Origin of the sequence: Photobacterium makurazakiensis (assembly GCF_050336715.1) — a bacterium.
Classification (GTDB): Bacteria; Pseudomonadota; Gammaproteobacteria; order Enterobacterales; family Vibrionaceae; genus Photobacterium; species Photobacterium makurazakiensis.
Map to the genome: position 1 here is coordinate 1 of NZ_JAKJSJ010000037.1, position 57,671 is coordinate 57,671.

Genomic DNA, 57,671 nt, shown 5'->3' on the forward strand with positions numbered 1-57,671 from the left:
CCTGTGTCTAAATTAAATAAAAAATTTAATTAAATTCTAATTTGCTTCAAACATGAAGAGGTTTTTATGATTACATATTTAGCTTTACCATCCATATTTGGTGTCGGGTATTTTATCGTCAAAAAATACAATACTCAGGCTGTACTATTCCTTGCCGGTTTAACTATGATTGCTCTAGGGGTTATAAACGGCAATCCTGATTTCTTACCGAAAGGTGGTACGCATACTGGATCGATTGTTGTCGATTTTTTTGAAGTAATTAAGGTCATCTCATCAACCACACTCGCCAAGCTTGGTTTAATTATTATGGCTGTTGGTGGCTTTTCTAAATATATGGGCCATATTGGTGCAGCCAATGCAATGGTTCAGATCGCAACCAAGCCATTATCAGCGGTTAAAAACCCGTATATGGTGCTGGCAATGGCTTATATTATTGGTCAGTTAATTAATATTTTCATTCCAAGTGCAACAGGCCTAGCACTCCTTTTACTTGTTGCGATGTACCCAGTGTTAGTTGGTGTTGGCTGTAATCCTGCTGCTGCGGCAGCGGTTGTTGCGACAACAGGTTGCTTGGATTTGGGACCAGCATCGTCAGCTGCAAATAAAGCTGCAGAAGTTTCAAATATTGATGTTGCCACGTATTTTGCGAGTTATCAGCTTCCTGTCGCGATGGTGGCAATGTTTGTCGTTGCTGCATTGCATTTTGTTTGTCAGCGTTATTTTGATCAAAAAGACGCAGAGAAAGGCATTAAGCACGAGTTTAATCTAGAGACGAAAGAGCAGCGTAAAGCACCGAAATGGTTTGCTATCTTACCTGTGCTTCCTCTTATGCTGCTTCTTACTTTCAGTAAGTTTGCAATCACGTCAGTGAAAATGGACGTTGTAACCGCTATGTTCATTGCGCTATTCGTGTCTATGGCATGTGATTTCCTCTATACCCGCGATGGTAAGACGGTAGCCGCGTCATTGAAAGTGTACTTGGAAGGTATGGGAAATGTATTTGCTGGTGTCGTTACGCTAATCATTGCTGCTCAGGTTTTTGTTACGGGGCTAAAAGCAATTGGTTTTATTGATTTACTTCTAAACTCTGCTGCAAATATGGGGCTAGGATATTCAGCAATGGTAGTGGTGCTAGTCGCGATTATTGTGACGATCACCATGCTATCGGGGTCGGGTAATGCTGCTTTCTTTAGCTTCTCAAACTTGGCACCCGACGTTGCTGCTCAAGTAGGTACCGCGACTGCACATGTTGCGCTGCCTATGCAGTTAGCATCTGGACTAATGCGTTCTGCTTCGCCTGTTGCAGGGGTTGTGATTGCATGTGCTGCTGTTGCGAATGTGTCGCCAATAGAACTCGCTAAGCGTACAGCAATTCCAATGTTAGGTGGATTAGTGACTGTCGTGATTTGTTCACAAGTGTTGGTGTAGGGACGATTAAACAGGCTGGCGAGATCGCTGAGGATCTCGCTTGATCTAATACGTTACCTCGCTGTTAAAAACCTATCTGTTCTTATTTTCTAACTCAGAAGTTATGAAAGAACTTACTTGTTCTCATATCGTGAACATGCCGGAGTACAAATGAATATTGTTGATCGCTTTTTAAGTTACACACGCATTAATACGACAACAAACCGAGAAAATGGTGCCGCTGGCATCATGCCTTCTTCACCGGGTCAAATGGAGCTAGCACGCTTGCTGGTGGCCGAATTAGAGGCGCTGGGACTTGAAGATATTGTCTTACGCGACACTGCCATTTTAACCGCTACGTTACCCGCCAATACAGAGAAAGACATTCCAACGGTTTCTTTTTTCGCCCACTTAGATACCAGCGCTGAGCAAACTAACGACACGAATGCCAAAATCGTTTCTTATCAGGGCGGTGATATTGTTTTAAATTCAGCGTTGGATATTGTCCTTAAAAAGTCAGAGTACCCTGAGATTGAGGCATATGAAGATCAAGAAATCATAGTTACTGATGGCACAAGTTTGCTAGGGGCGGATGATAAGGCGGCTATTGCTGCCATTATGCATGCCCTGCAAGTACTAAAAGCTAACCCTGAAATTGAACATGGTGATGTAAAAGTTGCTTTTGTTCCGGATGAAGAGCAGGGGCTACGTGGTGCAAAGGCATTTGATGTTGAAAGCTTCGGGGCTGATTTTGGTTATACCCTTGATTGCTGCGGTATTGGTGAATTTGTTCATGAGAACTGGAATGCCGGTAATGCGGTTATTACGTTTATAGGCCAATCTGCGCATCCGATGTCAGCCAAAGGTAAGCTGAAGAACTCGCTGTTAATGGCGCATAAGTTTATTGCTATGCTACCGGCTGGTGAGGCCCCTGAGTATACCGAAGGTACTGAGGGTTACTACTGGGTAAAAGAATTGGCTGGTAATAGTGCTAAGACAGTACTGAAAATGGATATCCGTGATTTCAGTCAACAGGGCTATGCCGAGCGTATGGTGTTCTTGCAGAAGCTAGCTGATAGTTGTAAAACGCTATGGGGGGACGTGTGCATTGATATCGAATTATCTGATCGCTACGAGAATGTTGCTAATAGCCTTGAAGGTGACGCTAAATTTCCCATTGAGATTGCTAAAGCGGCTTATGCGCGCAACGACATCACAATGAAAGCCATTCCGATGCGTGGTGGCTATGATGGTGCAGTATTGTCACAGAAGGGACTGCCTTGTCCAAATATCTTCACCGGAGCCCATAACTTCCACTCTATTTATGAATACTTACCAGTAAAATCTTTACAGGCTGCAAGCAATGTCGTGGTTGACGTTATTCGAATTACGGCAGAAGGGAAATATTAAATAGACCCTTTGAGTAAAGCCTGAACTGACGCATATAAAAAAGCCAGCTTAATGCTGGCTTTTATTTATGCTTTGCTAAGTCTTACTACTTTGCAGTAGCTGGCTTAGCATCTTCTGGGTGCCAAGCACCATCTAGATCGTCTAGTTCTGGGAACTTCGAGCGGTCAAATTCAGGCGTTTTACCTGCTTTTAGCTGCGTTTCATAATCTTTGATTACTTTAATTGCTAGCTTAGATAGCATGACCAGTGCAATGATGTTAATCAATGCCATCATACCCATAGAGGCATCTGCTAGGTTCCATACAACCGGTAGAGAAGCAACAGAGCCGAACATCACCATACCTAGTACACACAGACGGAAAGCAAATAGACCTTTCTTCGTGTTGCCGTTTAGGAACATGATGTTTGTTTCAGCGTAGCTGTAGTTCGCAATGATTGAAGAGAAACAGAACAGTAGAATAGCTGCTGCCATGAAGTATGTTGTCCAGCCACCTAACTCGCTTGTTAGAGCTTGTTGAAGTAGACCGATACCTGATGCTGCATCAGGCTGATCCATCACACCACTTAGCATGATCATCGCTGCAGATGCTGTACAGATAACAATGGTATCAACAAATACACCTAGCATCTGAACAAAACCCTGTGAAGCAGGGTGGTTTGGATTTGGCGTTGCACTTGCAGCAACGTTTGCCGCAGAACCCATACCCGCTTCGTTCGAGAATAGACCACGAGCGATACCACTTTGCATTGCTTGAGCGATTGTGTAAGCCACACCACCAGCCGCAGCTTCCTGCCAACCAAATGCATGCTTAACAATCAATGAAAGCACTGCTGGTAGTTGTGTGATGTTCAAAACAACAACGACAAGTGCAATTGCAAGGTAGCCAACAGCCATTACAGGGACAATACGTGCAGAAGCAACTGCGATTTTACGTAAGCCGCCCATAATAAAGAAGGCAGAGAAAGCAACAATAACCACACCCATGATGGTTTGATTAAAACCAAATGAATGACTTAGTGCGTCAGTAATGGTGTTTGCTTGTACTGCATTAAACACAAGACCGAAAGCGATGATCAGGAAGACTGAGAACAGGCTACCCATCCAGCGCATACCTAAGCCTTTTTCCATGTAGTAAGCTGGGCCACCACGGTATTGACCATCAATATCTTTTGTTTTGTAGATCTGAGCCAGTGTTGACTCGATGAACGCTGTTGCCATACCGAATAGGGCAATAACCCACATCCAGAAGATAGCACCAGGGCCACCCACGGTAAGTGCCACAGCAACACCTGCCATGTTACCTGTACCTACGCGAGCCGCCATTGATGTACAAAACACTTGATAAGAGCTAATACCCTCATCAACGTTTTTACCGCTCTTAAGTACAGCGACTGCATGTTTGAATTGGCGAATTTGAATGAAGCCCAAGCGTAAAGTGAAGTACACACCTACTGCAACCAGTAAGTAAACAAGGATTTGGCCCCATAAAACACCATTAACTGCGCCGATAACGGTCATCAAACCGTCATTCAACGAAGTTAACAAAGATTCGTTTGTAACACTCATAGTTTTTTCCTGTAAATGACACCCTGCAATAAAGCTTACTGGGTTAACTGGAACGTCCATTTATATGTCAGTTCATGAATATGATTCTGAATTTATATTTTTTATTACTCATCATTGAGTATCTATGTGTAACGCTATCTAGTTACATTTATGAAACATTGAATCAGTTGTTTCATCTTTAGACGGGGCTGTAAGTTAGCATGAAATATGGCAAAACGCAGTGAGATCAATGTCACGTTTTTTGAATGATTTATATGAGAAATACACTTGCAGTCTATCGTTCTGTATATCTTTACTATTAATATCAGGTTGTTACCTATATCGTTAAAGCTGTACCCGACCTGAAAAAGAAACGTTGTTCAATTGAGTTTTTATCTGAATTTTACACTGCATTAATAATATTTTGCGGAATATTTAACCTTTGTGACTTTTTGTATCTGCTGATTTTCTTAACATTTAACCGTGCGGGTAAGAATTGGTGATGATGTTTGTTCTGTTTCTGGTTTGGTTTTGTTAAATAAAAACCGCATTTGTATGCGGCTTTATATGAGGGTGAATAATAAATGAATATTAATGAAGGTAGGCGGGCGTGATAGCTTGAGCTTGCGTTATGTTCAACTCTTGCGCTTTGAGCTCTTGTCGCGAAGACTTTTGGCTCGTCGAGGCTATTACTGAAAATTGGTGACCGCACAAACATAGGTAGCGGTTATCGGGTGAAACTAAAAACTCTTCATCTTGGCCGCATTGGCTGCACACCGGGTGATTAGACACTATTTACTCCTTATTATAGTTATTAATATGGAGCTAATCATAATCGGTGTTTTTTGAACTTAAAAATGAAGCGTGAATAATATTGGATTGAGGACAAAGTTTGCAACTTTGTCATAAAACTAAATTGTATTTAATAACATAATAGTATAAGCGATAAAAAACCCGCGAGAGCGGGCTTTTATGTTGTATATAGTTCTGCTTTTAATCGCAGAAAGGACGATTAGAAAGAAGTACGCTTATAACGGCGGTATTCTGATTGCCAGAAGTTGTCGTTAATTTTCTCTTTAATACGTTCATCTGTGTTCTTTGATGCTTTCTTCTGCTCTACCGCCTTCTTTGCTACGGCAAAAGCGATTTTACAAGAGACATCTTGAATGTCTTCTAGCGGAGGAAGAAGTGCACCTGAGCCATTAATGGCTAGAGGCGAACATTCAGCAAGCGCACGGCTACTTTCCATTAGCATTTCGTCAGTAACGCGGCTTGCACCGACTGAAAGCACACCTAGACCAATACCTGGGAAGATGTAGCTATTGTTACATTGTGCAATTGGGTAAGTTTTACCATTGTGTACCACAGGTTCGAATGGTGAGCCTGTAGCAACTAGTGCATTACCATCAGTCCAGCGGATCAAATCAGCAGGTGTTGCTTCAACACGGCTTGTTGGATTTGATAGCGGGAAGATGATTGGACGCTCACAGTGGGCGTACATTTCACGGATAACTTCTTCGCTAAACAAACCTGGTACACCTGATACACCAATAAGAATTGTTGGTTTAGCATTACGCATAACATCAAGTAGAGAGATATTGTTATCTTCAGTATCCCACTCATTAATTGTGCTACGGCTTTGAACCAATTTTTTCTGGAAGTTAATCAGGTTCGGCATGTCGTCAACAAGTAAACCCCAGCGATCTACCATGTATACTTGACTACGGGCTTGTGCGTCGCTGATACCTTCAGATACCATTTGGGCAATGATAGCCTCTGCAATACCACAACCAGCAGAACCTGCACCCAAGAACGTGATGCGTTGGTCAGAAAGTTGGCTGCCTGCTGCTTTACATGCTGCAAGTAAAGAACCAACAGTTACTGCTGCTGTACCTTGAATATCATCATTGAAGCAACAAACTTCGTCTTTATAACGTTCAAGTAAAGGCATCGCGTTCTTTTGAGCAAAATCTTCAAATTGAATTAATGCTTCAGGCCAACGCTCTTTAACAGCGGTAATGAATTCATCAACAAAGTTGTCGTATTCTTGACCAGTAATACGAGGGTGACGCCAACCCATATACATAGGATCAGAAAGGCGTTGAGGATTATTCGTACCTACATCCAATACCACAGGTAGGGTGTAGGCTGGGCTAATTCCGCCACAAGCGGTATATAGTGCTAGTTTACCGATAGGAATACCCATACCACCGATACCTTGGTCACCTAAACCAAGAATACGTTCGCCATCAGTTACAACAATAACTTTTACGTTGTGACGAGAAGCGTTATTTAGCATGTCTTCAATGCGATCTCGATTTGGATACGAGATAAATAGACCACGCCCACGGCGGTAAATGTTCGAGAAATCTTCACAAGCCGCGCCAACGGTTGGGGTGTAAATGATAGGCATCATTTCAGAGATGTGGTTTTCAACTAAACGATAGAAAAGCGTTTCGTTGGTATCTTGGATATTACGCAAGTAAATGTGCTTATCCATGTCTTTATCAAACTTTTGATACTGCTGATAAGCACGATCTGTTTGTTCTTCAATCGTCTCGATAGCTTCTGGAAGTAAACCTTCCAAGTTGAAGAACATGCGTTCTTCGACAGAGAATGCACTACCTTTGTTAAGTAAAGGTGTTTCTAGTAACGCAGGACCAGCGTAGGGAATGTAGAGAGGACGTTTATTGTTGTTCATGCAATAGACTCTGTTTCTTTGGTAGACAATATGAGAAAAGCATCGCTGTTTTTCGATTAGGTGTTTATCGTAGATCTACAAGGCTTTTAATTCAAAGGGAAACCGCATATTTTTCGAGAAAGAGATCATGTTTTTTGGTATTTTTTTACAGTCTTTAACACGGTAAAATTTTAATCGTCACTTTTATGTTGTATTTGTTGCGATTTATAATCTTTATGATGAATTTTTAATTCTAGCTTGTTGTTTTTTGTGGTTGGTTTTTGGGTGGTAAATTTAACCTCTCTTGTTTGGTGTGGATATGCTTTGTTTTGTGGGGTTTATGTTTAATTTGTTGCGTTTTGGATCTGATTTAGTTTCCTCTTTGGCTCTACCTTGATCCTTTAACGTTTCAGTATGGTGCCATTTCTCACCAATTTACAACCAACATAAATGTAAAAGAAAACGCCCATCATTCAGTAATGGGCGTTCGTTTATATCTACTCCCTAAATTGACTAGCTGTCGACGACTAGCCACTGCTGAGATAACCAGTAAAACGGCGAGCCATTGCGATGGGGTGCTGTACAGTTTAAACGGTGTCGGCCGTTACCAAGTGGTGCTGGTGGTGAGACGTCGAAAGATGTTTCTGTTTGCCAGTTAACCTCAATTGATTGCCCATTTAAATAGCATTGTAAATGAGGGTAATGTGCCTCACGGGACTCAATCAGTTTGATAGACAGTGGAGGTTGCTGTTGTTGTGTCAGGGGATCGGGTAATTCAGTGAACAGCATCGGTAGTGGGTAAGCGCTGATCTTATGACGTAGTGAGTTTATCGATGCATAGTTACCTGCGGCATTAAATCGTGGTAAAGCCTGCCAATCACTGTTTACGCCGATAGAACCAGATTGCTGACCAAAGGCAATATAGCCTTGTTCTTCAAGCCACTGTTTAAGCTCATTGTTGTATTCACCGTATGGATAGGCAAACAACATGGGTGCCGTACCTATTTCTTCCTTAATACGCTGTTGCGCTGCGTTTATATTGTTTTGGGTTTCAGCTAGCCATTTCTTATTACTAAAAGCCTCACGGACAAGGTAAGCGTGATCCGTGGTGTGATTAGCGATGGTCGCTCCGTTCTCCGCCATTTCTCTTAGTTGTGCCCATGAGCAATAACCTGGGTAATTTTTATCGACAGGATCGGTTGTTGTAAAGACGGTGAACGGATAGCCACGACGTTTGAGTTCTGGGTAGGCATTTTCGCAAACAGAGACAAAACCGTCATCAAATGTTAGCACTAAGCTTTTTTCAGCAAGTGCATCACCTTTTTGTACACGTTTAATGGCATCTGTTAAGTCGACAATCTGGTAACCGCTTGCTTCGAAGTGATCTAGTTGAGCTTTGAATTGCTCAATGGTCGTCGATGTAGAGTTTGGTGTGTCATCAGCGATATGGTGGTAGAGCAGAATATTAAGCGGCTTAGCACTCGCTGTTGAGGCGAGAGAGAACCAACAGAGGGATAATAGAAAAACAGTACGAATAAAAGTGGTCATATTACTTACTTGTCGAGAAAAATATTGTTGTTTGGCCTCTAGTGCTTATCGAGGCGTCGGCATTGTACTCATCTCATACAGGAATAAAACTGCCTATGGTTATTTTTCTTCTAGAATGGAACTCACTGCTCACTTCAAGTTTATTTACAAAATGGTTTTACTCATCGATAAATCATCAAAAGCATTTTTAAGCTTATGACTTTGCTGAATTATATATGAATTAATAATTCAATCATTAACGTTAGATTGTCACTAGAATAACAAGCCTTCAAATTAAAAAGATAATCAAGGACGATTTAATGACTGGAATACGTCAACTCCATATTGGTATAACTTTGGCACTGGCCATTTCAATATTTGGTGCTTTTGTTTTAGAGCAAGGCGTGTACCTACGGCTTCTGCTGGGCTTAGCGTTAGGCATTGCTTTAACAAAAGGGGCAATTGGGTTTGCTGGAAGCATTAATAGGGCATATAGAAGGGGCTCGACCCAGTTACTTCAGACCCTCATGCTCCTTTTTGTTGCGACAGCCATTATCAATGCTGGGCTATTATATGGTTCAGATCCGGGTACCTACAATTTGTGGATTAACCCGATTAACATTGGCTTAATCGTCGGTGGCTTAATGTTCGGCTTTGGCATGACATTATCGAGCTGCTGTGCATCAGGTGTAATGGTTGAAATGGTAAGCGATGTGCCACGTGCTTTAACAACCTTAGTCGCATTTGGTTTTGGTGTGTTTATTGGTTTTCCAATTCAATCTAGCTCGCCGTTAGTGACGGAAACGCTTTTCTCTACTGTGAGCTACGAAGGGCAGGGCGTATTTTTACCTGACTTGTTTGCATGGGGGCCATTGAACGGTTATTTGATGTCGATTTTGGTCACTATTGCTTTTGCCACTATAACTATCAAGCTTGCTAAAAAGTATGAGAATAAGCGAAAGCAAGATGGGACATATTTGGGCGTCGATGCTGAGCATAATCGTGAACCAAGCAAATTAGGTGAAAGTAATATTGAGCGCTTTTCTTGGCTTCGTTCTTTGTGGAGCATGAACACTGCTGCTTTAGTCATTGCAGTAATATTTGGTGTGATGATGGCGACAACATCATCTGGCTGGGGCGCTTCATCACCATTTGGGTTTTGGTTTGGTAAGCTGCTACTTACTTTTGGTGTCGGAATTGAAACTATCACTGACTTTACAGGTCGCCCCCAGCAAGTGTTTACAACGCCATTTTTAGAACACGGTGTATCAGTACAAAATGCCGGTATTTTGCTAGGCACATTGATAGCAGTGTTATGGATAGGAAAGTTTAGCTCGCCATGTAAAACCCGTTACTCATTCAAGCAGTATTTATTGTTTGCATTGGGCGGTGTACTAATGGGGTTGGGTACACGTTTTGCGAATGGTTGTAATGTTGGTGCCTTGTATACCCCGATTGCAAATTTCTCGCTGTCTGGCTGGATATTCTTCGCGACCATTGTTGCTGGTGGCATTATGGGTAATCAGTTCGCTAGAAAGGTAAAGTTAATTGCTGCAGCTCCGGCATGCCAGTTAAAAAGTGCGCCAAGCACACCTTAATACTACCGTTGTAAACATAAAAAACGAATAAATAGGCTGGTAGGTTACTCTTTCTAGTTAATACTTAAGAAGTCGTTTTTACGCTTTTTTTACGCGAAGGTGGGAGTGGTATTTGGTAGAGTGCCACTCTCTGTTATTTCTTCTGGCTTTTTCCTTATGACAACGTATTGGCATCAGAATCGCTATTTTGTTTCCTTAACTGTTTTTGCTGCTGCGCTTTTAGTGTCTTTGGGTATTGAACGATGGTTGGGGTCTACCATTGCGGTTTTACTCATACTCCAACTCTCTATTGTAGTGATTGCGCTCCAATGCCATTCTCCTATCGCATATATTGCGGCTGTTATAGAAGCGTTGAGCTTCAATTTTCTGTTTACGACACCACGCTACTCTCTACAGATGTTCCATCTGGACGATATCATCAATCTGGTTGTGTTTATTATTGTGGCCTTCACGACCAGTCAATTGGCCGAGCGTTATCGACGTCAGCAAGGTGAGCTTAAACAGGCCAAATTACGCAATCAAATTTTACTCTCGGTATCTCATGATTTACGAACACCTCTTGCTGGTATTATCGGTAATTTAACTACTCTGAAAGAGTATATGCCTCAACTGAGTGAGGCTGAGAAACATGAGCTACTTGATAGTGCGACAACAGAGAGCCATCGCTTACATCAATATATTGAAAACCTACTACAGGCGACAAAATTGCAGCACGGTGCGATGGTGGTTAGAAAAAACCAAGAATCGCTTATCCATATATTAAATAACACCATTGCTCGTTTTTCCTTGCCTCCAGGACGGATTATCGTCGGTGTTGATGGCGCTATTGGTCTTGTAACAGTCAGTAGTTCGTTAATTGAGCAAGCATTGTTCAATATATTGGATAACGCACTACGTTATTCATCTAATGAAGACCCCGTGACTGTGGCTGTGTTCCAGCAAACACATACTGTTGTTATTGATATCATTAATAAGGGAAAATCGCTGACTGATAGGGAAGCAGAGCGTATCTTTGATCTTTTCTATACAGGAGAGGAAACGAAAACAACCGACTCTGGTTCAGGGCTTGGGCTTGCTGTTGCTAAAGGTGTGATCAACGCTCACCACGGTACGATTGAATGTATTGTTGTGCCTCAAGGTTGTCAGATACGCATTTGCTTACCTTCCAGTAATTAAGGATATTCACTATGAACTATAAAATTCTGGTTGTGGACGACGAACCACAAATTCACACCTTTATTCGAATATCACTGGCCGCTGAGGGGTTTGAGTATATTGGTGCCGATACTATTTGTACGGCTAAACAGAAAATTGATGAACATGCTCCTCATGTCATTGTATTAGACCTTGGTTTACCAGACGGCGATGGTATAAGTTTGCTTCAAACGATACGCCAATCTGCCAAAACCCCCGTACTTATTTTAACGGCACGTGATAAAGAAGATGAGAAAATTCGCCTATTAGAGGCAGGGGCTAATGACTATTTAAGTAAACCTTTTGGTATTCGAGAATTGATCGTTCGAATTAAAGTATTAGTTCGTGATTTAGTAGATGAAATTGAGCAACTAGATACTCAATGTTTTGGAGAATTAACCGTAAGAAAAAGCACCAACCAAACTTGGCTCGGTGAAACTGAAATCATGCTCACAAAAAAAGAGTTTGCGTTCATTGAAATGCTAATCAGTAATGCTGGGCGACTCGTTAAACAAACAGAGTTACTCGAGAAAATTTGGGGTAAAAGCCATATTGAGGATACCCATTACTTGCGCATCCTTGTGAGTCAATTACGTAAAAAACTCAATGACAGTGCCGATGAACAGCAGGTAATTAAGACGGAATCGGGTTTAGGTTATCGCTTGGTGTCATCAGGTGTGGACCGTGTTTAATACTCTCGATCAGATTTTGGACTGCCCCGACGATGTTATTCCCATATTTTAAAAAATAATAAAGGCTATGTTATGGCACATTTTACTGTGATTGGTTTGGGGCGATTTGGTGTAGCGGCAAGCCTAGAGTTAATTACTCTTGGACATACAGTGACAGGGGTAGATATAAACCCGAAACTTGTGGAGAAATACGTTGAAGATCTTACCCAAGCAGTTATTTGTGATTCAACCGATGAGAGTGGGCTAAGGGAGCTAGATTTAGCTAATAGTGACGCTGTTTTAGTTGCTATTGGCGAAGATATGCAGTCCAGCCTGCTATGTACATTGGCTTTAAAAAACGTGGGGGTGAAAGAAATATGGGTGAAAGCCAGCACTAAGGCTCATCATACGATTGTGTCTAAACTCGGAGTCCAGCGAATTATTCACCCTGAAGAGGAGATGGGGGTCCGTGTAGCACAAGCGCTAAATTACCCAATGGTCAATAATTACCTCTCTATTGGGCATGGTCTCTACGTTGTCGAGATTCACATAAAACCAGCTTTACATGAAGCGCTTCTATTACAGGTGCTGGGTGATGCAAAAAGTCGTGTGAAAACTGTAATGGTCAAGCGTGAACAACTTGTATTAACTGATATTAAAGAGAGCTTCGTACTTAAAGCCAACGATATAGTTTTGCTTTGTGGTACGCAGGTTGAACTCAAATCTTTAGCGCCAAGGTTGGTGTAGCATGGTGTTGTGGCATCCTTCCGTATCACCGGTTGAACGTAAGCCTAAAGCTGGTAAGAAGATACTCGCAGCCCCCCCACTTATTTTAAGTGGTAGTTTTCTATTCTTGATTTTGTTAGGAGCTGTATTACTAAAATTACCGATAGCAACCCATGAGCCCATTAGTTGGATTCAGAGTTTATTTACGGCTACTTCTGCTATTACCGTGACAGGGTTAGCTGTTGTTGATACTGGGACGCAATTTACCCTGTTTGGCCAGACAGTCATCGCCTTACTGATTCAGTTTGGTGGGCTGGGTTTGATGACTTTTGCCATTGTGACCTTGATTACCCTTGGTGGTAAAATCGGTTTTCTGGAGCGTATTGTCGCTAAAGAAGCGTTCAATCAGACAGACTCTTCAACTTTAGTTGCGACGGCTAAATCGGTACTTGTGTTTGCTCTGGTTGTTGAACTGGTTGGAGTGGCTATCTTGAGCACTTATTGGAGTGCAGAGTTAGGCTGGCAAACCAGCTTATTTCATGGTTTCTTTTACACTATTAGTGCATTCAATAATGCTGGATTCGCATTGAGTGCGGATAGCTTAGTGCCTTATGTCGATGACCCTGTTGTTAACCTGACCATTACAGGGCTCTTTATTGTCGGTGGCCTGGGGTTCTCTGTTTGGTTGGATTTGAAACGCCACCGTTGTTGGTCAAAACTAACGGTGTACAGCCGAATGATGATTATCGGTACGGTTATCATTAATGCGCTGGCACTTATTGCCATTTACCTGATTGAATATGATAACCCCAATACATTAGCGCCATTGAGCGAAACAGGGAAGTGGCTTGCTTCTTGGTTTCAGGCTGTAACGCCTAGAACTGCAGGGTTTAATACGTTAGCTATAGACCAACTCGAAGATGCCACGACCTCGATTATGTTGGTGCTGATGTTTATTGGTGGTGGTTCATTAAGTACTGCAAGTGGTATAAAAGTAGTCACTTTAATGGTGCTAATCTTATCTACTTATGGCTATTTGAGGCGTGACGAACAAGTTTATGTATTTAAACGTGAAATCGCAAAAGAGACTATAAGTAAGGCCGTCGCGCTCACTATGATATCGGTGGGAGTGACATGGATGGCTATTTTTGCCTTATTGCTGAGTGAAAATGCACCAATGGTCGATATTGTGTTTGAGGCGGTATCGGCGCTCGGAACTGTGGGGTTATCTCGCGGGCTAACAAGCAGCCTTTCAACATCTGGCGAGTTCATTATTATACTTCTGATGTTTATCGGCAGGTTGGGGCCGCTGACACTGGCGTACTTTTTGGCAAGCCCGAGAAGTAAAAAACTACGCTACGCAGAAACAAAATTGGCGGTCGGTTAAGTGCTATCGTTTTTCAACCAATCTCTGCTACTGCAATAGAGCCTACCTTACTTCGGCAATCAACGGTCGTTTTAAAATCAACTTCATGGCGCTCTTAATGCTCTTTGTATCGCTAAAGCAGTCAACGCATTGTTTCCATATGTGGACGAGTTTAGTGGGATTTGACGTTGAAAATTATATATATTGTCGGTGCTACCAAGCTAAATAAGGATGATAAGAATAATGAAATTAGATGCTATCTTATGGGATTATGACGGAACAATAGTCAATTCTGTCCCTAAAAACATAGATATTACAAAGAGCATTTTATCCATTGTAGCCCCCAATTTAACAGGAGATAACCTTCCTCAATGCCTACAGTGTGAGACGGCGTATCATGAAGCAAATCATGCTGCGAAAAACTGGCAAGATCTCTATGTTAATTACTATGGCATGACCGAAGATGAAATGCTGGCGGCAGGATCGTTATGGGCTGAACACCAGTTAAGCAATACCACCTCTGTAAAACTGTTTACTGGAGTGGATGACGCGGTACGCAGTTTATCTTCTGTCGCTCATGGGATCTGCTCTCAAAACTCTTCAAAGAATATATTAAATGTTTTATCTGAGGCTCAGGTTGATGCCTATTTTAACGCTGTAATAGGTTATGACGATGTGTCGCAACATGGCCAAAAACCATCACCGGAGGGTGGTTTAAAATGCCTAGACCAATTGTTTGATAGCCCTGAAAATAAGACCATTATGTATGTTGGTGACCATGAAGCCGATGTGCAATTTGCTCGAAACCTGCAATTTTCATTAGGTCAAAAGTCTACCGTCATTTCTGTCGCAGTGGCTTACAGCGGTGCAGCGCCTGAACGTTGGGAGGTGAAGCCTGACTTTATCATTCGCTCTCCATGCGAACTTACTACCATTTGTGAGCAGTTTTTATAATCAGGCATCGGTAAAGTCATCATTTGCAAATGATGACTATTTTTTATTTTTCTGCCTAGTTGGATATTCTTCGCGACATAACTTCGAACAAAAATAGATCAATGAACTTTCGGCCATACAGGCTTGGTCAAGCTAGCGAATTGTACTTTTAAATTGTGTTAGATATGGATGATATTATTTATTATCGAAGCTTTGCCTAGTTACTTAAGTTACGCATAACAATGGTTTATGAAGCGTGGTGTGAGTATAAAAATCAGCTACGGAATTGATTCGGGAATATGAGTGTCAAAATGACCGACAATCGTAGAGTAACTAGAATGTTTGAAAGGTTAGGTTATAAAGGTAATGGAGACACGACGAGAGGTGAGTTCAATATTGGGCGCATATTTATTGTACCTGTTATCTTTTTGCTTACTGCATGTGCGTCGCCTGCCGCTAGGAATTCCTCGCCAGATTCGGAATTCCTTAATCCTTTGGGTACTCCTCAGCTAAGATTTTGGGATGCTTTTCCCGGCCATACTAGCAATTATTATATTAATGATGAGTTTGATTTGTTGCTCGCTAATAAGCAAGAGGGAGAACCAATAAACCATCTTGCACTATCTGGTGGTGGGATTAATGGTGCACTTTCTGCCGGAATTCTTAATGCTTGGACTGAGCGTGGTGATCGTCCTGAATTTGATATAGTCAGTGGGGTATCAACTGGGGCTTTGGTTTCGGTGTTTGCTTATCTTGGTCATGAGTATGACGCTGAGTTGCGCTATTACTATACTGAAACCCCACCAGAGGAAATGTTTCGACGAAACTCGATTTTTCGGACTATCTCTCAAAACTCGCTCGTAGATACAGCTGGATTCGAGGGAAAGGTACGCAGCGTTATTAATGACCAAATGTTACGCGATCTTGCCAAGGAAAGGGAAAGAGGGAGGATACTCCTTATTGGAACTACGAACCTTGATAATGAAAAAATGGCAATATGGGATATAGGTAATATTGCCAAAGTTGGAACCCACGAGGCAAAGGCGTTGATTCAGGATGTGATTATCGCGAGTAGTTCAATCCCTGGGGCATTCCCCGCGAAACTTATCCAGATAGAAGATGGGGTAGAGCGATACGATGAATTACATGTCGACGGTGGCGTTTCGCGACAGGTGTTTTTAATTCCGCAATGGTTGCGCCATCAGTTGGAGTATACACCTCGAGAACGAACAATTTATCTGATTCGAAACGGAGAACTGAAACCTCGCTTTAGAAATGTTGAAAATGATCTTGCTGACATATCCTCTAGCTCTATATCCACACTTATCCGTAATCAAGGTGTGGGAGATGTAGAATATATTTACCATCATGCGGCGGAACATCAGCTGAACTTTATGCTTGCTTATATTGATGAAGACTTCGAGCGAAAAGTACCTGAGTCAGAGTACCTTAGGTACATGCAGTCGTTATATCAATATGGTTATCAGAAAACGTTGGATGGCGAACTTTGGGTAGATATCCCACCGAGCATTGGCGAATGAGGTCACCAACTCCATTGATGATGTTACTACTTAGGTTTTAGTTAAGTGGGACTTCATGCTTAACCGTCTAAATAATTTCAATTGAACAATAAAACCCACCGAAGTGGGTTTTATCTTTAAAGAACAAGTTTCAAAGTATTGAAAAGTTACCGAGTAGGCACTTTTTATTACTTCATGCTATCAACTTGCTTTTGTAGTGCATCGATTTGCTTCAGTTTATTTTGAAGCCCAAGTGACTGTGAGCTAATACTTGCAGGGTTTAACATTGTACCTGTTTGCATTGGGTAGCCCGGTAGTGTTTCAAAGAAATCTGCAATCACATCTTGAATCGGAACAAATAACCACATGTTGTCGGCCATCCAGCGCATGTACATTTCAGACTCATGCGGTGCTTTCTCAAATGGGTCTGCACGTAAGTGTATAATTTGCGGCCAGTTCGGAGTGAAACGTACAGCATCTACGATACTACCTTCCATGACAGCAAAGTTCAGTTTCCAGTCGTTCCAGCGAATGGCATTTAGCTCACCATTTGCACTAAAGTACATTAGCGAGTCTCGTGGACCTTCGTCGGCTTTACCCTCGAAAAATGGCTTGAAGTTATAACCGTCAATGTGAACTTTCCAGTCCTTGCCATTTGCGGTATAGCCTTCGGCTAGCTTCTCTTTTACACCATCAACGCCAGCTGCGGCTAAAAGCGTTGGTAGCCAATCTTGGTGAGCCATCATGTCATTGATTTTAGAACCCGGTTCAATCACACCCGGCCAGCGAACAAGTTGAGGAACGCGCATACCGCCTTCCCAAGTTGTGCCTTTTTCGCCATAGAATGGGGTTGCACCGCCATCAGGCCAAGTAACTGTTTCTGCACCGTTGTCGGTAGAGTAGATAACGATAGTGTTATCAGCGACACCTAAATCATCAAGTTTATCAAGCAGAATACCAACTTGGTCATCGTGTTCCATCATACCATCAGCGTAAATACTGACGCCTGATATACCTTGGTACTTCTCTTGTAGGCGTGTCCAAACGTGCATACGTGTGGTGTTATGCCAAATGAAGAAAGGCTTATCCGCTTTGACGGCTTTTTCCATGAAGGCCAATGAAGTTTCTAGGAACTCTTCATCGGCATGCTCCATACGTTTACGGGTCATTGGGCCTGTATCTTCGATTTTGCCATCGGCATAAGACTTGATAACGCCACGAGGACCGTATGTTTTACGGAATTCAGGATCTTGCGGGTAGTAGTAAGACTCTGGCTCTTCTTCCGCATTCAGGTGGTAAAGGTTACCGAAAAATTCGTCAAAACCATGATTGGTTGGCAGGTGTTTATCTTGATCACCAAGGTGGTTCTTACCAAACTGAGCGGTCATATAGCCTTGATCTTTTAACAAGTCAGCTATTGTTGGCGCCCAATCAGGGATCCCATGATCTGAACCAGGCATCCCGATTGTTAGAAGGCCGGTACGAAATGGCTCTTGGCCAGTGATGAAAGCTGCGCGTCCAGCAGTACAAGACTGTTGACCATAATGATCGGTAAACAATGCACCTTCATTAGCAATGCGGTCAATATTTGGGGTTTCATAACCCATCATGCCTTGGTTATAGGCACTGATATTCCAGTAACCCACATCATCGCCAAAAATAGCCAGTATGTTGGGTTGATCAGCAGCCACTGCTGCACCTGTGGTGGCTAATAAACTGACGCTTACTGCTACCTTGCTTAAATGATTCGTCATAGAGAATGCATCCAACCTAATTGATGATAAATAAAGTGTTAAATAGATCAAGCTGTTGAAGCCACAAGGATCGAGTTAACAATTTGGATAAAACACCGAGGGCGTTTGTTGGTTGTAAATTTAATGCGAGGAAAGCGTGATGTCGCTTTATAGTCACTATAACCATTCGTTATAAGGATGTATTAACTGTATGTTTTGTAATGGTTTTGTGCACTTTATTTTGTTGTAAAAGATGTTGGTTTGTCGATAGTGTGAACTAGGTCGAGGTTCGAAGGTGGATAGCCACTATAACCAATAGTTATGAAGTGATTGAATAAAATGCCTGCTATCAATGTTCCCCGTATTCTGGAGGCAATATGAACGCATCACAACAGGCGATTTCATCGCTTATTGAGCAAGTTGAGAAGTCGGTAATTGGTCAACAACATGTTGTCCGCTCTTTGGTGATTGGTTTGTTAACTAATAGTCATGTATTACTTGAAGGGTTACCCGGTACCGCGAAAACACGCTCAGTAAAAGCATTGGCGACATCACTCAATACTAGTTTTGGCCGTATTCAGTTTACACCGGATCTTCTTCCGTCAGATGTAACAGGCACCGAGATTTACCAAGACACGGATGGCACTCCCCAGCTGTATTTTCAAGCCGGACCTATTTTCAACAGCATTGTTCTGGCCGATGAAATTAACCGTGCACCAGCCAAAGTGCAGGCTGCGCTTCTCGAAGCGATGGCAGAAGGCACGATCACCGTTGGCGATAAAACCCACGAATTACCAGAGTTGTTCATGGTATTGGCGACGCAAAACCCAATAGAACAAGAGGGGACGTATCCATTACCTGAAGCGCAAATGGATCGCTTTATTATGAAGGTGACAGTCGACTACCCCGAGGACGATGCTGAGTTAGATATTATCCGTTTAGTACGTGCCGAAGAATCACCAAACAAGTCTCTACCGACTGATGCAAATGATCATGTTCAGCCAATTGCCATTGACCCCGCGGCAATATTGGCAGCCCGCCGTGAGCTGCCAGACGTCGAGGTCTCTGAGCTGGTGGAAAATTATATTGTTGGTTTGGTTATGGCGACCAGAAAGCCAGAACGTTATTCAGATTCACAGCTAGCCAGATGGATTGATGTTGGTTCGAGCCCTCGTGCATCTATCGCATTGGATAAATGTTCACGAGCATATGCTTGGCTACAAGGTAAAACCTATGTTGATCCTGATGACGTCAGAGCTGTTGCCCCGAGCGTGCTAGGTCATCGCTTTACCCTGAGCTACGACGCTCTTGCTGACGGTGTAACACGGCAAGATGTTGTTCATGAATTACTCGACCACGTAGTTATTGGTTAGGTGGTGATATGGTTAGTCTCCTTAACGCGAGCACAAGCCCGATAGATAGCCGGATTTACAGTGATTACTCACGATTGGTCAAGCTACAGAATCAAGTTGGCGGCTTTAGCTTATTGCCACAGCTGAAAGCAGGTACTGCACTGTCGGGTCGGCACAGCTCTACTTTTCGTGGCCGAGGGCTTAATTTCGAAGAGTTGCGTCATTATCAGCGTGGTGATGATATTCGCAACCTTGATTGGAAAGTTACGATGCGAACGGGTAAGCCGCATGTACGTAGCTATACAGAAGAAAAAGATCGAAGTGTCATCATTTGTGTCGATCAGCGTAGCAGTATGTTCTTTTCGTCGGTATCTGTCATGAAGTCGGTTGTTGCCGCAGAAATTGCAGCGTTAACAGCGTGGCGGGTGCTGAAAGATAACGATCGGGTCGGGTTTGTGATCTGCCGACATAATGGTGTTCATTGGAGTAAAGCCAAACGATCCCAAGCTGATACGTTATTTCAGTTAAGCCAATTAGCCGATGCTAATCAGCAGCTAAACGTGGCAAGTCGAGACTGCGATGATGTGAGTTTGTCATCCATTACATCGTTACTAGGACGATTAAAGTGCCGAAATACCACCATTATTATTCTTAGTGATTGGTCTGGTGTAACAGATGACGATATCCGACATTTAAAACACTTACAGAGGCACAATGATGTGTTGGGTATTTTAATTTCAGATCCATTGGAAAGCTCATTACTCAGTATTAAACCTAACTCTCGTACGAAAGCTCAAGCTCAGGTGCTTAATCAAACTCAGGTCGCTAAGCCAATTCAAACCGACACGCAGCCTAATCAATTAATACCCTGGGTTATTGGTGATGGTGAATATCAGCTTAACTTACAAAGTAAACAGCAAATAAAACGCGCAAGTCACGGATTACAGCAACACCAGCTGCTGAAAAAACAACAATTGATCCAGCTGATGGCGATACAACGCTTACCAATGATTGAGTTAGATACTCAAGGTCAACATATTGAACAGTTTAAGCGTGCTGTCGGGGGAGGATTATGAGTATTCATACACCACCGAGCACTTATATATTGCGTAAAATGGTTGATGTTTCTGTACCTGACTCTGTTGCATGGTGGCCGCAAACGGTCGGTTGGAAAATCCTTGCTGCAGCCATTATGTTAGTGTGCTTCGTTTTGCTATATCGACGTGCCAAATGTTGGTGGAATAACCGCTATCGTCAAGAAGCAATATCAGCGTTAAACACGCTGAATCCTACGACACCACCTCAAACGGCAAGAGCGTTATTTTCACTGCTTAAAAAGGTGATTACCTACCTCGACCCGAAAAAAGCGAGCTTATTTGGCGAACCATTACTGAATGAGCTCGATAAGTTATATCCGTCAACCCACTTTCAGTTTAATAGTGACATAGGTAAAGCATGGCTAGCGTCGACGTTAACGACGCGTCAGTCACTTAGCGAGTCAGAGCTTGTTATTTTAATCGATCATACGCGTATGTGGTTGGCAGAGCATCAGGTTAGTATAAGGGGGGAGAATGGTTAACTTATTTGGTTTATCAATTGAAGTTGCACACCCTTATAGCTTTCTACTGTTACCGCTCCCTTTTATCATTTACTGGCTAATACCGGCTTATCGTACGAAGAAAAACGCCATTAAGGTGCCATTTTTTAACATCATTGTTGATGTACTGGATGAAGTGCCTTCAGCTGGTGCAAGTCAACTCGCCCCACGTTGGTGGCAACGGGCCATCTTGATTTTGTCATGGGTACTATTAGTTGTGGCATTAGCAAAACCAATGATACTTGGCGAGCCTCAAACCCGGGAGCAACTTGGTCGCGATGTAATGGTTGTGGTTGATTTATCTGGCTCGATGGCAGAAAGCGACTTTGTTGCCACCAAAGGTGAGCAAAAAGGTCAACGGATATCTCGTTTAAGCGCGGCGAAGCAGGTATTAACAGATTTTGCCCAAACCCGAGAGGGTGACAGGCTTGGACTGATCTTATTTGGTGATGCAGCATTCATACAGACGCCCTTTACCGCCGATCAGCAAGTATGGCTTGAGCTGCTTCAACAAACGGATGTTGCGATGGCAGGGCAAAGTACCCATTTGGGTGATGCAATTGGCTTAGCCATTAAAGTGTTTGAGCAAGTACCTGAAGGCAATACTTTCAGTAATACACCTCGAGAGAAAGTGGTCATTGTTCTGACCGATGGTAACGATACCGGTAGTTTTGTCGAGCCGATTGATGCTGCAAAAGTTGCGAGTGCGAAGGGCGTGAGGATCCATATGGTAGCGATGGGTGATCCCACGACAGTCGGTGAACAAGCACTTGATATAGAAACTATTCAACGCGTCGCGTCACTTTCCGGAGGGCAATCTTTTGAGGCGTTAAATCAAGCAGAATTAGAGCAAGCCTATATCACGATTGGTGAACTTGAGCCTGCACTCTATGAGAGTACAACTTACAGACCAAAACAAACGGTTCACCACTACTTAGTCGCTGTCGTCGTCACTCTGTATTTAATGGCGTTTGTCATTGCGACACTGCGAAATGTTTTTGAGCGGAGAAAACAAATTAATCAATCAGGAGGAGAATATGTTTGATTCTCTTTTTTGGCAGCAGCTGTGGAATTCATTCCATTTCATCCGTCCTTTTTGGTTATTGGCGTTGATCCCTTTTGCCATGATAGTACGTTTCCGCTGGAAGCAGGAGGCTGATGCCCAATGGCAACAAATATTACCCAAACATCTACGTGACGTACTAACAATTGGAGACAAAGGTTGGAAGCGGCGGTTACCGTTGAAAGTATTGGCAGTATTGATGGCGTTAGGGATTGTTGTTTGTGCAGGCCCGACATGGCAGCGAGAAGCCTCTCCTTTTGGTGAAGATAAATCAGAGATGCTAATTGTGCTCGATGTCAGTGAATCGATGCTGGAAACTGACTTAGCACCGAATAGATTGGAACGCGGTAAACAAAAAATTCGTGATTTACTGCAGCTACGGCAGGGCGGTAAAACGGGGTTGGCTGTATTTAGTGGCTCAGCACATATCGCGATGCCGCCGACAGAAGATACAGCAGTATTTACGCCATTTTTAGCTGCGATTGAACCGACAATTATGCCTGTTGCAGGTAAGGCTGCAGAAAAAGTGCTTCCGCTTATCTCATCCCAGTTAACTACTGATCAAGCAGGCTCGGTCTTGTTGGTTACTGATGGCGCAAACCCAGCGACGATTAATGCATTTGAACAGTACTTTTCTAATAGTCACCACCAGTTACTTATTCTTGCGGTTGGAAATGCAGGCGTGAACAGCTCAAGCCCTTTAGATCTAAAAGCATTACAAACAATGTCTAATACAACCAGCGGTAAGTTGGTGCAAGTTAGTATCGATAATAGCGATGTTGAAACTTTGAATCGTTACGTTGAACGCCATATGCAACTCAATAATGAATCGGCAATGCCATGGAAAGATATGGGGTATTACTTGTTGCTGCCAATCCTCATTACTCTATTGCTTTGGTTTCGTAGAGGTTGGCTCGTGCAATGGTGTTTGGTTGCAGCGGTCATATTACCGACTATGTATCTGCCGTCAGCGATGGCTGAAACTGTTCATGTGACCGCGGTTCAAAGCGCTGAGCCAGAGAAGATCACCTTTTACGATCGGGCTGAGCAATGGTGGATGAACTTGTGGCTAACAGCAGACCAACAGGGGCAATATTATTTCAACCAGCAGCATTATTTGAAAGCTGCACAACATTATTCTGACCCGTTATATAAAGGCGTCGCTTATTACTATGCCGCTGAATATAAGCTTGCCCATACTGCCTTTCTTCAAGTCGGCAGCGATCTTGGCCTTTTTAATGCGGCAAATGCTCTGGCACGGCAACGTGAGTACTTGGCAGCCAGAGATGTTTACCAGAATTTATCTCAAAATGCGCAATCTGATGAGATCAGACAGCAATCCGAGCAAAATTATCAGGTACTGCAAGGAATAGTCGACGAAATTAACCGCGTAAGTGAAAGTCAGTCAGGTACAACTGATGGACCTGAAGAGTCATTTGAATTAGGGGATAGACCAAGAACCGCAGATGGCGCCGATGAAGAGGTGAGCGCATCGATGATGGTACGTGAGACATTGAATGCGAATGAAATCTTAGGCAGTGAAGAGCTTGCCGATAAATGGCTAAGACGGGTTGAAGCTGATCCAAAGTATTTCTTACGTGCAAAATTTCAATTGCAGTTATTAGATCGAACCTCGCGAGCAGTAACAGCTAATGCAGGAGAGCATAATGAATAATACCATGGTGCGTATCCAACGTTTGTTGTTGCTATTGATTGTCTCAATCGGAGTGTTTTGCGGGCAAACAGTGCTGGCTACGGAGGTAAACGAATCGTCGTTATCAACTCAAGATAAAAATGGGTTAGTTGAAGTTAAGGCGTGGCTTGGTGATAGTGCAAAAGAGGGACTTCAAACTTATGCGATAAATGAGCAAATCATTCTAAATATTGAGGTATCGACGCCCCGCTGGTTAACCGGTGGAACACGTATCGGTAGCATTGAAATGCCCGATGTCATCGTTAAGCAGCGCAATACACTGGCCACGAATTATACAGAGCGACGCAATGGCCAAACTTGGTCTATACAGCACTGGGAAATAACACTCTATCCACAAGCTTCGGGTCAATACCGGCTACCTCCAATAGCGGTTGGTGCTCAGGTATCGGCGCCTAGTGGTAATAATGTAAGGGCTACTTTATATACTGAACCATTGGGCTTTATGGTGAATTTACCGTCTGTAATGTTAAGCGATGAGGTGAGTTGGTTGGCAGCTAGCGATGTGTCGGTACAGCAAAATTGGATGATCATGCGTGGTACAGATAGCCGAGGTGTGCAAGATATGTCACAAACGGCATTGAAAGTTGGGGATGTCATAACACGAAAGGTAAAGGTTGAGGGCACTGATACATTGTCTGTTTTAATTCCTCCGCTGATAGCGCCGACTCTGGGGGATGTACAAAGTTACGCTCAGCCCGATGTCCTCATAGATTCTCAGGTTCGGGGGAATTATATCTCAAGCCGAGAAGAGGAAGTCACTTACGTTATTCAAAGCGGTGGTAAGGTTACATTGTCACCTATTGCGCTTTATTGGTGGAATACGAAAACAAAGCAATTAGAAGTATTACAAGTAGAAGGCAGGACATTTTCAGTAAAACACACCTTTCGATCAATGCTTGCCCAATACGGTACTGTATTATTAATGGTGGTGGTGGGACTTTTGGGCTGCGGCTTCGGCGCAAGAGAAATACGGCGTTTTTATTCCAACAGGCCGCTGCCGCTATGGTTACAGTTTGCTCGTGCTTTGAACAATAAGCAGTGGGCCACAGCAAGGGTATTGGTGTACCGAAAACTGAGGTACCAGGCAAATCAACTTGAGCTCAGTCGTTATTGCTCTGAATCACATTGGCAGCAGAAAAGTATTGGTGTACAGCAGAACCCGCCTTCACGGTTAGTGCTTATCTCTATCTGGTTTCAGTTGAAGAGACCGTTTAAAAAGCGGCACCTTATACCAAAGGCTTTACCACTGGGAGAGTCGCCAGAAGACAGGTAGCCGAAAAAACGTTAGATAAACAAGCAATAGAGTTCGCCCTATGAAAGGCGAGTCTCTACACTAGAGTTATATAACACAAGCCCATAAATTTTTAGTAATTTGATGGGTTTCAGTGATTAGCGAGAAGTATGAAAAGCACAGAGCTGAATTTAATTCCTATTTTTGTCGCCATTTTTGAAGAGCAGAACTTGTCTCGGGCTGCTGCTCGAATGGACATCAGCCAGCCTGCAGTAAGCAAGGCATTAAAACGGTTGAGAGAAATTTACGACGATCCACTATTTCATCGCAACACTGCAGGGGTCGAGCCAACAACGTTTGCACGTGATATATACCCCGCGATGTCAGCAGCTTTGAAAAACTTCAGTTCAACATTATCAGCCTCACGCGAGTTTGATCCTAAAACGTCGACCCGCATTTTTTCAATCGCTTGCGTCTCAGTGGCGAGCTATTTACTTATACCTGCATTAATCGTTTTACTTCGAAAAGAAGCGCCAAATGTAGCGCTTGAAATTCATCCTTTGTTTACTGAAGACATGGAAGCAGACCTGCGTTTGCAGCGATACGATTTAATCATTGATATGGCCCCTCGCGGTAGAACACTGCTTAAAACAGAAGTCATTTATTCTGAGCCGCTCAAAGTGGTATGCAGTAAAGATCACCCTCGTATTGGTGACACGATAACAGTGGATGAGTTTTTAGCTGAAGATCATGTTGTTGTAGCGCGTTGGCACAGCCGCCGAAGCTTATTAAATTCTGAAGACATTCCGTGGTTAGATAAACGTAACATTGTGGTGCGAGCTGCAGGTGCTGTTGAAATGCTACCTATTGTGGGAAGCTCTGAGATGATCGGTATTTTACCTCAATCAACATTGTCAGAGTTCGCGGATAAATACGGCATTAAATCTCTTGAATTACCTTCCGGCCAAACGGTTCAAGACCTATGTACTATTTGGCACCCAAGCCGCTCCTCGGAAAGTAGCCATCGCTGGCTGAGGCAACTGATTCAAAAAGTGGCGAAAGATTTAAACTCAACAGATAGCAATTTCAGGTTTGGGTAAGTAATTGTTTTAAATGTGTATTTTGGAATATTTTCTTGCAGAAAAGCCGCGACTATAATAGTCACGGCTTTAGGTGCAACACCAGATGTTTAATCAGATGCTTTACTTCTCGTCATCTAGCTTTACAAACAAGCTGGTCAGCACGAAAGAAAGTACAAACACGCCACACACACCAAGTACAGCTTGAATGAAGTTTTGTGTACCACCCGATAAGTAAGCTGGAAGGCTAAATACAGATGATAAAATGTAGCTTGTTAGGTGCGTATCGAGCGATACAGAGATAGCGCCAAATATACCTGCAGCTAAACTCGCAGTGAACATTGCTTTCGTATATTTGGTTAGGACACCAAATAGAGCTGGCTCAGTAATACCGAGAATTGCTGTTACCCCAGAGCCCGCAGTAATTGACGATTGCTCTTTTGATACTGTTTTACGCTGCTTGTGCCAAATTGCAAACGTCGCACCAGCAATTGCTAGGTTACCCAAACACATAATAGGCATTAGCAAATCTTTGCCGTACAGTGCGAAGTTGTTTAAGCTGATTGGCGTCATGCTGTGGTGAATACCGAACACGATAGTAATTGGTCGCGTTAAACCAAATACAAAGCCAGTCAGTGTTGGTGAGATTTCAAGCAATGAGCCAACAACCCAGCCTGCACCATTACTTAGCCACATCCCCAATGGGCCAACAAAGGATAGGGTAGCTGTGGCAGTAACTGCGAAAGCAAACAGTGGTGTCAATACAGGCTTAGCGACCGTTGGAACGATGCTATCAACTAGCGGTGTCACTTTAGATAGTAGCCATACCGCTAAAATTGTCGGTACGATTGAACCGCCATAGTTCATTAATTCAATGGGCACCACACCAAGTACAGTCAATTCGGCAGCATCGCTTACCGCTTTGAGCGCTGCAGCCTTTTCAATCAATTGCGGAGAGAGCATCGCTGCGGCAACTGCCAGAGCAATGTACTCGTTTACTTTAAACATCTTCGCAGCAGAGAACGATACCAGCATTGGTAAGAAGAAGAACACTGCTACTGAGATTGAGCGGAAGAAAAAGACCGTGTCTGAGCTTTCAGAAATAACATTGGTTGCAATAAGGCCAGAGAGTAAGCCCATTAGCATACCGGCACCAGCGATAGCGGGCACGACTGGTCCAAAAATACCCGCAACGATACGCATTGCGTTTTGGAATAACTTACCGTCTTTGGCGACGATAGCAATGTCATTATCAATTGCCGTGTTGCCATTTTGGAGCATGGATTGTAGCGATTTATGCCACTTCTCGACATCGACACCAATGATAATTTGAGTTTGGTCTTGTGCAAAAACGACACCCTGAACACCGCTTATCGATTTTAGTGTCTCTTCTGAAGCAAGAGATTGATCTTTAAGCTTTAGTCTTAACCGTGTCATACAGTGTGTTGCATCAGCAATATTACTGGTACCACCCAAAGCATCTATCATGAGAGATAGCTTTTGCTCGACGCTATCTTTCTTTGATGATGCCGTTTTCTTATTTCCAAAAGCACCCATTGACTCACTAATTTGCATAATATTATTAACTCTCTTCCAGAAAATAAATCTAGTGGACTACTTACTTTTTGTAAAACAGTCCTAATCACACACCTGATTGGCTTAATACATGAAATTCTTATATCTGTATGGCATTCAGGTGATTTTTAACCTTGTGATACAACGTCATACTCGGATTATCTTTAACGCCCCGTTTTCTAATTGATGCAGCAAGTTGCACTTTAATAATTCTGCTGCAACTACATATCGACGTTTGATGTAGGAGAAAATAATATAGGACCAAAATAAAAAACCAACGGACTAAACTGAGAGTTCAATCACGTTTTTATTGCTGTTAGGTGCCCAAAAAACCGATTTATTAAGATTGGTCTGTTTTTTTTACAATAATTGCTAACTTAGCATACCAATTAAATTTAATTAAAAATTGCCCTTGATTAGGCCTGTTTTTAGTTGGTATATATAAAAATAGATTTCGGTTCAGATGAGAATTCATTGTGGAAAAAAACATAATCAGTGATATTGATTGCATTATTACTAAGCCAGATAGACATAACTTAATTACGGTAATCGTAAAAACCGAACAAGGTGTTACTGGTTATGGTTGTGCTACATTTCAGCAGCGTCCATTAGCCGTAAAAACCATGGTTGATGAATACCTGAAACCACTACTTGTTGGTAAAGATGCTAATAATATCGAAGACTTATGGCAGATGATGACGGTTAACGCTTATTGGCGTAATGGACCGGTTATTAATAACGCTATTTCAGGTGTGGACATGGCGTTATGGGATATTAAGGCAAAGCTGGCTAAAATGCCTTTGCATCAATTGTTTGGTGGTAAATCGCGTGATGCAATCCCTGTTTATACCCATGCTACCAGTGATACAATGGAAGGAATATATTCCATGGTCGATGAGTTTTTATCGCAAGGTTATAAACATATTCGTTGCCAGTTAGGTTTTTATGGTGGTGTGCCTGAGAATATTCATACAACGGTTAATCCAACCGAAGGGTCATATTTCGATCAAGACCAATATATAGAAAATACATTAACCATGTTTAAGTTACTTCGTGAAAAATATGGTAACCAATTCCATATTCTTCATGATGTACATGAGCGATTATTTCCTAATCAAGCGATACAGTTTGCCAAAGAAGTTGAACAATATAAACCGTACTTCATTGAAGATATTTTGCCACCAAGCCAAACAGAATGGCTTGATAACATCCGCAGCCAATCCTCGGTTTCTTTAGGACTAGGGGAGTTATTTAATAACCCTGAAGAGTGGAAGCAGCTAATTATTAATCGTCGTATTGATTTTATTCGTTGTCATGTTTCTCAAATTGGTGGCATTACACCAGCACTGAAGCTGGCGCATTTATGCCAGACATTTGGTGTTCGACTTGCTTGGCATTGCCCGCCAGATATGACGCCGATTGGTGCTGCTGTGAATACGCATATGAATGTTCACCTGCATAATGCTGCTATTCAAGAGCATGTTGAATATAAAGAAAATACTCGAGCCGTATTCCCTAATGCCCCAGAACCTAAAAATGGCTTCTTGTACGCATTAGAACAAGACGGTATTGGCGTTGAGATGAATGTAGAGCAAGCAACAGACTTTCCTGTGACTTATCGACCACATGAGTGGACGCAAAGCCGCTTACCTGATGGCACAATCCATACACCATAAATCAGATACTTAATTGATTTTAAGCCGATGAAAATAGCCGCTATACGTGGCTATTTTTTTCCTCGTAATTTAATATTTTCATCATTGAATGGTACAAGGTAAGTACAGTTATAATCGATATCGATCACTTCACTAACAATAAACACTKCACCAGAAGAAAGGAAACCCCGGTTTGTAATATTCATAGCGGCAATACCTTTCTTACACCCTAGTAATGTTGCATCGTCTTTGGCGACATTAACGGCTTTGTAGTTAGTTAAGTAGCGGGCAATATCATAACCTAAATTAAGCGTATGGTTTTGTAATGAACTTTCAATAATTTCAGCATTCATTTTTCTAAATAAGCTAACGGGTAATTTAGTATTTTCTAATTGTACAATGTTACCATTGACTAAACGCAATCTCTTTATATCCCAAATATAATCATCTTCTCCAAATTGGAATATATTTCTATCATGACCCGTTGCTAGTTTTTTGTGCAAGCTTACTTTTTTATATGCTATTTCATTAAAGCTGTTTTCTGTTATTGAATTATAAATGAGAGGATTATCCCGTACAGACTCTTTGACATAATGACCTGCACCTAATTTTGCTGTCACTACACCAATTGCTTCTAGTTTACTCAGGGCTTTTCTTATCGTAAACCTTGATACTGAATAGCTTTCTGCAAGTTCTCTTTCTGCGGGAAGTTTAACGTTTATTTTATTCTGATAAATCTTGCTAAGAATATCTTGAACGACAAAATCATACTTCTTCATGGTGATGTTCATTTTTTAAAGCTATTTACAGACATTCTAGGGAAACATTGATTTTTATTCAATTAGAGTTGGTTTTCTCTGGTGGTAAAATAAACTCGTTATGTGTATTTGAGTAAGCTGCTATACATCAGATGCACACAGTTGAGCTAGTTTCAGCATATCGTTTTCCAAAGCTATATGTATTGTGCAGTATAACGGTTTCATCTATAGGGGAGGTGGCTAAATTTTCTAACAGATATTTGCTGACATCAGTACTAATCACATCTGGCTGGAGAGTAACTTTATGACCGTGATCGGTAATCTGATGCCAGCGCCAATTGCCGTGGTCAGCATTACGTATTTTTACCTACAGCAAGACAAAGGGCTCGGCTAGAGTCACGTAGTTTTATAATTGTGCCACTTGGAGCAGCACGATTAAAAATATCAGTGTTTAAAATGGCGTTACTTAAGTCAGTACGATACAAATCTGCTCCATATAAATCTACATTGAGCATTTGTGCATCACTCATATCAGCATTACGCATATCGGCATCTCGGAAAATAGCATCGTTTAGGTTCGAATTTCTAAAACTAGCATACGTTATGTCAGCGTAACTCATATCGGCATGACTAAGGTTAGAGCCATTAAAATTGGCTCGTATCAGATTAGCTCGACGAAGGTTAACGCCACTAAGGTCAAAATTACTTAAGTCGATATTACGAAAGACAGCACGCTTGCCGCCTTTGTTTTCCAACCATAGCTGGTGTTGTTCGAGAATGTAATCAAGTTCTTGTCGAGTATATTTTTTCATAGTCAGGTAACTACTGTTTTATTTTTTCATGCCATATATCGCTATCTGCACCGATAACACACTCACCATCAACTCTCATTGATAAGCGTATTAGGCAACGTTTGACCACTTCATTAAAGTCGTCTTCAGGCAAAAACCTTACGGAATCAACTAAAGCTTGGCAGTGAGGCGCGGTTTGTTCTTTCAAGGTATAAAACACCCATTTACCTTTCTTCTCGTGGTTTAGTAACCCTGCTTTATACAACATTTTAAGATTACGAGAGACGTTGTATTGAGTATCACCGATAATGTCCATTGCCTCTGCAACAGCCATGCATTCGTCAACGTGAAGAAATAGCCAAAACAACCGTAATCTATTGGGTTCTGACAATGCTTTTAACGAATCAATATACTTTTCATCCATCATGGTTGTTACCTTATATAACTCATAGCGCCACTCATTTGAGTGGCGCGAAGCTTTTATACAATGTATTGGAAGATAGCACCGCCAATGATGGCAGTTGTTAATACTATTCCGACAAACGCTATAACAGCTTTTCTTTTAAGAACTGCTGATACTAGCGCGATTTCAGGTAAACTTGCACCTGTACCGCCAATAATTAATGCTAATGCAGCACCTAAGCCCATACCTTTAGCAATTAACACGTTGAGTAAAGGAATTGCCATTTCAATACGTAGGTAAAGAGGGATACCAATCAAAGAAGCAACAACAATCGATTGGAAGCTATCACCACCAACATACTTCTCTACCATGTCAGCAGGTAGATACGCAGCAGAAAACCCACTAATCGCAGCACCTAGCAGTACGTATGGAATAATTCTTTTAAATAATGACCAAGCACTATTCATCGCATTACGCATTTTTGATGCTGAAGTTGCGGTATTACTGCAAGTGTTGGTTTTATTATTACTGCAACCTTTTGCCTTGGTATCTTCTAACTCATCACCACGCTTAATCTCATTTCTCCAAGGTGATTTGGATATAAATAGACCGCCAAGAACAGCAGCAGTAAACGTAATCAAGAAGTAAATAACGGTGATCTTCAAACCGAATGCAGCATAAACCATTGCTAGCACGATAAAGTTACATAGTGGTGCAGAGATGATGAAACTCATCACGGTACCTAGTGAAGCCCCCATCGATGCCATCCCCATCGTTACAGGTACAACCGCAGCACTACAAAACGGTGTGAGCATGCCGAATAATGCACCTAACAATGAACCCCATCTCTCATGTTTGGTTAACTTCTCTTGGAGTTTATCTTGAGGGATATACTCGCGCATTAAGCCAGTTAGAACCGACACAACAGCGATGATAACGACTAAGCCTTTAGCAACATAAAAGAATTCATTTAACGCAATAACTAATTTTGCATCCACAATTGGAATCTCGAACAAATAAAAGAGATGCAAATCACATGCACACATGCACGATCGTGCAAGTGTGTAGTTAAGGATAAATTTAAAAAGTAAAAGCCAATTATTCACAGCGTAATAATTAGTTCGTAAGTATCTAACAGTATGAAAAATAACTTTATTAGATAAAGCTATTGTCGCTCTGGTACCCACTATCATTGAATTAATTTTGTGGTGTACATGAGTAATGAATCTGGTGATTGATTAGATTGAAGGGAGTGTATAAGGCTTTTTAATTAGTGTATCGGTGAGGTATATCATCACCTAGCCAATACAACTCAATGTGAGGTTGAGTTCATATTGGTAATAGTGATATACGTTTCGCGTACAATGTTTCTGCAGATATGTTATTTGCAGAATGAATGCTGTCTAGACTCACTATTGGTCAATCCAGACATTTTGTAATTCCGGCCACCCCCAAGCATTTATGGTAACGCCTTTGATTAAGTCTTTAAAATGGAGTGCCTGTTTGTGATGAAATAGAGGTAATAATAAGTGTGAGGTGATGAGGGCCGTTGATATTGGCTCTAGCTCAACAAGATAGTTATCTAATGTGTGTTTTGATCTTAGTGTTACTAATTTTTGCTCTAACCATAAACGGTCATTCTCAGGCAGGCTTTGCTGTAGGATTGGATCTGATAGCATCCAACATAACATAGAAGAAGGAAGGTTATCATCAAAGTTAAGGCTGGTAAGAATAAGATCTTCGGTGAGATTGTTAGCAAAAGCGTGGCTATAAAACTCAGAGAATGAATAGCAATTTATTTCACATTGAATTCCCGCTTTTTGCATAATCGCAGAGATAGCGTTAGCACACCCTTCGAGCGCTTTGTGCTTGAACAGTGCGATAGTCAAGGTAGGTGGCAAGCAGGTTTTTACCTCCATCCCAGAAAGCACCTTGACCCAACTCGGTAATATGTTTTGGGCTGTTACCGCTCCAATTTCATACTTCGAGTGTGCACGTAGCTCAGCTTTTAAAGCATCTTCTGTAGTGAGCAGGTAGCTTATTTGTCTTCTTTGTAGCAGTGATAAGTTAGCTCGGTAGTTAAAGATCCCCAGCAAGCAACCATCTTCAATCTGATTGTATACGTCTGTTTGGGATGATGGCTGGTGGTTGTCTAGTGTTACGTAGTTTACGCAAGTTGAACTTAGCTTTTCGTTTGCTAACTCTGTGTCGAGATTTGTCTCACCAAGTTTGAAGTTGTATTGGCTTGGTACTTGCCAAATGGTGACGGTATCTGTAAGGGCACGATAGCCATGAAAATGATTGTTTGCACTAAGCATCAATCTTTTGTCTGAATGCTCTTTAATCTGAAAAACACCACTACCTACGACTTCTGTTACAGAAGATAGTTGAGTAATAGGTTGTATGGAATATCTCACGTCGGCAACTATTCCTGCTAAACCGGGGTCTGGCTTATTGAGTTTGAATTCAATGCAAAGTGGACTAGTTGCAGTAATGTTCTCTACATGTGCGAGATCTTTCTTAAAAGGATAACGCTCTTTTAGCCGCTTAAATAAATTCGCAATGTGCTCTGCATTAATTTCACTTCCGTCATGAAAAGAGAGCTGTGGACGGAGGTGAAATTTCCAACTTAGTGCTTCTTCATTATATACCCAATGGTGCGCAAGATCGGTGCTGACGTGACCATGCTTGTCACACTTTGTCAGGCAGCTATATACTTGCCGTAATAAAAATCGCTCGCTATTTCGTTGCGGTATGTGCGGTAATAGTTTTGAAAAATTACGGTCATATGTTAGCTGAATATGTACTTGGCCTTCACGAAGTTGTGTGCCTGAAGTATTGATCAACAGCTGCCCAAAAAGTGCTTTATCGTTATCGATAAGTGTCAAAGCTTTCTCATAATCACCTTCGGCAATCATTTTTTGAGCTAAATCAGCCTTGAGGGCTGCAAGACTATATTTAAGGTAGAGTGTGGATCTTTGGTTGCGTCCGACTTTAGGGGTCCACTCAACCCAGCCAAGTTCGTGCATCTGTTTTAACAATGTACGGCAATGCCTGGTGCTCGTGAACATCATCTCGGCGACTTCAGAGAGCGTAACAGAGACCTCATTATTGACCCCATATTTAACCAGACGTGAGTAATAGATAACTTGTTTTTTAGCACTAAAAACAGGTTGTTTGTTTTCCATTCTATTCCTCATTTAACGATTTTATGATGACAAGTCATTGAATTTGTCAATTTTAGACCTTAAAGAGGAACAGTTCAAAGAAATATTCTCTGTTTTACTCTTCATATTTTGGCGAGATAATATCCTCGAATTATAAGAGGAGACTCGTTCATGTTTGATGTAATTAAGCGCGTGATATGTAACAAAAATGAGATGCCATTAAGCGAGTATTATCAAAGCAGATTACTGAGTGTGACGAGCTCGGTGGAAGTTGAGGCTATTCTATCTACGCAATCATTGATGTCACTCTCTGAGTTGAAACCAACAACGCATCGAAGTGTTAGTAAGGAATTTTTATTGTCATTGTACGAATCTGATTGTCAGCAAGAAATGACTAGCAGATGCAAAAAAGGAAAAAATGCCAAATAGCGATTATTGATATACGAGTAATCTCGTAACTATGAGGTGTGATTAGCGGTAACCTTGCTCGTATATTTTCAAAATATGAGTCATTAGCGGAGAAACAAAATGAAAAATCCACATGTGGGTGAAATGGTCTTAAGCAAGGTACAGATAGAGGAGGGAGCACATACCGTTGCAGGGATGCTCAATAAAGTGTTTAAAGAGGCTGTGATCATAACGGTAGTGCCTGGTGGGATCCTTTTTACAGCTGACCTTGTACGTAAGCTAAACTTTGACATCTGTATGGATTATATTTCTTGTCCCCATACGCCAGGTGATAGTAACAATACTTCAGAGATTGTTTATCACAATAATATCGATATAACAGATAAAGACGTTATCGTTATCGATGATGCGATTGAGTCTGGTGGAACAATGAAACGTCTTATTAAGCATTTGTCGGATAACTTTTCACCAAAATCACTCTCGATTGCGACACTATTTGTCAAACCAAGCAGAGTAGATATTCCCGTTGTTCAATATTTTGCTTATGAAATGCCCAATGATGATCTGTTAGTTGGCTACGGCTTACCTTGGAAGAATAAATTAAGAAATATTCCTTATATATCTAAGTTAGTGAAATAGTGTTATTGATACGTTTTATTATAAATAGTCACAAGGTCAAAAAGTTTAACCCAATAGACTCATTTAATATGAGCCTATTGGAATTTTTAGCCTGAAATCATTATTGCTCTAAGACTTCTTTCAGCACTTCACCCGTTGCACCACTTGGTTGAGTAATACCCAAAATATTAGACAGCGTTGGGGCAATATCGTAAGGCGTTATTGCACGAGACACTTTGTTGGTTTGCACTGAGTTACCCGCAAAAATAACAGGTACATGAGTGTCATAGCGCCAAGGTGAGCCATGAGTTGAAGCAATGGTAAGCCCGTCCATGTCATTAATGTAGGTACGTGGGGCAAATACGAGGTAAATGTCGCCTGAACGCTGGGGATGATAGTTATTCTTTACCAACTGCATAACATGGGTATCAGGTAATTTATTGGTTTGAATATCAGTGCTAGTTACCGCGTATGAAATCCCCTTAACTTTACTTACCTCTTCAGCAATGGCGCGCTGTACCTCTGCAAGATTAAGATCTTTTTCTTTAATCATTTCATGGTTTAGGTAGATGTAAGGTTGAGCATAAAGTCGTATCACGTCTTCGCCGAGACCAAAGCGGCTCTTTAATTTATCTAATAGAGCAGGTGTGATGATCGCGTCTTTATTAAAGTAGCTTGCACTATTATACCCAAGGGCGTTAACGGTAGGTGCTGCTTCCGGCACGCCGTGATCAGCAGATAAAACAATTAACGTATTATCAAGGCCTACTTTGGCATTAACCTGTTTAAGTAGCTTACTAATGGTTCTATCTAATCGGATCAAGTTATCTTCGGTTTCTAGGCTAGAAGGCCCATACATATGAATGACATAGTCGTTCGATGAGAAACTAACGGCAAGGTAGTCTGTGAACTTACCACGGCCTAATTGCTCTTTTTCGATCAGGGTAGAAGCAAAACTTTCGGTTAATTCATCGCCTGCAGGGCTTAACGTTAACATGGTACTGAAATACGGATAGCTGGCAGGTCCATAAGGGTGCGGAAAGGTGCGTTTAAAGCCGGCTAAGTCTACCTTATGATCTGTTTCGCCTTCTTTAAGGGTGTACTGATCTTCGGGTAGCGAGAGCGTCCAACGTTGCTTGGAATATTGGGCGGTATGGCCAGCATTATTCCAGTCAGTTACCCAACCGGGGTACTGGTCATAGTAATATTCACTGGTTACAAATTCAGATTGCGCTTTGGAAAACCAGAACGCTTTACCTGAATGCCCAGCAAGTGAAATAGCACCACGATCTTTAATTGATACCGAGAAGAGCTTGGACTCTCCGTTACTTGCAACTGCAAGCTCATCACTGAAGGTTGTCGATAAAATTGGCACTGGCGAACGCCCATCCAGTTGTGCCGCTTTCTGTGTCGGGTCGATTTCGGTTGATTGGTCAACGCCAGCATTAGCACTTAGCATGCTGTAGTTACCATCTTCGACATTGTAGACCAGACGATCAAGCTGCCTGTCATACCAAACGTTGCCAACCATACCATGTACACTCGGCGGTGCCCCTGTAGCGAGGGATACATGGCCTACAATGGTTTCGGTGTTCCCGTGCTGATAATGGGCATTGGTATAGTAAGTGCCTTGATCCATTAAGTAACGAAAGCCATCTTCACCGAAATTATGCTTATAGCGTTCAAGTAAATCGGCACGTAGCCCATCAACGGTAATTTGAAGTACGAGCTTGGGTTTCTCAGGTGCCGCTATTGCTGGCATGGCCAGCAATCCAGTCATAAGCATGCAAGGTAACCAAGGTTTGTTCATTATTGCTTTCCTTTGATTAAGAGTGTATCCGTGTTCTGTGTGCAATGGGGCTTATTACTTAATATCTCGAACGAGTCTTAGCCCCATGTCTGACATGAGGATAGATTGGCTAGCAAAATCTCGTCGGTAGTTTTCAGATTCATTGGCATCGTAAGAGAAACTGCCACCACGCACCGATTTATGCGCTAAGCCAATGTCGGTATCGTGCGCATTATTTGGATTGTCCGTAGGGCCATAGCGGTAAAACCCATCATCAAAGGCATCAATCACAAACTCGCCGACATTCCCCGTCATGTCGTATAAACCGAGTTCATTCGGTTGTTTCTGGCCGACAGGTTGCGCTTGGTTGTTCGAGTTGCCTGCATACCACGCCACATCATCAATGTTGTTTGAGCCGCTATAGGTATAGCCTTGGCTGAGGTTGCCACCTTGCGCTGCAAATTCCCATTCAGCTTCGGTAGGTAAGCGATAGTTAGCGCCAGTCAGCTCATTTAACTGTTCGATAAAGAAATTGGCTTGTTGCCAGCTGATGTTATTTACAGGGACTTCAGGGGCTTTGAAGTAGCTGAGAGATGAGCCCATGACCGACTCAAACAACGATTGTGTTACCTCAAACTTAGACATGTAAAAACTGTTTACTGAAACAGTTCTCGCAGGGGTTTCTGATTTTTTTGCATTAGCTGAATTGGAGCCCATCTCAAAGCTTCCGCCTTTAACTAATACCATGTCAGTTTCAATTTGTTGCTTAATGGGGTGGGGAGGCTTTGACATGTTACTGACGGCTAGCCATACAATGGCACCAGTACCAATGACTAGTGCAATGCGCGATTGTTTAGGTAGGTTTGAGAACTTAGATAATTTAGAAAACACGGGTATGCACCTCCGAAGCCGATGGAGAGCGCATTGTAGGTGATTACGACATTCCCATTGGTTATAAGGGGTATAACAAGCAATTCTCTTAGTCGCGATTTAACATTGTTGCTCCCTGAATAAATTGCGTATAGGTGAGATATGTTAGTCACTCAAGGTCCACAGTTTAACGGTAAGGCATCTAAGCGTTTGCATGTAATGGCTAAGCCAATTGGCGCAGCTTGTAACATTGATTGCACTTATTGTTACTACTTGAGCAAACAGGATTTGCTTGAGTATAAAAAAGGCTGTTCGCCAAAGATGGATGACGACACTCTTGAAACCTATATTCGACAATATATTGAGGGTCAAAATACCCCTGAAATTATTTTTTCTTGGCAGGGGGGCGAGCCCACAATGCTTGGGCTCGACTATTTCCAGAAAGTGGTTGAGCTACAAAAAAAATATCAGCCAGCTGGTGTGATAATTTCGAATGATTTGCAAACTAACGGTACATTATTAAATGACGAATGGTGTGAGTTTTTAGCTGCAAACCATTTCTTAATCGGACTGAGTATTGATGGCCCCGAGCTGTTACATAATACCTACCGAACCAATAAAGCAGGTCGTGGCACCTTTAAACAAGTGATGAAAGCAGTTGAATTACTGCATAAGCACAATGTGAAATTTGCCACGTTAACGTGTGTGAATAACCTCACCAGCAAGAATCCATTAGAGGTATATCGCTTTTTACGCGATGTCGTTAAGTCGCCACAAATGCAGTTTATTCCCATTGTAGAGCAGAAAACGTTCCGTACGACAGCCCCACAAACTTGGCAGCCACAAGAGCAATTACGCCAAGGTGATAAGCGACTCAACCCATGGCATAAGCAGTCGGTTGTTGAACCGTGGTGTGTATCGGCTGATGCGTGGGGAGATTTTCTTATTGCGGTTTTCGATGAATGGATCAAAAACGATATTGGCAAAGTGTTCGTTCAATATTTTGAAGCCAGTGTTGAAACATGGATGGGACGTAAAAACCCACTTTGTACCCTTGGTGAAATATGCGGGAAAGGTTTAGCAATGGAGCCTAATGGCGATGTTTATACCTGTGACCATTATGTATACCCAGAATATAAAGTCGGTAATATTCATCATCAAAATCTGGATGATATGGCTTACTCGGAAGAACAGAAAAAATTTGGTTTTGCTAAATCAAGAACACTGACGACGCAGTGTCAGCAATGTGATTATAAATTTGCGTGTCATGGCGAATGTCCCAAAAATCGCTTTATTAGAACCAAAGATGGTGAGCCAGGACTAAATTATCTGTGCGCTGGTTGGAAGAAGTTTTTCAGTCATGCAGATAACGCTATCGCTTATGTATTACGTATGACCGGAAACCCCGTTGCTTACGGAAAATATCGTGATGAATTAAGGCATGCACAAGCAAGTCATGGTCATGCTGTTTCATCAAAGTATTAGTCGTAGGTTTTATATGAAGAAGTCATTAGCCATTTTAACCAGTATTGCCTTACTGTCATCGTCAGTATTTGCCAGCGATAATATTGTTCCTTCACCTTCACCTTCAAACTCTCAGGTGACGATACAGCAAGCAAGTGCCGATCACCTGCAACAACTTGTTTATACCGCGCAAGATAAACGTCAGGGTGATGATATTAGAGCTGATGCTTTGCGTCAGCTAGCTCGTTATCCCAATCAGAGCAGTTTGGTTGCTGTAGCGCGTGCACTAAAAGATGAAAGTGCGACTATTCGTGAAGCCGCAGTAATTGGTACAGACCCTTATCAGTTTGAACATCGTTGGCGTATCGTTGCGCCATTATTGCAAGACAGTAGCAGCCGAGTGAGGGTTACAGCGACTACAAGCTTGATTCGAGACTATTCCAACATGTCATCTGAGCAGCAACAGGCGATAGAGCCCGCGTATCAGGAGCTACTGACTTATTTGAAATCTCAACCGGATAATGACTCAGTATTGTTACTTGCGGATGTATACCGTTGGCATCAACAGTGGGATAAAGCACAAACGCTCTATGAAAACTTATTGGTAAAGACACCAAATAATGTTCAGGTTTGGCTCAGTGTTGCAGATAACCTTCGCGCCCAAGGTAAAGATACAGAAGCGTTAAACTCGCTGGATAAAGCGATCGAATTACAGCCTCAAGCGGCTAACCTGTATTATTCAAAAGCGCTAACGCTAGTAAGGTTGGACAAAAAAGCACAAGCAGCTGCAGCCATCGAAAAGGCGGCTAAATTGGCAGAAGATAATAGCTATTTTTGGTATTTGAACGGCGTGCTGCAAGAGCCGGTTGATATAGCAAAGTCAGTACAGTCATTCGAACAAGCTTATTTAGTTTCAGGTGCACCAGAACAGCTTTATGCGGTGTGCGATATCTATGTGCGCACTAATAACGAAAAAGCAGAACAATGTCTCGCTGAGTTAGAGAAAATTGCCCCTGCGCATGTAATTGAAGAACTGAAATCTAAACAAGGCTAATGCTTTTGCCTTGTCCAACCTACGTGAAATATATTGAGAATAAAAATGCGACCATTAAAACTGGCATTGGCAATAATGTCCGTCTTATCTTTGCCCGCACAAGCGAGCGGTATATTTTTGCAAGAAGCAGTTACTGCTAATGCTGGTACAGCCGGAGCCGGTGATGGTGTTTACACGGGATCAGCAGCCGCAATGTGGACCAATCCTGCAACAATGAGCGGGATGGGTGAAAGCCAAACAACGTTTAACCTGCTTGGCTTTGACTTAAAAATGGACTACACGGATAACGCTGATAGAGGTAACGGTGAAGCGCACTCTGTATTACCTTCTTTTGGTGCTTTCCATGCACATCAAATAACCGATAATTTACACCTTGGTTTGGCGTTAGGCGCGGTTGGTGGCTCAAGCCTTTCATATGGTAATGAGTGGGCAGGTGCAGCTGCTTTAGATGAGATCACCTTAACAGCGATGCAGTTTAACCCTGCATTGAGCTACAGAATAAACTCTCAGTGGTCTGTTGGGGCAGGCTTACAGCTGAGTTGGGCGGCACTCCAGCAATCGACAAGTGTGCTAAATGTGAAGCAGGGTACTGACTGGGCTTTTGGCGCGAATGCGGGTGTTATGTATCAACATGATGACAGGTTAGCGTTGAGTGTTAGTTACCGAACAAAATTAGAGCATGAATTTGATACTCGAGTGACTAGCTCTATTAGCGGTGCACCAGGATTGATAAATAAGTTACAGACCGATATCAGCTTACCGGCCATTGCCGATATGAGTGCCAGTTATGCTGTAACTGACCAACTGGACTTACTTGCTTCAGTGCAATGGCATCGCTGGAGTGAATGGGATAATACAGTAATGAACTTTACCCCCGATACTGATCTTGGATTAGGGCGTGACGGGGTAACAATAGACCGCGATTGGGATGATGTGTGGAAGTTTGCACTTGGCGCAGACTACCAAGTTAACAGTCAATGGCGCTTGAAAGCGGGCTTTTCATATGAAACGTCTCCTCAAGATGATCCGAGTAAACAGTGGGTTGATGTACCCGTAGGCGAACAATACCGCTACTCGGTCGGTGCGGCAACAAAATGGGACGATATCACCGTCGATATGTTCTATGAATATGCAGATTTAGGTGACGTGGATATTCAGCGTACTATCCCAAGGCTGAATGGAAGCTTTGATGGGCGAATACATTTTGTCGGTGTTAGTTTTACTTATTAATTCAGTGCGAAATTTTCGCCGTCCTAATGAATGTTATTTTGAATTTTGCTGGTCTTGCTAGGACTGTTTGGCTCTACAAAAATTGTAGAGCCTTTTTTTAGAAATGAAATACTTAATTATTGTTATAACGTCTTCATATATTCAACTAATGCAATTTTATCATCCTGCTTCAAATCAACACCGTATGTATGGCCACGGTTGCTATTTCCCAGTAACTTGGTATCAAATAATGAAGAGTGGGGCACCTGCTCGTTAATAAAACCGACATTCACAGTGTCTAATTTTCGACTGCCGACGTAGAATTCTTTTAAACGCTTTTCTTCTGGCTTTAATAACTCCATTAGTGAAAGTACAGAGCCATTGTGAAGGTATGGAGCGGTAGCCCAAATTCCATTGAGCGGGCGAGCTTTATAGACTTGCCCATTACGTACCGCAGCTTTTATTGCTTTTTGTTCCGGCGTAGTTTGGAGGTTGTTAATGTAGTCCTTGACATCAACCACAACCAAACCAGAATCAAGAAGTTCTTTACATAACTTTGGTGTCAATTTGCATTTGGAGTTTATGAATTGAGCTGTAGCGATTAAGTCTTTATAAGCTTGTTTGAAATCATCTAGATCTTTCATTGCTTTCTTTGCGTAGGCATAACGTTGTTTCTTGTCTAGGCCAATACCATTATTTAAAGCTTGATTGCTTGCTAACTTTCCACCTTCATATTCAACAAAGCTTGCGGGCATCGCTTCTTTTATCTGCGCAATAATAGTCCCTACAACCGAATTTACCAAAGGATCTAAGCCCGTTGTAATAGTACCTATTTGTGGGCCTAATTTGCCAAATTCATGGCGAGAGTTAAATGCTCCACTATCTCTATAAGCTAATAGGTTTATGATTTCTTGTGCATCGGTTTTTACATCAGATAAAGGTGTAAGTTGTGCTTTATAAGGTTTACCTTGATCTGACTTAGCGACGACGGCATGACAACTGGCGCATTCTTTTGCATAGATACTTTTACCTTGCTGCGATTTTGATGCGTCGATGCTTGATAGCTTCTGTGGCCAAGGTGGCGCTTTTAACTGTGCGACTCTCGCTTCTAAAATACCTAGACCTTTAAAATCTAAAGATGACGGGTAAGCGACAGTATTTGTGTCTTTATCTATTTCAATCTGTCCGTAAACGCCGAGTACTTCACCGCCATTTCGAATCAGTGCCCCGAGACTTAATGGGCCATTAGGTGCAAAACCTGTCCACTGAACGACATCCGACTGATGTGTCCCCCAAAGAAATGGGTAGCTTACCGGCGCATTTGCAACACGCGCGTTATGAGGGTCATTGTTAAAAACCGACAATACTTGATTAAAAATCGCTCCGATTGCATCAAGTCGTCCGTAGCCATATGGCGCTTGATGATCATTCGGCACATTGATTTTATTACGGTGATTAAGTTTGTCGGTTTGCTTAATTAAATCTAATTTCAGGCGATCTTTATTGTCAGTGCTATCTATATAGTTTGATGTTTGTAATACGTTTTTGGCGAAGCGTTCAAATTTATCATCATCTCTGATTGTTGACTCGAGGGCTGTGACTAAATCGACATTGAATTGCTGAAAGTTCGCCATTGTTGGGCCGCCATCAATGCGCATTACCGTGCCTTTATATTCAACTTCCGTTGTATGGCAAGCCGCACAATTCATACCAACCCAAGCTCCGTTGGCCATCCCTGGGTATATTTGTGATTTTGTAGTTGTAGTTGTAGCTGAAGGTGTGTCTTTAACAAAACCGATGCTCAGTCCATCGGGGTTAATACCTTTAATTATATTGCTAGGGATATAACCATAACTGCTTATATTATCGTTTGCGCGAAAGAGCGATGTACTATTGACTTGTTCTAAATATAGATACCAATCATAAGGCATTATTCTTGAACCTTGACTGGTAGAGTAGAATTGCTGTTGGGTTTTTTTAGTCCAACCTTGACCAAGATTAATGGCTTTGTTAGTACTGCCCTCTACAGGCATGGAGTAGGTTAATTCAGTCCCATCTTGAAATGGAATTGTTCGCTGTAATACTTCTATCTCAGCGAGTTGCTTGATTTCATTAAGCCATTGCTCTGAAAACGGATTTTTTTCTTCGCTTGCAATAACGTGAAAGTTAAAAAGGAACAGAGTGGAAGTAAATATTTTGATGATTATTTTTAGTTTACACATAACCTTTCCTTAGTGATCTTTATACCGTAAATAGATTAGAGGTATATATCATCACGGGTTATTACCTAGCCATTACATAGAAACCTCATTTAAAACTGAATGGGGATGCAGTAAAAACGAAAAAGCCCTGACTAAATCAGGGCTTGATAGTTTTTAGTGAAAACTAAACGCGATTAATAGTGCCAAGGGAACTGGCTGAAATCTTGGTCACGTTTCTCTAGGAAGGCATCACGGCCTTCTTGCGCTTCAGCGGTACCATAGGCAAGGCGCGTTGCTTCACCAGCGAATAGCTGTTGACCGACCAAGCCATCATCTGGCAGGTTGAAGCCGTATTTAAGCATACGCATGGCTGTTGGAGATTTGCTGGTAATTTCTTTTGCCCAGCGTAGTGCTTCTTCTTCTAATTCGAAGTGATCAACAACCTTATTTACCATACCCATTTCATATGCTTCTTGTGCACTGTAGTCAAAACCACAGAAGAAGATTTCACGAGCGCGCTTTTGACCAATCATCTTCGCAAGGTAAGCGGAGCCGTAGCCTGAATCGAATGAGGCGACATCAGGATCAGTTTGCTTAAATACCGCGTGTTCTTTCGAAGCAAGCGTTAAATCACATACAACGTGAAGACTATGACCGCCACCGACAGCCCAACCAGGTACAACAGCGATAACAACTTTAGGCATAAAGCGGATCATACGCTGAACTTCCAGAATATGTAGACGGCCCATACGAGCTACGTCGGCTTTACCCGCTTCTTCACCTTCGTATTTGTAACCGTCTTTACCGCGAATACGTTGGTCACCACCTGAAGAGAACGACCACTGACCTTTCTTAGAAGGGCCATCACCCGTTAATAGAACACAACCAACATCTGACCACTGTCGAGCGTGATCAAGCGCTGTGAATAATTCATCAACGGTTTTAGGGCGAAATGCATTTAAGCAATCTGGGCGGTTAATGGCGATACGTACCGTACCATGTGCTTTAGCACGATGATAAGTAATGTCTTCAAAATCAAAGCCTGGAACGATATCCCATAGTTCTGGGTTAAAAATTGTTTTGTCAGTCATGTTGAAACTAGCCTCAACGAATGGATGACATAAGGCTAGGGAGTTGAAAGAAAATGTCAATTTCTGAATGAAAAAGTAGTGATATTAATAGCGGAATATGAAATGAGTGTTTACTCTGCGACCGTTAATACAGTGATAAGGGCTAGTACGCCACTAGCCCTAAGTTCAAGTTATTAGTTAGCTAGGCGCGTTATTTTTCTTTTTCTTGATAAGCCAAGACCAATCAGACCAAATCCAAACAGCGCAAGTGTTTCTGGCTCTGGTACGTAGTTATAGTAAATCCCGCGAGATGCAAAGGTATCGCCTGCAGGGCCAGTGATGAATGAGGTAAACATCGGATCCCAGCTTGTAAGTCCGATATGGTGGTTAACAAAATGTCCACTAATACCATCGGTTAATCCCGGCACATTACTTACTTGATAACCTGTACCAAAAGAGCCATTACTTTCTGAACCAGTAATCACAGCACTTAAATCACCTAAGTTATTTTCATCTTCCCAAATAACATGGCCACCGCCATCTAGGTAGGGTTTGATTACCGTTGCCCAGTCTGCATTCAATGATGTACTGCTATTCCAAGTAAACAATAACAAATCGTAAGTGGAAAGTAGGGCGGCTGTGCTAAGGGCATTAAAGGCAGCTTCAGTAATACGATCGACACTACCAGCAAGATCACCGCTGGAAAAAACATCATCCAATTCACGATTACCAAAATTCCCGCCAATTCCTGCTGCGGTGATAAAGGAATCGGCGCTATTGCCACCAGTTAAGAAGTTTACTTGGTTGAGTAATAAGTTGTACTGGTTACCTGCGGGATCGCCTGCACCTCTTTGGGCGTGATAATCATTATCGATACCTGAAACAATCATCCCTGCTTGGGTTGCTGTAGAGAATCCGAATGCCATTAAGCATGATAGAACTAACTTCTGATTTCTCTTTAACATAACCTACCTCACCTTGGTTTATTGATTACTTTGAAAACAATTTCAATATGCGTCTTCAATTGAGTTGCAATATGAAGACCAACTTTTCATTATTTATTTTCATATTTAAAATCAATAACTTGGTGTCGTTATTTTGAAATGGTTTTTGGCGAGTGTAAAAAAAGTTGACAGTAAAATTGAGTCAGGGCGTATTCGGGGTGTTGGTTTGTTAACAAGCGAGACTAACTTATTGGTCACATCGATAAGTACGTGATCATAAGAATTAGATGAGTGCGAATGGTGAAATGTAAAGCCAGTAGGCATCGCACATATTATTCGTATTAATATGTGCGACGTTGAGGGCAGGTGTGAATGTTGGGTAAGCGAAATTAAGGTATTTTATTGGGCTCAAATCAAGAATATAAAAATCTTTAGTGCGTTTGTTTTTTACGGCGACTTATGATGCCAATGAGTCCAGCTAGCATAAAGCCAAGTGATGCTGGCTCTGGAACTTGTGCTGCTGGTGAATAAGCAGTAATTAAACGTGTCCAATCACCGGGTGCACTCGCTCTCCAGCTGATGTCTGTGCTACTGCCATCGAAAATGGTCGTGTCTCCGCCCTCTAGCCCGCGTAAGGTGAAATCATTGTAATCAATACCTGGACGTGCAAGTTGAGCATCACTGTCAAACAAGTTTTGATCTGATGTGATGAAGGCAAATACTTGAGAATCGAGAACAATGGATGCATCAATGGTTCCTACACCATCAGGATCCCACTGTACGTAATGACTTGAGACAATGGTGCCAGCTTTAATGACATATTCTCCACCACCAATATCTTCAATGAACGACGCTGATGGGTCAAAAACACGATCAACCGTTAGGTCTGACGTGAGAGTATGGTTTTGAACTTCATCCCAAGCGATAAGTGTATTGTTATTAGGGTTCGGGGTGATAATACTGGCCGGGGAATCCGTAATTTCACAGGTTACTGCCGGGCCATTAGCTGCAGTACCAGAACAGTTATCAATACTGACTAAGGTTGCATGAGAAGCAAAACTAGTCGCCGTTAATACTGTAGTAATGAGTGCCTTAGATAGCTTCATTATATTTCCTTGAGATATATCATTTAGGTGAAGAAACAAAATTTCGAAGGTATTATTTGTGTCAGATAATGATTCTAATCACTAATCACTAATCACTAATCACTAATCACTAATCACTTTACGATGCTTAGAGCGACAAATAATACCGATGAAACTGGCAAGAATGATGCTAAGTGGTGCAGGCTCAGGCACTTGTGCTGCTGGCGAATAAGCCGTAATTAAACGAGTCCAATCTCCCGGAGAAGTTGCTCTCCAGCTAATGTCAGTACTGTTATTATCGAAGACTGTCGTATCGGCATTCTCTAAGCCCCTAGAAGTGAAGTTATTATAATCAATACCAGGACGAGCAAGTTGAGCATCACTGGCAAACAGGTTTTGGTCTGATGTGATGAAGGCAAATACTTGAGAATCGAGAACAATGGACGCATCAATGGTTCCTAGGCCGTCTGGATCCCACTGTACGTAATGACTCGAGACAATTGTGCCAGCTTTAATGACATACTCACCGCCACCAATATCTTCAATGAACGACGCTGTTGGGTCAAAAACACGATCAACGGTTAGGTCTGATGTGAGTGTATGGTTCTGAACTTCATCCCAAGCGATAAGTGTATTGTTATTCGGGTTAGGGGTGATAATACTGGCTGGGGTATCTGTAATTTCACAGGTTACGGCTGGGCCATTAGCTGCCGTACCAGAACAATTATCGATACTGACTAACGTTGCATGAGAGGCAAAACTAGCAGTGGTTAATATTGTGGTGATGAGTGCCTTAGATAACTTCATGGCATTTCCTTTAAACAAATCGTTGAGATGGTTAATCATTTAATCTGAAAAGCTTGGGCTAAAAGTGTTATCTACTTTTAGATTTTCGGTTAGGGCATGCTTTTTAACGTGATCCCAAGCAATAAGTTCATTGTTATTTGGGTTTTCCGTAATACTACTAGCTGGCGAGTCTGTGATTTCACAGGTTACCGTTTGGCCGTTGGCTGTAGTACCAATACAGTTATCAATACTGACTAAGGTTGCATGAGAGAAAATGCTACTTAACGAAAGTCCTACAATAACGGCGGTGTTAAATACCTTCATATTGAAACCCTTTATTTAATAAATCACGGAAGCTTGTTTTTAAATAAAGCAACAATCGTTCCAAGTGTCGTAATTACTTGTAAATAAATGAGAGTTATTGATATTAATAGAATTTATTCATATGGCACAACATCAATTACCTTGTGGTAAAATGCAATTTTCATATCAAATAGCGATCAAATCATGACATCACTAGCATTAATTGACACAATAGCTGCTCGAGCAATAACTGACTGATAATTCCATGCCTTACACATATAGCCTGCCAATAGAATCGATTAAAAGTGAGTTTTTAAGTTTACTGAGCCAGCACCATCTTGTGGTACAAGCTGAAACAGGCTCAGGGAAATCGACTCATTTACCGGTGTGGGCGGCTGAGCAAGGTAGGGTATTGGTGGTAGAGCCTCGCCGAGTTGCTTGTACGTCACTGTCTGAATTTGTGGCATCACAAAGGGGTGAGCAAGTTGGTCAGTCGGTAGGGCATGCTATTCGCTTTGATAATCAGTTTGATGACAAGAGTGAGATTGTTTTTGTTACGCCCGGTGTTGCCCTGCGTTGGTTAACGGAAAACAAACTGGAGGGTTTTAGCACCGTAATCATTGATGAATTTCATGAACGCCGCTGGGATACCGATTTGTTACTTGCGGTATTAAAGCAACTTGATAGTCATCGCATTGTAGTGACATCTGCAACGCTAGACAGTCAAAAGCTCACTGAATATCTAGCGGGACACTGTTTGCAAGCCAAAGGGCGAAACTTTCATGTCACAACATCACACTTAGCCACTGATAGTCGGAACATGCCTGATGTCCGTCACATTGATAAGCAAGTTAAAAATGCGGTGCTAAGTCATTATCAAGAACATCGCGATATTTTAGTTTTCTTGCCCGGTCGTAAAGAAATTCAGCAATGTTTATCGATGTTGAAGCAAGCACTTGCGGCTGAGGTCGATATGGGATTAATCGACATAATCCCACTACATTCATCGGTTACTGATGATGAGCGTCATCGTGCACTGACTGAGAGTGATAAGCAGCGGATTATATTAGTAACGAACGTGGCTGAAACATCATTAACGATCCCCGGTGTGACATTAATTGTTGATACAGGGTTAGAGCGTAGAACCCATCAGCGCAATGGACGAACCGTTTTGGGGCTGCATGCTATTTCAAAAGCCAGCTCAGAGCAGCGCAAAGGGCGTGCAGGACGTGTTGAAGATGGTGTATGCCTTCGACTTTATGGTAAAGCAGCACCACTTGAGTTGGTCACTCCACCCGAATTACATCGAGAGGAACTGGTAGAGCCGATGCTTGCTGCTGCCTGCTGTGGTTTCAAGCTGGCACAGTTACCATTTGTTGATGTATTGCCTGCAAAATCGCTAGATATCGCATCTGAAAAGCTTCAAACCATGAAGGCAATTAATCAAAGTGGTGATGTTACAAAGCATGGCCGACTCCTTTATCCGCTACCAATAGATACGCTGTTTGCGCACCTTATTACTGCGATGCCTGACAAGGCGAGCCAAGAAGCGATGGTTGACTTATCTGCCGCTCTGAGCATTTATCAGCGATTATGGCAAATGCCTTCATCGGAAGAAAAGCGAGAGCAGTTACTGAAATGGGAGCCGAATGGTTGTGATGCAACCGCCTTAATTAAATTATTACGTGGCCCTGTACCTGAGTGTTTGAATATTGACGCGGAACTTCTGAAAGAAGCGAGACAGTTGTCAGACCAAATTCGAACCGCATTGTCATTACCCGCACTTGAGGTTGCAAGCTCATTGCGTCGTGAACAATGGCTAGAAGCAATAATGCTTGCGATGCCAGATTTGGTGTTTGTTCGTCGTCAAAAAAGACGCCAAGCCCTAGGTAATGGTTTTGTTGAAGTGAGCGTAGGTCGTGATAGCCGTTACAGTGAAGAAGCCGAAGCCGCGATTGTATTCGATCAGTTTGCTGTGCCGGGGAAAGGGGTGAAACAAAACTTGGTCTTGGCGACGTGCATGGCCCCAGTACCTTTATCAATGTTAAATCAGCACTCTTTTGGTGACGATGCGACGGGTGAAACGAAAGTGACTGATAACGGTTGTTTAGTCGAGTACCAAAAAATCTATGCGGGCAGGGTCATTTACTCGCACTGGGCGCCACCACAAGGTGAGTCAGCGCTAGACTCTTTGGTCGATATGACATTAAGTGGGCAGCTACTTAATGGCCTTGCTGAGCGCCTTACTGCCGATATTCACCAGTGGAATTTATATATTGCACTAGGGCGATACCAAGCCGATGTTTGCACAAGATCAGCGGAAAGTACCGACGTGAAGCGGTGGCTGGTTGAGCAGTTTGAAGCGTTGGGTATAGAGTCTATTGATGATATGGAATTATTTACTGCCGATGATTTTATTTTTGATGGCATTCCTGTGTGGGAAAGGTCAGATTTTGATGATGCCTTTCCGTATCAAGTGATCTTAACTGATCTTGCGATGAAGATTGAGTATCAAATCGCTCGTAAGCTGGTGATTGCCGTACATACAAATGGTAAACGTAAGCAAGATCCGAAGCGTTGGGAGCTGCCGCGATGGCAGGGGTGGCGAGTTCAGTATCGTAAAGCAAGCAGGACGATAGATATTCGATAAATACTCAATATACCATTTGAACATGCCAATTAAATTTGTCGTTTGATTTAAACAGCAGGTTGCAGCCTGCTGTTATCGGTAATATGATTCGTTATTTAGGTTGAGCTGCTATTTTGGCTCGAATAAATTCAGAATGATCAACGTATACCAATTCAGCAACCTGTCTTATTACCGCTTCTTCCATTGGGTCTAACACGCCGTCAGCGTAGGCCACTTGCCACATGGCTTCAATGAGTGCGTAGCGTTGCTCTGGTTCTAAAGTGCGTAATTTCGTGGTGAACTCATACAGCGAAACAGATTGTTTGCTTTTACGCTTCGCTTCATCAAGTAAGACTGCCGCTTCCTCATCGCTGATTTCAAGTAAGTTAACCAACAAATGTAGTTTTGCGGTTTGCTCTCTTGGATCATCACTATGGTCTGCATTAGCCACTTCACAAAGTAAGCAAGCCATCGCCAAATGTAGTGATGGAGTATCGACTGCACCACCATCGGTACCTTCATGCATTACTTGTCGGAAAATCGTACGCAGTTGTTGGAACATGCCTTACCTCTGTATCAATTTTTATCTCTAACGTTTTAAGTGTGGGCGGTTTTCATAAAATCGACCAATCTAGTTATGAACGTCATTTTCCATAGAAGTTCCACAGAAATCATGTGGGAGATGTGGAAGGGTATTTAGGTAAAACTGAAAAGAGGCGGCATGTAGTGGTCAAGAAAAAAGGAGCGTGTTAGCTCCTTTATGCTACGACATATTATCGATACGCGACTTAGAAGCGTGCGTTAATAATAGGGAACACGGGGAAGTCGTCACTAACAAAAGTACCAGACTTATCGTAGTTGATTAGGCCAATTTGAATACCTTGATTAATGCGCTCCGTAGCATTGATGAAGCCAAACTGTAGGCCATCTAAACTACCCGCATAGTTGAATGCACCCATTTGTAAGCCAGTAAAGTTACTGCCCGTATAGTTAGCAAAACCAAGATCAGCACCTTTAGCCGTACCATCGTTCCAGTTAGCAAGGCCAAGTTTTAAACCAGTAGAGTTACCTGTAACTCGGGTTGCACCGAAGAATACACCTACACTCAAGCCGGTGAAGTTTTGAGACTCTGCGATACCTAAAATAGGCAGTTGGAAACCTGTAACTTGTGGTGTTTGTCCGTAAAGTAATGATGCACGGAAACCTTTAACATTGCCATCAGGTAGGTTGTTGCCTGGAACTGAAAGCTGAATAGGTTGTTCTGCAAATGCTGGAGCCGCCATAACCGTTGCCAACACTAGGCTCATTATTGTTTTTTTCATTTCTACATCCTAGATATAAATGTAGAAAAATCTTACATGAGTTAAGGCTTTAGTTGCAATATGTTACTTATTCAATTGAAGGGAAATAGCAAAAATATTGTTATGAGGCATATGTTCGGCTTCTTCTCGACGGGGGAAGCGTACAAGGATCAATGCACCTTGCTGCTTTTTTTATTTTGATGGAGTACTTTCGTATATCAAGTAGCAGCCTGATTGCCGTACACACTGAAGAAGTGTGATAGAATCGCCGCAGTTAATTAATATCAAGCTGATATATCAGGAATTCCTTTGACTCAGTCGAATACCTCTCAGTCTGACGTTTTAAATAATGAAAAGACGTTAAAAGCCGCGATTAAAGATTGCATGATTCGCGATCGTTTCCGTTTACACAAACGTGTACAAGGTGCGGCAAGAATAAAAAAAGATGCAGCTAAACATGCTGTATTTGATGAAATAGCGCTCGACATTGCTAAATCAATGCAAGTTGTAGAGATGCGCACTAAACAGCGCCCAGCCATTACTTACCCCGAACAGCTACCTGTTAGTCAGAAAAAAGACGATATCGCGGAAGCGATCAAAAACAATCAAGTCGTGATTGTTGCAGGTGAAACCGGCTCGGGTAAAACGACGCAAATCCCTAAAATCTGTATGGAGCTAGGGCTCGGCGTTAAAGGCATGATTGGTCATACCCAGCCGCGTCGTCTTGCTGCTCGTACTGTGGCAAGCCGTATTGCTGATGAACTTGAGTGTGAACTCGGTTCTTACGTGGGCTATAAGGTTCGCTTCAACGACAAAGTGTCTGATCGTAGCCAAGTTAAATTGATGACTGACGGTATCTTACTGGCTGAAATCCAGAATGATCGTTTTTTAAGTCAATATGACACCATCATTATTGATGAAGCCCACGAACGAAGCCTGAATATTGACTTCATTATGGGTTACCTGCGTGAGTTACTGCCAAAGCGTCCTGATCTAAAAGTGATCATTACCTCGGCAACTATTGACCCAGAGCGTTTTTCTAAACACTTTTTAAATGCTCCTATCATTGAAGTCTCTGGCCGTACATTCCCTGTTGAAGTGCGTTATCGTGCTGTATCAGAAGACGGTGACGATAGCGACCGTGATCAGCTACAAGCCATTTTCGATGCGGTTGATGAACTGTGTGATGAAGGGTTAGGCGATATCCTGATCTTCATGAATGGTGAGCGTGAAATCCGTGATACGGCCGATGCATTAGGAAAACGTAATCTACGTGATACCGAAGTGCTGCCGTTGTATGCACGATTGTCTGCAAGTGAACAAAATCGCATTTTCCAATCACATGCAGGTCGCCGCATTGTTCTTTCAACCAACGTAGCGGAAACATCGTTAACTGTACCGGGCATTAAATACGTTATTGACCCTGGCACGGCACGTATAAGCCGATATAGCTATCGTACCAAAGTACAGCGCCTGCCGATTGAACGTATTTCTCAGGCAAGTGCTAATCAGCGGAAAGGCCGTTGTGGTCGTGTTGCTGAAGGTATCTGTATTCGTTTGTACTCAGAAGACGATTTCTTATCTCGCCCTGAGTTTACCGATCCGGAAATTCTACGAACTAACCTTGCCTCGGTTATTTTACAGATGACGGCAATTGGTCTTGGTGATATTCAAGCGTTTCCGTTTGTAGAAGCACCAGACAATCGTAATATTCAAGATGGTATTCGCCTATTGGAAGAGCTTGGTGCGATTAACACCAAAGCGAAAGATCCGCGTAAGCGTTTGTCTAATATGGGACGTCAATTAGCACGATTGCCTATTGACCCACGTTTAGCCCGTATGGTGCTAGAAGCGCCTAAGCAAGGTGCATTACGTGAAGTGATGATCATCGCGTGTGCGCTTTCAATTCAAGACCCACGTGAACGCCCTTCAGAAAAACAGCAAGCGTCAGATGAGAAGCATCGTCGTTTCTACGATAAAGACTCTGATTTCATGACGTTTGTAAACCTGTGGGATTACATTCAAGAGCAGCAAAAAGCACTGTCAGGTAACCAGTTCCGACGCCAGTGTAAAAAAGATTACCTGAACTATTTGCGAGTGCGCGAATGGCAAGATATCTACTACCAAGTTAACCAAGTCGTTAAAGAACTTGAACTACGAGTTAACGAACAAGAAGCCAGTTACCAAGGTATTCATACTGCTATTCTTGCTGGTATGTTGTCTCATATCGGTTTGAAAGACCAAGAGAAAAACGAGTACCAAGGCGCTCGTAATGCACGATTCAATATTTTCCCTGGTTCAGGCATTTTCAAGAAGCAACCAAAGTGGGTAATGGTTGCTGAGCTAGTTGAAACGTCTCGCTTATGGGGTCGTATCGCAGCAAAAATTCAACCTGAGTGGGTTGAGCCTTTAGCTGAGCACTTGCTGAAGCGTAGCTATAGCGAACCGCATTGGGAGAAGAAGCAGGCATCTGTTGCTGCATTTGAAAAGGTTACCTTGTACGGAATTCCAGTCGTTGGAAAGCGTAAAGTTAACTACGGTCAGATTGATCCGGTCTTATCTCGCGAGTTGTTTATCCGCTCGGCGCTGGTGGAAGGTGATTGGGAAACCAAGCATAAGTTCTACCATCAAAACCGCAAGTTGCTTAAAGAAGTTGAAGAGCTAGAGCATAAATCTCGTCGTCGTGACATTTTGATTGATGATGATGCGTTGTTTGAGTTTTATGATCAGCGTATCGAGCACACGGTAGTTTCAGGCCGTCACTTTGATGCGTGGTGGAAAAAGACGAGCCGTGAAAATAATGAGTTGCTTAACTTTGAACGTGAAATGCTGTTCAGAGGCGATGCAAGCCATGTTACCGATTTGGATTATCCAAACTTTTGGCATCAAGAAAACTTGAAGCTAAAGTTGAGCTATCAGTTTGAACCGGGTGAGGGCAGTGACGGTGTCACGGTTCATGTGCCGCTGCCAATCTTAAACCAAGTGGATATCGATGGTTTCGATTGGCAAATTCCGGGTTTACGTCAAGAGTTGGTTATTGCTTTGATTAAAGCATTACCGAAACCAGTACGTCGTAACTTTGTGCCAGCACCAAATTATGCCGATGCATTCTTGGCGCGAGCAGACGCAATGGCAATGCCATTACTAGATTCGCTTGAGAAAGAACTGAAGCGAATGACTGGCGTTACTGTTCTGCGTGAAGACTGGAATTTAGAGCAGATCCCAGATCACCTTAAGATCACTTATCGTGTTGTTGATCATCGCAACCGCAAGCTGAAAGAAAGCAAAGATCTATACAGCTTGAAAGATGGCCTGAAAGAGAAAGTTCAAGAAACGTTATCGAAAGTAGCTGATGATGATATTGAGCAAGAAGGCCTGAAAACTTGGAGCTTCGGTAAACTACCTGAACGTTATCAGCAAAAACGTGGTGGCTTTGAAGTAAAAGCATACCCAGCGATTGTTGATAATAAAGATTCTGTTGGTATTAAACTGTTTGAAACTGAAGAAGAACAGCGTAATGCCATGCAGCAAGGTCAACGTCGTTTAGTTCTTTTGAATGTACCGTCGCCGATCAAATACCTACATGCTAATTTACCGAACAAATCAAAACTTGGTCTGTACTTTAACCCGTATGGCCGTGTGCTTGATTTGATTGATGACTGCATTGCTTGTGGTATTGATAAGTTGATTGAACAGAAGGGTGGTATAGCATGGGAGCCAGAAGCCTTTGAAGCGCTTAAAGAGCACGTCCGAGGTGAGTTAGGTGACACGGTTGTTGAGATTGCTAAGCAAGTGGAAGAAATTCTGACAACAGCTTTCAGTATCAATAAACGCCTAAAAGGCCGTGTGGATCTAACAATGGCGTTTGCGCTGTCTGATATTAAAGCGCAAGTTGAAGGCTTGATATTCAAGGGCTTTGCTACTGAATGTGGTTGGCGTAAGCTTCCAGACATTCTTCGCTATATGCGTGCTATTGAGCGTCGGATGGAAAAGCTACCAATTGACCCAAATAAAGATCGCATGCATATCTTAAAAGTAGAGTCTGTTGTCTCAGATTATAAAGAGCTGCTTAATAAGATCCCGAAAGGTCAACCAGTGCCAGATAAGGTGAAAGAGATCCGATGGATGATTGAAGAACTTCGCGTTAGTTTCTTCGCTCAGCAGTTAGGCACACCGTATCCGGTATCTGATAAGCGTGTACGCAATGCGATTAATGATTGCTAGTTCATTAGGTGTATATCGAAAAAGCCAGAGCATGTGATGCTCTGGCTTTTTTATGGTTAAGCGACAGACAGCGCCGTATTTTGGTTGATAAACGATAAATCTAAACTACGAGCGACACTCTCGTTGGTTACTTTGCCATGGATGACATTGAGGCCATTCATGAGGTTTTGATCACTCTGCAAAGCATCTTTATAGCCAAGATTTGCCAGACGTAGGATATATGGCAAAGTCGCGTTATTAAGTGCAAATGCAGAGGTACGGGCTAATGCACCTGGCATATTACCAACACAGTAATGAACAATACCGTGTTTGATATAGGTTGGTGCGTCATGTGTCGTAACGACAGATGTTTCAAAGCAACCACCTTGGTCTATCGCGACGTCGACTAAAGCAGATCCTGGACGCATTGCTTGTACCATTTTCTCTGATACTAATTTTGGAGCCGCCGCTCCAGGTATCAATACACCACCAACGACAAGATCAGCACCGATGACTGCATCTTCAAGATTTTGTTGATTTGAATATACCGTTTTTACGCTCGAGCCAAACTGTGCATTTAGGCGGCGAAGCGTATCGATATTGTTATCAAGAATTGTGGTATCAGCGCCTAAGCCAACTGCCATCTGTGCTGCATTTGCGCCGACAACGCCACCACCGATAATGGTTACTTTTGCAGGTGCAACGCCCGCTACGCCACCCAATAATAAGCCAACCCCACCTTGAGACTTTTCTAGGCAAGCAGCACCGGCTTGAATTGACATTCTGCCAGCGACTTCAGACATTGGCGCTAATAGCGGTAGTGAATTATTGGGGCCAGTAACTGTTTCATAGGCTATACATACCGCTTCACTTTGAATCAGATCTTCTGTCTGCGCCATATCAGGGGCAAGGTGTAAATAAGTGAATAGCAACTGGTTCGCTCGCAGACGAGCACGCTCAACAGCAAGTGGTTCTTTAACTTTCACGATCATTTCAGCAATGGCAAACACTTCATCTGCTGTAGCTAAAATCTTTGCTCCA

The 57,671-nt window shown here is 42.4% G+C and carries 44 protein-coding genes and 2 pseudogenes (1 of these 46 running past the window's edge); 24 read left to right on the top strand and 22 right to left on the bottom strand.

The genetic code is table 11. The features are described from left to right. The first annotated feature begins 66 nt into the window (after nucleotides 1-66). A complete protein-coding gene (gene dcuC, locus L4D09_RS16905; RefSeq protein WP_428458687.1) occupies nucleotides 67-1,428 on the top strand; it encodes a C4-dicarboxylate transporter DcuC in 1,362 nt (453 codons plus the stop codon). A gap of 150 nt (nucleotides 1,429-1,578) precedes the next feature. Then, the gene (gene pepT / locus L4D09_RS16910; RefSeq protein ID WP_428458688.1) at nucleotides 1,579-2,817 is read left to right on the top strand and encodes a peptidase T; all 1,239 of its coding nucleotides are present in this window, start codon (nucleotides 1,579-1,581) and stop codon (nucleotides 2,815-2,817) included. Between the two features lie 85 nt (nucleotides 2,818-2,902). Here the strand turns inward: pepT and L4D09_RS16915 are convergent, their stop codons facing one another. From L4D09_RS16915 to L4D09_RS16930, 4 genes are all read right to left on the bottom strand, one after another. Continuing rightward, nucleotides 2,903-4,384 carry an alanine/glycine:cation symporter family protein gene (locus L4D09_RS16915; RefSeq protein WP_428458689.1) on the bottom strand — a complete coding sequence of 494 codons (1,482 nt, stop codon included), beginning with the start codon at nucleotides 4,382-4,384 and terminating at the stop codon, nucleotides 2,903-2,905. A gap of 570 nt (nucleotides 4,385-4,954) precedes the next feature. Beyond that, on the bottom strand, nucleotides 4,955-5,155 hold the full coding sequence (locus L4D09_RS16920) for a hypothetical protein (RefSeq protein ID WP_428458690.1): 201 nt from the start codon (nucleotides 5,153-5,155) through the stop codon (nucleotides 4,955-4,957). Between the two features lie 220 nt (nucleotides 5,156-5,375). Then, a complete protein-coding gene (locus L4D09_RS16925; protein WP_428458691.1) occupies nucleotides 5,376-7,064 on the bottom strand; it encodes an NAD-dependent malic enzyme in 1,689 nt (562 codons plus the stop codon). A 492-nt stretch (nucleotides 7,065-7,556) separates the two neighbouring features. Beyond that, the gene (locus L4D09_RS16930) at nucleotides 7,557-8,591 is read right to left on the bottom strand and encodes a polysaccharide deacetylase family protein (protein WP_428458692.1); all 1,035 of its coding nucleotides are present in this window, start codon (nucleotides 8,589-8,591) and stop codon (nucleotides 7,557-7,559) included. A 299-nt stretch (nucleotides 8,592-8,890) separates the two neighbouring features. Here L4D09_RS16930 and L4D09_RS16935 point away from each other — a divergent pair, with 299 nt between their 5' ends. The 7 genes from L4D09_RS16935 to L4D09_RS16965 all read left to right on the top strand — a co-directional run bounded on the left by L4D09_RS16935 (nucleotide 8,891) and on the right by L4D09_RS16965 (nucleotide 16,599). Then, nucleotides 8,891-10,168: a YeeE/YedE family protein gene (locus L4D09_RS16935; protein ID WP_428458693.1), complete on the top strand. Its 1,278-nt coding sequence runs from the start codon at nucleotides 8,891-8,893 to the stop codon at nucleotides 10,166-10,168. Between the two features lie 156 nt (nucleotides 10,169-10,324). Beyond that, a complete protein-coding gene (locus L4D09_RS16940) occupies nucleotides 10,325-11,344 on the top strand; it encodes a sensor histidine kinase (protein ID WP_428458737.1) in 1,020 nt (339 codons plus the stop codon). 11 nt (nucleotides 11,345-11,355) lie between these two features. Beyond that, nucleotides 11,356-12,054, top strand: coding sequence for a response regulator transcription factor (locus L4D09_RS16945; protein ID WP_428458694.1), 699 nt, complete (start codon nucleotides 11,356-11,358; stop codon nucleotides 12,052-12,054). A 72-nt stretch (nucleotides 12,055-12,126) separates the two neighbouring features. Next, nucleotides 12,127-12,780, top strand: coding sequence for a potassium channel family protein (locus tag L4D09_RS16950; protein WP_428458695.1), 654 nt, complete (start codon nucleotides 12,127-12,129; stop codon nucleotides 12,778-12,780). A 1-nt stretch (nucleotide 12,781) separates the two neighbouring features. Then, nucleotides 12,782-14,146 carry a TrkH family potassium uptake protein gene (locus L4D09_RS16955; RefSeq protein ID WP_428458696.1) on the top strand — a complete coding sequence of 455 codons (1,365 nt, stop codon included), beginning with the start codon at nucleotides 12,782-12,784 and terminating at the stop codon, nucleotides 14,144-14,146. Between the two features lie 222 nt (nucleotides 14,147-14,368). Beyond that, nucleotides 14,369-15,079: an HAD family hydrolase gene (locus L4D09_RS16960; protein WP_428458697.1), complete on the top strand. Its 711-nt coding sequence runs from the start codon at nucleotides 14,369-14,371 to the stop codon at nucleotides 15,077-15,079. Nucleotides 15,080-15,369: 290 nt separating this feature from the next. Next, nucleotides 15,370-16,599 (top strand): patatin-like phospholipase family protein, encoded by a 1,230-nt coding sequence (locus tag L4D09_RS16965; protein WP_428458698.1) that lies wholly within the window; start codon nucleotides 15,370-15,372, stop codon nucleotides 16,597-16,599. Nucleotides 16,600-16,766: 167 nt separating this feature from the next. Here the strand turns inward: L4D09_RS16965 and L4D09_RS16970 are convergent, their stop codons facing one another. After that, on the bottom strand, nucleotides 16,767-18,332 hold the full coding sequence (locus tag L4D09_RS16970; protein WP_428458699.1) for an arylsulfatase: 1,566 nt from the start codon (nucleotides 18,330-18,332) through the stop codon (nucleotides 16,767-16,769). 356 nt (nucleotides 18,333-18,688) lie between these two features. Here L4D09_RS16970 and L4D09_RS16975 point away from each other — a divergent pair. From L4D09_RS16975 to L4D09_RS17010, 8 genes and pseudogenes are all read left to right on the top strand, one after another. Continuing rightward, nucleotides 18,689-19,268: pseudogene (locus L4D09_RS16975) on the top strand (AAA family ATPase); the annotation flags it as partial. Between the two features lie 68 nt (nucleotides 19,269-19,336). Then, nucleotides 19,337-19,684 (top strand): annotated as a pseudogene (locus L4D09_RS16980) (AAA family ATPase); the annotation flags it as partial. 8 nt (nucleotides 19,685-19,692) lie between these two features. Next, nucleotides 19,693-20,739, top strand: a complete 1,047-nt coding sequence (locus L4D09_RS16985; protein WP_428458700.1) for a DUF58 domain-containing protein — start codon at nucleotides 19,693-19,695, stop codon at nucleotides 20,737-20,739. Further along, on the top strand, nucleotides 20,736-21,242 hold the full coding sequence (locus L4D09_RS16990; RefSeq protein ID WP_428458701.1) for a DUF4381 domain-containing protein: 507 nt from the start codon (nucleotides 20,736-20,738) through the stop codon (nucleotides 21,240-21,242). Before L4D09_RS16985 ends, L4D09_RS16990 begins: the two co-directional genes overlap by 4 nt. Continuing rightward, nucleotides 21,235-22,305, top strand: coding sequence for a vWA domain-containing protein (locus tag L4D09_RS16995; protein ID WP_428458702.1), 1,071 nt, complete (start codon nucleotides 21,235-21,237; stop codon nucleotides 22,303-22,305). Before L4D09_RS16990 ends, L4D09_RS16995 begins: the two co-directional genes overlap by 8 nt. After that, a complete protein-coding gene (locus L4D09_RS17000; RefSeq protein WP_428458703.1) occupies nucleotides 22,298-23,998 on the top strand; it encodes a VWA domain-containing protein in 1,701 nt (566 codons plus the stop codon). The genes L4D09_RS16995 and L4D09_RS17000 overlap by 8 nt, the downstream gene beginning before the upstream one ends. After that, on the top strand, nucleotides 23,991-25,310 hold the full coding sequence (locus L4D09_RS17005; protein ID WP_428458704.1) for a BatD family protein: 1,320 nt from the start codon (nucleotides 23,991-23,993) through the stop codon (nucleotides 25,308-25,310). Before L4D09_RS17000 ends, L4D09_RS17005 begins: the two co-directional genes overlap by 8 nt. 128 nt (nucleotides 25,311-25,438) lie before the next feature. Beyond that, nucleotides 25,439-26,368 carry a LysR family transcriptional regulator gene (locus tag L4D09_RS17010; RefSeq protein WP_428458705.1) on the top strand — a complete coding sequence of 310 codons (930 nt, stop codon included), beginning with the start codon at nucleotides 25,439-25,441 and terminating at the stop codon, nucleotides 26,366-26,368. Between the two features lie 102 nt (nucleotides 26,369-26,470). Here L4D09_RS17010 and L4D09_RS17015 read toward each other — a convergent pair whose 3' ends face one another. Beyond that, nucleotides 26,471-27,922, bottom strand: coding sequence for a PTS transporter subunit EIIC (locus L4D09_RS17015; RefSeq protein WP_428458706.1), 1,452 nt, complete (start codon nucleotides 27,920-27,922; stop codon nucleotides 26,471-26,473). A 476-nt stretch (nucleotides 27,923-28,398) separates the two neighbouring features. Here L4D09_RS17015 and L4D09_RS17020 point away from each other — a divergent pair, with 476 nt between their 5' ends. Continuing rightward, nucleotides 28,399-29,598 carry an enolase C-terminal domain-like protein gene (locus L4D09_RS17020; RefSeq protein ID WP_428458707.1) on the top strand — a complete coding sequence of 400 codons (1,200 nt, stop codon included), beginning with the start codon at nucleotides 28,399-28,401 and terminating at the stop codon, nucleotides 29,596-29,598. 50 nt (nucleotides 29,599-29,648) lie between these two features. Here the strand turns inward: L4D09_RS17020 and L4D09_RS17025 are convergent, their stop codons facing one another. From L4D09_RS17025 to L4D09_RS17045, 5 genes are all read right to left on the bottom strand, one after another. After that, a complete protein-coding gene (locus tag L4D09_RS17025; protein WP_428458708.1) occupies nucleotides 29,649-30,356 on the bottom strand; it encodes a GntR family transcriptional regulator in 708 nt (235 codons plus the stop codon). A gap of 332 nt (nucleotides 30,357-30,688) precedes the next feature. Beyond that, complete coding sequence (locus tag L4D09_RS17030; RefSeq protein ID WP_428458709.1) at nucleotides 30,689-31,147, bottom strand: pentapeptide repeat-containing protein; 459 nt, start codon at nucleotides 31,145-31,147, stop codon at nucleotides 30,689-30,691. 10 nt (nucleotides 31,148-31,157) lie between these two features. Then, entirely contained in the window at nucleotides 31,158-31,553 is a 396-nt protein-coding gene (locus L4D09_RS17035; protein ID WP_428458710.1) for an ArsR/SmtB family transcription factor, read from the bottom strand. 53 nt (nucleotides 31,554-31,606) lie between these two features. Next, nucleotides 31,607-32,527: a permease gene (locus L4D09_RS17040; RefSeq protein WP_428458711.1), complete on the bottom strand. Its 921-nt coding sequence runs from the start codon at nucleotides 32,525-32,527 to the stop codon at nucleotides 31,607-31,609. 414 nt (nucleotides 32,528-32,941) lie between these two features. Continuing rightward, nucleotides 32,942-34,717, bottom strand: a complete 1,776-nt coding sequence (locus tag L4D09_RS17045) for an SgrR family transcriptional regulator (protein WP_428458712.1) — start codon at nucleotides 34,715-34,717, stop codon at nucleotides 32,942-32,944. 507 nt (nucleotides 34,718-35,224) lie between these two features. Here L4D09_RS17045 and L4D09_RS17050 point away from each other — a divergent pair. After that, nucleotides 35,225-35,743: a phosphoribosyltransferase gene (locus tag L4D09_RS17050; protein ID WP_428458713.1), complete on the top strand. Its 519-nt coding sequence runs from the start codon at nucleotides 35,225-35,227 to the stop codon at nucleotides 35,741-35,743. A gap of 100 nt (nucleotides 35,744-35,843) precedes the next feature. On the opposite strand, the gene L4D09_RS17055 is transcribed toward L4D09_RS17050, so the two are convergent. Both L4D09_RS17055 and L4D09_RS17060 read right to left on the bottom strand, forming a co-directional pair. Next, nucleotides 35,844-37,532: an alkaline phosphatase family protein gene (locus tag L4D09_RS17055; protein WP_428458714.1), complete on the bottom strand. Its 1,689-nt coding sequence runs from the start codon at nucleotides 37,530-37,532 to the stop codon at nucleotides 35,844-35,846. Nucleotides 37,533-37,586: 54 nt separating this feature from the next. Further along, complete coding sequence (locus L4D09_RS17060) at nucleotides 37,587-38,303, bottom strand: formylglycine-generating enzyme family protein (protein ID WP_428458738.1); 717 nt, start codon at nucleotides 38,301-38,303, stop codon at nucleotides 37,587-37,589. Nucleotides 38,304-38,543: 240 nt separating this feature from the next. On the opposite strand from L4D09_RS17060, the gene L4D09_RS17065 reads away from it, so the two are divergent. From L4D09_RS17065 to L4D09_RS17075, 3 genes are read left to right on the top strand one after another with little or no spacing between them, the layout of a single operon-like run. Then, on the top strand, nucleotides 38,544-39,866 hold the full coding sequence (locus tag L4D09_RS17065) for an anaerobic sulfatase maturase (RefSeq protein ID WP_428458715.1): 1,323 nt from the start codon (nucleotides 38,544-38,546) through the stop codon (nucleotides 39,864-39,866). A gap of 13 nt (nucleotides 39,867-39,879) precedes the next feature. After that, nucleotides 39,880-40,899 (top strand): tetratricopeptide repeat protein, encoded by a 1,020-nt coding sequence (locus tag L4D09_RS17070; RefSeq protein WP_428458716.1) that lies wholly within the window; start codon nucleotides 39,880-39,882, stop codon nucleotides 40,897-40,899. Between the two features lie 45 nt (nucleotides 40,900-40,944). Next, nucleotides 40,945-42,129 carry an OmpP1/FadL family transporter gene (locus L4D09_RS17075; protein WP_428458717.1) on the top strand — a complete coding sequence of 395 codons (1,185 nt, stop codon included), beginning with the start codon at nucleotides 40,945-40,947 and terminating at the stop codon, nucleotides 42,127-42,129. 122 nt (nucleotides 42,130-42,251) lie between these two features. Here the strand turns inward: L4D09_RS17075 and L4D09_RS17080 are convergent, their stop codons facing one another. The 6 genes from L4D09_RS17080 to L4D09_RS17105 all read right to left on the bottom strand — a co-directional run bounded on the left by L4D09_RS17080 (nucleotide 42,252) and on the right by L4D09_RS17105 (nucleotide 48,518). Next, entirely contained in the window at nucleotides 42,252-44,330 is a 2,079-nt protein-coding gene (locus L4D09_RS17080; RefSeq protein WP_428458718.1) for a di-heme-cytochrome C peroxidase, read from the bottom strand. A 173-nt stretch (nucleotides 44,331-44,503) separates the two neighbouring features. Then, nucleotides 44,504-45,400 (bottom strand): 1,4-dihydroxy-2-naphthoyl-CoA synthase, encoded by an 897-nt coding sequence (locus L4D09_RS17085; protein ID WP_428458719.1) that lies wholly within the window; start codon nucleotides 45,398-45,400, stop codon nucleotides 44,504-44,506. Between the two features lie 173 nt (nucleotides 45,401-45,573). Next, complete coding sequence (locus tag L4D09_RS17090; RefSeq protein WP_428458720.1) at nucleotides 45,574-46,344, bottom strand: PEP-CTERM sorting domain-containing protein; 771 nt, start codon at nucleotides 46,342-46,344, stop codon at nucleotides 45,574-45,576. A 410-nt stretch (nucleotides 46,345-46,754) separates the two neighbouring features. After that, nucleotides 46,755-47,429 carry a PEP-CTERM sorting domain-containing protein gene (locus L4D09_RS17095; RefSeq protein WP_428458721.1) on the bottom strand — a complete coding sequence of 225 codons (675 nt, stop codon included), beginning with the start codon at nucleotides 47,427-47,429 and terminating at the stop codon, nucleotides 46,755-46,757. Between the two features lie 102 nt (nucleotides 47,430-47,531). Continuing rightward, nucleotides 47,532-48,215, bottom strand: a complete 684-nt coding sequence (locus tag L4D09_RS17100; RefSeq protein WP_428458722.1) for a hypothetical protein — start codon at nucleotides 48,213-48,215, stop codon at nucleotides 47,532-47,534. Between the two features lie 39 nt (nucleotides 48,216-48,254). Beyond that, nucleotides 48,255-48,518 (bottom strand): hypothetical protein, encoded by a 264-nt coding sequence (locus L4D09_RS17105; protein ID WP_428458723.1) that lies wholly within the window; start codon nucleotides 48,516-48,518, stop codon nucleotides 48,255-48,257. 244 nt (nucleotides 48,519-48,762) lie between these two features. Between L4D09_RS17105 and L4D09_RS17110 the strand changes: the two genes are divergently transcribed. Beyond that, a complete protein-coding gene (locus L4D09_RS17110) occupies nucleotides 48,763-51,147 on the top strand; it encodes a DEAD/DEAH box helicase (protein WP_428458724.1) in 2,385 nt (794 codons plus the stop codon). Nucleotides 51,148-51,238: 91 nt separating this feature from the next. On the opposite strand, the gene L4D09_RS17115 is transcribed toward L4D09_RS17110, so the two are convergent. Both L4D09_RS17115 and L4D09_RS17120 read right to left on the bottom strand, forming a co-directional pair. After that, nucleotides 51,239-51,688, bottom strand: a complete 450-nt coding sequence (locus L4D09_RS17115) for a tellurite resistance TerB family protein (RefSeq protein ID WP_428458725.1) — start codon at nucleotides 51,686-51,688, stop codon at nucleotides 51,239-51,241. Nucleotides 51,689-51,914: 226 nt separating this feature from the next. Next, on the bottom strand, nucleotides 51,915-52,448 hold the full coding sequence (locus L4D09_RS17120) for a hypothetical protein (protein ID WP_428458726.1): 534 nt from the start codon (nucleotides 52,446-52,448) through the stop codon (nucleotides 51,915-51,917). A 363-nt stretch (nucleotides 52,449-52,811) separates the two neighbouring features. On the opposite strand from L4D09_RS17120, the gene hrpA reads away from it, so the two are divergent. Next, nucleotides 52,812-56,651: an ATP-dependent RNA helicase HrpA gene (gene hrpA / locus L4D09_RS17125; protein ID WP_428458739.1), complete on the top strand. Its 3,840-nt coding sequence runs from the start codon at nucleotides 52,812-52,814 to the stop codon at nucleotides 56,649-56,651. Nucleotides 56,652-56,707: 56 nt separating this feature from the next. Here hrpA and ald read toward each other — a convergent pair whose 3' ends face one another. Then, nucleotides 56,708-57,671 carry the 3' portion of an alanine dehydrogenase gene (gene ald / locus L4D09_RS17130; protein WP_428458727.1) on the bottom strand. It continues 158 nt past the right edge of the window, so 964 of the gene's 1,122 nt are visible here — the last part of the coding sequence; its start codon lies beyond the right edge, outside the window — the gene reads right to left on this strand; it ends in the stop codon at nucleotides 56,708-56,710.

Bases quoted from the DNA above. Each gene is read 5' to 3' on its own strand.
- L4D09_RS16940 (WP_428458737.1), top strand. From the start codon at position 10,325: ATGACAACGTATTGGCATCAGAATCGCTATTTTGTTTCCTTAACTGTT.
- L4D09_RS16915 (WP_428458689.1), bottom strand. From the start codon at position 4,384: ATGAGTGTTACAAACGAATCTTTGTTAACTTCGTTGAATGACGGTTTG.
- L4D09_RS17105 (WP_428458723.1), bottom strand. From the start codon at position 48,518: ATGAAGGTATTTAACACCGCCGTTATTGTAGGACTTTCGTTAAGTAGC.
- L4D09_RS17045 (WP_428458712.1), bottom strand. From the start codon at position 34,717: ATGGAAAACAAACAACCTGTTTTTAGTGCTAAAAAACAAGTTATCTAT.
- L4D09_RS16995 (WP_428458702.1), top strand. From the start codon at position 21,235: ATGGTTAACTTATTTGGTTTATCAATTGAAGTTGCACACCCTTATAGC.
- L4D09_RS17120 (WP_428458726.1), bottom strand. From the start codon at position 52,448: ATGAAAAAAACAATAATGAGCCTAGTGTTGGCAACGGTTATGGCGGCT.
- pepT (WP_428458688.1), top strand. From the start codon at position 1,579: ATGAATATTGTTGATCGCTTTTTAAGTTACACACGCATTAATACGACA.
- L4D09_RS16935 (WP_428458693.1), top strand. From the start codon at position 8,891: ATGACTGGAATACGTCAACTCCATATTGGTATAACTTTGGCACTGGCC.
- L4D09_RS16925 (WP_428458691.1), bottom strand. From the start codon at position 7,064: ATGAACAACAATAAACGTCCTCTCTACATTCCCTACGCTGGTCCTGCG.
- L4D09_RS17075 (WP_428458717.1), top strand. From the start codon at position 40,945: ATGCGACCATTAAAACTGGCATTGGCAATAATGTCCGTCTTATCTTTG.
- L4D09_RS16930 (WP_428458692.1), bottom strand. From the start codon at position 8,591: ATGACCACTTTTATTCGTACTGTTTTTCTATTATCCCTCTGTTGGTTC.
- L4D09_RS17055 (WP_428458714.1), bottom strand. From the start codon at position 37,532: ATGAACAAACCTTGGTTACCTTGCATGCTTATGACTGGATTGCTGGCC.
- L4D09_RS17085 (WP_428458719.1), bottom strand. From the start codon at position 45,400: ATGACTGACAAAACAATTTTTAACCCAGAACTATGGGATATCGTTCCA.
- L4D09_RS17090 (WP_428458720.1), bottom strand. From the start codon at position 46,344: ATGTTAAAGAGAAATCAGAAGTTAGTTCTATCATGCTTAATGGCATTC.
- L4D09_RS17035 (WP_428458710.1), bottom strand. From the start codon at position 31,553: ATGATGGATGAAAAGTATATTGATTCGTTAAAAGCATTGTCAGAACCC.
- L4D09_RS16955 (WP_428458696.1), top strand. From the start codon at position 12,782: ATGGTGTTGTGGCATCCTTCCGTATCACCGGTTGAACGTAAGCCTAAA.
- L4D09_RS17030 (WP_428458709.1), bottom strand. From the start codon at position 31,147: ATGAAAAAATATACTCGACAAGAACTTGATTACATTCTCGAACAACAC.
- L4D09_RS17015 (WP_428458706.1), bottom strand. From the start codon at position 27,922: ATGCAAATTAGTGAGTCAATGGGTGCTTTTGGAAATAAGAAAACGGCA.
- L4D09_RS16950 (WP_428458695.1), top strand. From the start codon at position 12,127: ATGGCACATTTTACTGTGATTGGTTTGGGGCGATTTGGTGTAGCGGCA.
- L4D09_RS17065 (WP_428458715.1), top strand. From the start codon at position 38,544: ATGTTAGTCACTCAAGGTCCACAGTTTAACGGTAAGGCATCTAAGCGT.
- L4D09_RS17010 (WP_428458705.1), top strand. From the start codon at position 25,439: ATGAAAAGCACAGAGCTGAATTTAATTCCTATTTTTGTCGCCATTTTT.
- L4D09_RS16965 (WP_428458698.1), top strand. From the start codon at position 15,370: ATGACCGACAATCGTAGAGTAACTAGAATGTTTGAAAGGTTAGGTTAT.
- hrpA (WP_428458739.1), top strand. From the start codon at position 52,812: ATGATTCGCGATCGTTTCCGTTTACACAAACGTGTACAAGGTGCGGCA.
- L4D09_RS17115 (WP_428458725.1), bottom strand. From the start codon at position 51,688: ATGTTCCAACAACTGCGTACGATTTTCCGACAAGTAATGCATGAAGGT.
- L4D09_RS16970 (WP_428458699.1), bottom strand. From the start codon at position 18,332: ATGACGAATCATTTAAGCAAGGTAGCAGTAAGCGTCAGTTTATTAGCC.
- L4D09_RS17080 (WP_428458718.1), bottom strand. From the start codon at position 44,330: ATGTGTAAACTAAAAATAATCATCAAAATATTTACTTCCACTCTGTTC.
- L4D09_RS17095 (WP_428458721.1), bottom strand. From the start codon at position 47,429: ATGAAGCTATCTAAGGCACTCATTACTACAGTATTAACGGCGACTAGT.
- L4D09_RS16985 (WP_428458700.1), top strand. From the start codon at position 19,693: ATGGTTAGTCTCCTTAACGCGAGCACAAGCCCGATAGATAGCCGGATT.
- L4D09_RS16945 (WP_428458694.1), top strand. From the start codon at position 11,356: ATGAACTATAAAATTCTGGTTGTGGACGACGAACCACAAATTCACACC.
- L4D09_RS17000 (WP_428458703.1), top strand. From the start codon at position 22,298: ATGTTTGATTCTCTTTTTTGGCAGCAGCTGTGGAATTCATTCCATTTC.
- L4D09_RS17110 (WP_428458724.1), top strand. From the start codon at position 48,763: ATGCCTTACACATATAGCCTGCCAATAGAATCGATTAAAAGTGAGTTT.
- L4D09_RS17050 (WP_428458713.1), top strand. From the start codon at position 35,225: ATGAAAAATCCACATGTGGGTGAAATGGTCTTAAGCAAGGTACAGATA.
- L4D09_RS16990 (WP_428458701.1), top strand. From the start codon at position 20,736: ATGAGTATTCATACACCACCGAGCACTTATATATTGCGTAAAATGGTT.
- L4D09_RS17005 (WP_428458704.1), top strand. From the start codon at position 23,991: ATGAATAATACCATGGTGCGTATCCAACGTTTGTTGTTGCTATTGATT.
- dcuC (WP_428458687.1), top strand. From the start codon at position 67: ATGATTACATATTTAGCTTTACCATCCATATTTGGTGTCGGGTATTTT.
- L4D09_RS17070 (WP_428458716.1), top strand. From the start codon at position 39,880: ATGAAGAAGTCATTAGCCATTTTAACCAGTATTGCCTTACTGTCATCG.
- L4D09_RS16960 (WP_428458697.1), top strand. From the start codon at position 14,369: ATGAAATTAGATGCTATCTTATGGGATTATGACGGAACAATAGTCAAT.
- L4D09_RS17060 (WP_428458738.1), bottom strand. From the start codon at position 38,303: ATGTCAAAGCCTCCCCACCCCATTAAGCAACAAATTGAAACTGACATG.
- L4D09_RS17100 (WP_428458722.1), bottom strand. From the start codon at position 48,215: ATGAAGTTATCTAAGGCACTCATCACCACAATATTAACCACTGCTAGT.